We start from the raw sequence: 54,806 nt of genomic DNA, 5'->3' as shown, positions 1-54,806 counted from the left end.
TAAACTAATGAGCAATGCCGTAAACGTGATCGCCGAAGGTGAAGTACAGCAGTTGATGAACTGTAACGACCCTGACACGACAGAAGAAAGCTACATGCAAGTCATCTACTCTAAGACTGCGCGCTTATTTGAATCCGCAACTCAAATCGGTGCAATCTTAAATGATGCTCCTGAGCATGTGGAAATCGCAATGCAAAATTACGGTAAGTATCTAGGCACTGCGTTTCAGCTCATTGATGACGTCATGGATTACACTTCTGATGGCGAAGACATGGGTAAAAATGTGGGTGATGACTTGGCCGAAGGCAAGCCAACTTTACCTCTACTCCATGCTATGCGTAATACCACACCAGAAAACGCCATCATGATTCGTGAAGCGATTGAGAAAGCGAATGGCATGGATCGCTTAGAAGAAATTCTTGCGGTCATGAAAGAAGCAGGCTCTCTGGAATACACAACGCAAAAAGCTCTAGAAGAAGCAGACAAAGCAATCGCAGAACTATCAGTGTTGCCAGAGTCTGAATACAAACAAGCGCTTGTTACTCTGGCTCATGTCGCAGTACAACGCACGAAGTAATCAATAGCTACCCATAACGCAAGACTTATAGCAAAAAGGAAGAGCATGCTCTTCCTTTTTTACGTTTGATACCTAATGACGACGCCCCGAGGCGCTAGTAATATCTGTCACTACCGCCATGCAGTTGTGGATCATCTTCTATTTCATCAAAGCTAACGGCGAGCTGCTGTTCAGTCCCTTGTTTGGACAATAATACTGTCTCTGCTTCATGATCGACCACTAATATCGTACCGACGCCTTGTTGGCACTCAACAACCATGCCTTTACGGATTCGACTCGCTTCCATCATCTTCTCCTTCACTACGTGGTTTTATTCGACCGTTTTTACGAAGTTGAGAAATCAAGGATCAAAAAAGCCGATCAAAATGATCGGCTTTCTTCTTATATAGGCTTTCTAGATTACTTTGCGAATTCAACACCAATGTTGATGTCGCCATTTAGTGTTTCTAGCATACCGTCTAATGCAGACTTTTCGTAATCGCTGAGTTTGCCGTAGCTTAGTACTTCTTCAACGCCTTCTTTACCCAGTTTCACAGGTTGCGCGAAGTACGTCGCGTGTTCGCCGTCGCCTTCAACGTAAGCGCACTCAACTACGCCTTCTTCACCTTGAAGAGCACGAACCAGAGACAGACCAAAGCGACATGCAGCTTGGCCCATTGATAGTGTTGCACTACCACCACCCGCTTTCGCTTCTACAACTTCAGTACCTGCATTTTGAATACGTTTCGTTAATGCTTCTACTTCTTCAGCTGTAAACTCAACACCTTCTACTTGAGACAGTAGAGGTAAGATCGTTACGCCAGAGTGACCACCAATAACTGGCACGCGAACGTCACCTGGATCTTTGTCTTTTAGCTCAGCAACAAACGTTTCTGAACGGATAACATCCAACGTTGTTACACCAAATAGACGACGCTTATCATAAACACCCGCTTTTTTAAGAACTTCAGCAGCAATTGGCACTGTTGTATTTACAGGGTTTGTGATGATACCAACACAAGCTTTCGGACAAACAACCGCAATCTTCTCCGCTAGCGATTTAACGATACCAGCGTTTACATTAAATAGATCCGCACGATCCATACCTGGCTTACGCGCAACACCAGCAGAAATTAGCACAACATCCGCGCCTTCTAGTGCTGGAGTAGGATCTTCACCAGCGTAACCTTTGATAGAAACTGGCGTAGGGATGTGGCTAAGATCAGCTGCCACACCAGGAGTTACTGGAGCAATATCATATAGGGCTAGATCAGAACCAGCAGGAAGACGGTTCTTAAGTAGAAGGGCCAGGGCTTGACCGATGCCACCAGCGGCACCAATAACGGCTACTTTCATGTAGTTCTCCTTGAGAGTATTTCTCTTATAAACGTATTCGTAGGGTAGTTTGTAACCAACTTAAATAAAGCTATCGGAATCACAACTTGATTACAATCAATTAACGCTAGCTTTGCGACCTCGCGCAACTCGCTGTTACCGTGCTACAAATGGGGCTTGGATTATTCTTTTATTCTGTTGAAATGACAAGGAATTCAAGAAAACAGATACAGCCCTACTTCAGCGCGCTAAAGAATTCTATGTGGTATATAGTTTACAGTGACGCATCTAACATAATCCTGGGACTCTTTGGCACCGCCTGAATATATATGCGAGAATATGCAAAATTGCTGACCCGTAATAAGAGATTTGTAATGACTATGCGCAATTCAGAAAAACAAGACAACTTAGTTCGCGCCTTTAAAGCCCTGTTAAAAGAAGAAAGCTTTGGCTCACAGGGCGAGATTGTTGACGCACTCAAACAGCAAGGGTTTGAGAGTATCAACCAATCTAAAGTCTCACGTATGCTGACTAAATTTGGCGCCGTCCGTACGCGCAATGCAAAAATGGAAATGGTTTACTGTCTTCCTGCTGAGCTAGGTGTCCCAACAGTCAGCAGCTCTCTGCGTGAACTGGTACTAGACATCGATCGTAACGCAGCGTTATTGGTAATTCACACCGGCCCAGGTGCAGCACAGTTGATTGCTCGCTTGCTTGATTCACTCGGTAAATCCGAAGGTATTCTTGGTGTTGTCGCAGGTGACGATACCATTTTCATTACGCCAACCATGGCAATTACGACTGAGCAACTCTTCAAATCAGTGTGCGAGCTGTTCGAATATACTGGTTAAGTTCTATAAAGCTTCAATCAGCTAACTCATTGTGGGTTATAAAAGAAGTCTCATTTTGTAGCCCATAATTTATGTAAATTTTTTGCTTACTCCGCTCATTCTTTAACCATCCATTTTGTGATTAACATCACGCAATTGATCTTTTTCATTTCAGTCACTAAACGTTAATTAAGTAATTGTTATAAAAAGAATTAAATCACAAATTGAATCCTATCCCCTGATACAAAATTCAGACTTATCAACTATAACATTTAACAATTGGATAATTTTCTGCCAATTTTTTGTTATGATTCGCTCGCTTTTTCAAACGATTGGATTGAAAAAGGTGCCGTTTCCAAATAGGAAACTCCAGAAGTGATTTATGGTTATTTCCGGGTAAATAATGAATATAAGGAAGGGAAATTCATGGCATTTAACAAACTTCTCAAAGTAGGCGCTATCGCTGCAGCCGTAATGGGCGCAGGCGCAGTTAACGCTCAAGAGTTTATTACCATCGGTACTGGCTCTGTGACTGGTGTTTACTACCCAACTGGTGGTGCTATCTGTAAGTTGGTAAATAAAGGTCGTAAAGACCACAACATCCGTTGTTCAGTAGAATCGACTGGTGGCTCAATTTACAACGTTAACACTATCCGTGCAGGCGAATTAGATTTTGGTATCGTGCAATCGGATTGGCAGTACCACGGCTACAACGGTACGAGCAAGTTTGAAGAACAAGGCCCGTACAAGAAGCTACGCGCAATGTTCTCTCTTCATACAGAACCTTTCAACATCATTGCGCGTGCAGATTCAGGTATTGAAAACGTTGAAGACCTGAAAGGTAAGCGTGTAAACATCGGTAACCCAGGCTCTGGTGACCGTGCAACGATGGGCGTTGTCATGGAAGCGATGGGTTGGACAAACGACAGCTTCAAATTGGCGTCTGAGCTAAAAGGCTCTGAACGCTCTCAGGCACTTTGTGATAACAAAATTGACGCCTTCATTTACATGGTCGGCCACCCGAACGGTTCAATCAAAGAAGCAACCACATCATGTGATGCGAAGCTAGTTTCAGCAACAGGCCCTAAAATCGATAAAATTGTTGCCGACAACCCATACTACGCCTTTAGCTCAGTACCGGCTGGTATGTACCGCGGTACAGACAAAGACGTAAACAGCTTTGGTGTTGCAGCAACAATGGTAACGACCTCTGATGTTTCAGACGATGTCGCTTACAACGTGGCAAAAGCTGTGTTTGAAAACTTTGATACCTTCAAACGTCTACACCCTGCATTCGCAAACTTGAAGAAAGAAGACATGGTGAAAGCTGGTCTTTCTATTCCTCTTCACCCAGGTGCAGAAAAATACTACAAAGAAATGGGTCTAATTAAGTAATTTCCTCAGACTCTACATACAGGCAGGAAAGAATATTTTCTGCCTGTTTGAGCATACAGGTTGTAGCACGTTCTAACTGTATGCTTCATTCGCCAGTTTTCTTCTGAAAACTGCGAGCTCATACCCAAGAAAACTTAAACGCCGCCTAACAGAGTATCCAACAATCAACACTTTGAGTTCAGGCAGCAAAATACTCGAAAGCAAACTTCGCTCCATTCACTACACTGATAAAGGCGAAGTGTGGTTCTCGATAAAAATCAGACAGGACCATCAATAATAAGGAAAAAGTACATGGCGACGAATCAAGCTCCGTCACAAGATGTGCAAGAAATGGTGGCTCAGGCAGACACAGGTGCACGTAGCCCTTCGGGAATGCAAGGACGAATCCTTTGGTTTGTTCCTCTGTGTTGGTCACTATTTCAATTATGGTACGCATCCCCGTTACCATTTATTTTCAATTTTGGCGTACTGAACGACACGGAAGCGCGATCTATCCACCTTACTTTCGCGATCTTTTTGGCTTTCACTGCTTATCCAGCGATGAAGAATTCTCCTCGCGATCATATCCCTCTTGTTGATTGGATACTCGCGTTGGCTGGCAGCTTTTCAGCAGCCTATATATACCTTTTTTATACCGAGCTAGCAGGACGCTCAGGCGCACCGACAACGGTTGATATCGTTGTTGCTGTTATCGGTATGCTCCTCCTTTTAGAAGCAACACGCCGAGCACTTGGTCCACCATTAATGGTCGTGGCTGCTGTTTTCCTTACTTACACCTTTGCAGGCCCTTACATGCCTGACGTTATCGCGCACAAAGGGGCAAGCTTGAACAAGGCCATGTCTCACTTGTGGCTAACAACAGAAGGCGTATTTGGGGTTGCGCTAGGTGTTTCTACCTCTTTTGTCTTCTTGTTTGTATTGTTTGGAGCAATGCTGGAACGCGCTGGTGCTGGTGCTTACTTCATTAAAGTTGCCTTCTCGTTACTTGGCCATATGAAAGGTGGTCCAGCTAAAGCGGCCGTTGTTGCATCAGGTTTATCTGGTCTGGTTTCTGGTTCTTCAATCGCAAACGTAGTAACAACTGGCACCTTTACGATTCCACTGATGAAGCGTGTTGGCTTTCCCGGCACAAAAGCGGGTGCGGTAGAGGTAGCGGCTTCAACCAATGGTCAGTTAACACCGCCAATCATGGGTGCAGCAGCATTTTTGATGGTGGAATACGTCGGTATCTCCTACGTTGAGGTGATTAAAGCTGCCCTACTTCCAGCGCTAATCTCTTATATTGCTTTAATTTACATTGTTCACCTTGAAGCATGTAAAGCAGGCATGACGGGCCTTCCTCGTCGCCACAACCCAACACTAGTACAAAGTCTGCTGTCCTTTACTGGCACAATCTTAGGATTGTGTGTGATCAGCGCATTGGTTTACTACGGAGTGGGTTGGACAAAGGACGTCTTTGGTGATGCCGCGACACCAATTGTTACCGTCGCACTATTAATCGCGTACGTTGGGTTGGTGAAAGTCTCAGCAAATCACGTGCAAGATGGCGCAATTGAGATTGATGCAGAATTAACAGAAGTACCTGATCCTGGTCCAACCGTTAAGTCAGGCTTGCACTACCTACTCCCTATCGTCGTATTGGTTTGGTGTTTGACTGTCGAACGTTTCTCACCTGGCCTTTCGGCATTCTGGGCAACGGTGTTCATGATTTTCATTTTGCTGACTCAACGTCCGTTGATTGCACTGCTGTCAAAGCAAGGTGACATGCTTCAGCAAACCAAAGATGGCTTTGTCGATCTTGCCGAGAGCTTAGTTTCTGGTGCGCGCAATATGATTGGTATCGGCGTTGCAACCGCGGCAGCGGGCACCGTTGTTGGTGTTGTTACACTAACGGGTATCGGCCTAGTGATGACCGACTTCGTCGAGTTTATCTCTGGTGGCAGCATCATTCTTATGCTGCTGTTTACCGCCATCATTAGCTTGGTTCTGGGGATGGGTCTGCCAACAACGGCGAACTACATCGTGGTCTCTACGCTAATGGCGCCGGTCATTGTTACGCTCGGCGCGGCGCATGGCTTGATTATTCCGTTGATAGCGGTGCACTTGTTCGTTTTCTACTTTGGTATTTTGGCCGACGATACCCCACCTGTAGGTCTTGCGGCTTTTGCAGCAGCCGCAATTGCGAAATCAGATCCAATTCGTACCGGTATCCAAGGTTTTACTTACGATATTCGAACCGCTATTTTGCCGTTCATGTTTGTGTTCAATACCCAGCTATTGTTAATGGGGATCGACTCTTGGTGGCATTTGGCACTCACGGTCATCTCATCGATCATTGCAATGCTGATATTCTCTGCGGCAACTCAAGGGTGGTGGTTCACGCGTAACAAGTGGTGGGAAACAGTCCTATTATTAGTACTGACATTTTCGTTTTTCCGTCCAGGTTTTTGGTGGGACATGCTGTACCCAGCGAAAGTTCTTTCTCCTGGCGTTGAGGTAGCTCAAATCACGGAAACACTAAATGTAGGAGAATCATTGGAGTTACGTGTTGCCGGTGAAAACCTTGAGGGCGACTACATTGAGAAAACGGTTCGTCTTCCATTCGAAGACAGTGCGACAACAGCAGACGCACGTATTTCATCTATGGGTCTGATGCTGACCGAAAGTGACAACAAAATGATTGTCGATATGGTTGAATTTGGTAGTCCAGCAGAGTCCGCAGGTATCGACTTTGATTGGGAAATCAAGTGGGTTATCCAGGATGCAGACCGTCCGATGAAAGAGTGGGTGTTTGTACCATGCTTAATGATTTTGCTGGTGCTTGCAATGAACCAAAAACGTCGTGCTCGTAAGGAACAATTGAGCGCATAACCGATTTGGCCCCGAGGATAAAGGGGCCTTAATGAGAGACATTGAATGTACAAACAAATTCTTGTTCCGGTTGATCTAAATGACCAAGGCTTTTCAGACCGAGCGGTTGAACTAGCGGTTTGGCAGGCAAAGCAAGCAAATGCTCAAATCCATCTTCTGACGGTACTACCTGGTATTCACATGTCGATGGTTGCCACATACTTTCCGAAAGATGCTGCGGCCAAAATGAAGCAAGACGTGAAGCAGCAACTAAAAACTTTCGCTAATGAGCATATTGCTGAAGATGTGGTTTACCAAGTGCATGTTGCTGAAGGCAAGGCCTACGCGACCATTCTTGATTATGCAGAACGCTTAGGCGCTGATCTCATCATTATGCCAAGTCACAAGCGCTCTAAAATCAATAAAGTAATGCTTGGCTCCGTCGCGAGTAAGGTTGTGGAATATTCTCCAATCAATGTGATGGTCGTAAAACCGCAAGGCTAAGTAAATACAAAAACGAAAAAGGACGCTAACATTAGCGTCCTTTTTATATTAAACAAGTAAGGGTTATGCCATCACTGGGTAATCGGTATAACCTTCTGCTCCACCCAAATAAAAGTGTTCTGGTTTCGCCTCATTAAGAGGTGCATTTTTCTTAAATCGCTCGACTAAATCTGGGTTTGCGATAAAGGGAACGCCAAATGCGACCACATCAACTTTGTTTTCTGCAATTGCTGTTGCCGCTTCTTGTGCACTGTAGCCCACGTTCGCCATTAAGTGACCTTTATAGTTTTCGCGTGCTGGCTTGAGAACATCTGCTTTTTGTACGCCTTTCAGATCCGCACGCATCACGTGCCAATAAGCAAGATCGAAAGAATTAAGTTGCTCTGCTAAGTAACGCACCAAGCCAACTGGATCACTGTCTTTCATGTCATTAAATCCATTTAGCGGAGATGTGCGCAGACCGACTCTTCCAGGTCCCCACACCTCAACGACTTCTTTCACTATCTCAAGTAAAAATCGAGCACGATTTTCAACCGAACCACCGTATTCATCGGTACGTAAATTTGAACCGTCACGAAGGAAGTTATCAATAAGATAACCATTGGCGCCATGTATCTCGACCCCATCAAAGCCGGCTTTCTTGGCGTTTTCTGCACCTTGTTTAAACGCCGCAACAATGGAAGCTATCTCATCCACTTCGAGTGCTCGTGGTACCGTATATGCTTGCTTACCCGAAGGGGTATGGACTAATTCATCACGAATGGCCAATGCGCTCGCCGCTACAGGTGTTTTTCCTTCATTCAGATCAGGATGACAAGCTCGTCCCGCATGCCAAATTTGCAGTACAATCTTACCGCCTCTCTCATGAACCGCATCCGTTACCTTTTTCCAAGCTGCGATTTGCTCTTCGCTGTAAATGCCCGGCTCAGCCATGAAAGCAGACGTACCTTCCATCACCATGGTGCATTCAGCAATGATAAGTCCGGCACTCGCACGTTGAGCGTAGTATTCAACCATAAGGTCATTAGGAATATGGTCCGCGCCAGCACGAGCTCGCGTTAAAGGCGCCATAATGGCACGGTTATCTAATGCTAATTGACCGAGTTTGATAGGAGAAAATAAGTCTACAGAGTTGGACATGTTGTTTACCTCAAATGACAATAACTTGATGGCTAAGGATGAGGTGCCAGACTATAATCAGATTAATATTGAAACAATATGGATAATTGAAAGTGATTGTTCGCAATTTAGAAACAATTGACTTTAGAACGCTTTCTATCTTTGTCACAAGCTGTCGACTACTGAGCTTAACCAAGTGCGCGCTGGAGTTAAACCTACCAAAATCTACTGTTAGCAAAGCCATAACCAAACTCGAACAACACTTTGAAGCCAAACTGCTAGAGCGCACAACCCGAAAGTTAGTGATCACCGAAGCTGGCCAAATGGTTTTAGAGCGTGCTGCAAGCTTAGTTGAGGAATTCCACTCAATTGGCCATGACGTTCAGGAGATGGAACAACAGATCCAAGGCCGGCTGCGTATTTCCGCGCCACCAGCGTTGGATGCGTATATGGCGGAGCACATCTTTTTGCCATTTTTAAAACAATGGCCAAAAGTACAAATTGCGTTAGAAGCATCGAACGATTTTGTTGATCTCTTTTCACACGGCTTTGATATGGCAATTCGAGTCGGTCAGATAGTTGATGATCGATTGATCGCAAAAAAATTAGGCTATACCACTCGAGTTCTGGCTGCTAGCCCTGAGTATTTAGCTGAGTTCGGCGTACCTGAAACGCCAGAAGATCTGACAAAACACAACTGTTTGAGGTATCAATATGTTTCAGAAATAGGGCCTTGGACGCTGATCTCACACGATAATACCGTCAATGTTTCAATAACCAGTAACTTCTCAAGTACAACTGTAGAAGCAATATTGAAAGGTGCACTTAAAGGACTAGGCATCGCTAACTTACCTGTGCAAAACATGACGCAAGAGCTAGAAAGTGGCACCTTAGTCAGAGTGTTGCCGCAATGGCACACGGTACCAATGCCTATTTATCTAGTCTATCGTCCTGGAGCAAACCGCCCACGGCGCGTACAAGCAATGATTGACCATATCATGAGCTTAAGATCTCAATTTGAATTTGGCCCTAGGCATGGTTTGTGTTGCGGAGAAGCATAACCTAGCAACTATCAGGCACTAGCATGCGGCTCGGATAAATGCCGCAAGCTTCTCACTAGCATGCTGTTCACTCAATGCAGACATATCACCCGCGGCTTCCACTTTACCATCTGCCACAAACACAAAGTGGCTGGCAATCGCTTTGGCATCGCTTAAATGGTGCGTGACCATCAATACGGTTATTCCCCGCTCTGCTGCGAGTTTTTTTACCAAGCTCAGCATCTCTTCACGCAACACCGGATCAAGCGCCGAGAACGGCTCATCCAATAGCCACATGGGATGAGGCTGAACAAAACAACGCGCTAAGGCAACACGTTGACGCTGGCCACCAGAAAGATGCTCTGGCAAACGGTCGAGGTACTCTGCAACACCAACTTGCTGCGCGGCTTGTTCAATCTGACGATTTTGGTCCACCGTAAGCTTTAGCCCTGGGTGTAAGCCCAAACCGATGTTGTCACGCACCGATAAGTGAGCAAACAAATTGTGCTCTTGGAACAACATAGAGAACGGACGCAGATAAGGCTCTTTACGCACAATGGACTCACCATCAACACAAATATCACCACGGTCAGGATGGATGAATCCTGCCACCAACGCCAGCAAGGTTGACTTCCCTGCCCCACTTGGTCCCATCAGCGACACAATCTGTCCTTGCTCAATCGTTAAGTCAAAACGAAACAGTTCACGTTGGTAGGTGTACTGCACATCATCCAACACTAACATTACGCTCTCTCCTTCGTTTTCAATACTTTCTCAATCAAGGCAAAACAGCCCACACTCAACAACAATAAGGTCACCGATACCACCGCAGCCGCGTCCATCTGATAGCTGCCAAGCAGCTGGAATAAATACAGAGGTAAAGTGCGGAACTCTTGCCCGCCAAACAACGCAATAGCACTTAAATCGCCAATCGCAAACATAAAGCTGATCGCAAACGCATGTGCAAACGGCTTGCGTAGCGCCTGCCACTCCACCACTTTAAACCGTTGCCAGCCACGCATGCCTAAGCTGGCACATACATACTGATACTGTTGTTCAATGTGCAGCATTGGCTGCGCTAGCGTTTTGATCACGTAAGGCAAAGCCATCAAACCGTTCACCAAAATCACGACAAAAAATGCCAAGCTAAAAACATCGGTAAATGCGCGCAGTAGTAAGAATAAACCGGTGCTAATCACCAGACCTGGAGTCACCAAAATAACGGTGCCGATTAACTCAATCTGATCGGCTCGCGTGTTTTTGTACTGCAACCGCCAACGGCGACTGGTCAATAGTATGGACACCCCAGCAGCGACCGCAAGCGCGCTAGCGACACAGGCGACTTTGAGGGAGTTCAATAGCGCAGACCAAAAACGCTCATCGGTTAATACTGTCCAAACTTGTTGGTTGATGCCACTCAGTAACACCATCAATAACGGCGGTATTACCAGTAAAAAGGCACCTATGATCCAAAAGCTATCCCAAGCTTTTGACCACCCATGATCCTTCGTTAAATATTGCTGTACCGATGTGCTTCCAGCACTGATAGAAACAGGCCTTGTTAACTTCTGCACTCCAATAGCAAGCAGTCCACATAACAGCATCTGCCACAGCGCCAATAACGCCCCAGCTTGTAAATCAAAATCAAACTTAATCGCTTGGTAAATGGCCAATTCAATGGTGGTGGATTTTGGCCCGCCCCCCAACGCCATTACAGTGGCAAAACTGGTAAAGCACAACATAAACACCAACCCACAAACGTGGGGAAGCTGCTGCCTTAAACGCGGCCATTCTACCCAGCGAAACTTATCCCAATGGCTCATCCCAAGATGCGCGCAAAGCTTATGCTGCTCGGCAGGAATAGACTCCAAGGCTTGCAGAAGCAATCGTGCCGCGTAAGGTAAATTAAAGAACACATGGGCGAGTAAAATGCCGTTCAAACCGTAAATAGAGAATGGCAGTTTAGTGTCGAAACTTTGCAACCACTGCTCCAACAAACCACTGTTGCCATAAATCGCTAACAGCCCAAAAACACCAACCAAAACCGGCAAAACCAGTGTCGATGCAAATAGCTTAAGCAGTAATGATTTACCAATAAATTGGCGACGCGAAAGTGCGTGCGCTACTGGAATGGCAAAGCCAACACTGAGCAATGTGGAAAGAAACGCTTGGTAGAAACTGAACTTGGTGACATGTTGATAGTACGGGTCGCCCCATACCACAGACACATCAAGTGAAGGGGCTTGAACAATCAAAGCACCTAGGGCAGAAATAACAAAGGTCGCGATGATCATCGCGACCCCTAAACCTATTTTTGGAACAGAATTCAAAGGTAAAACCTATCTCATTCAGATGAGGATGGAAACGTCAGCTAAAACGTCAATGCGCTTTGCCATTCGCGAATCCAAGACTTACGCATTTTTGCCACTTCATCAGCACTAAAGCTCAACGACTTGCTTGGAACACTCAAAGTTTCAAAACCTTTAGGTAACTCAACGTCAGTGACTGGGTACATCCAGTTACCCGTTGGCATCGCCGATTGGAACTCATCACTTAAAATGAAACTCATAAATTGATCAGCAAGTTCTGAATTTTTTGCCCCTTTCACTTTGGCGGCTACTTCAACTTGCATGTAGTGGCCTTCAGCAAAATTCGCCGTAGCAAACTTCGAATCGTTTTCCGCAATTAAGTGGTACGCAGGTGAAGTGGTGTAAGAAAGCACTAAATCGGACTCACCATTGAGGAACATAGAATACGCCTCAGACCAACCTTTCGTGACCGTTACGGTTTTGCTCGCTAGCTTCTGCCACGCTTGCGTCACATCGTCGCCATAAATAGATTTCATCCATAGCATTAAGCCTTGGCCCGGCGTTGAAGTCCGCGGATCTTGGTAAATCACTTTCAGATCGTCGCGCGTTTCCACCAGCTCTTTCATGCTTTTCGGCGGATTAGCCAGTTTCTCTTTGTTGTACACAAACGCGAAGTAGCCGTAATCGTACGGTACAAACGTCGTGTCACTCCAACCGTTTGGTAACACTGTGTTAGCCGTATCCACATTGTGCTCGGCAAGCAGACCGGTTTTCTTCGCTTCTGCCATCAGATTGTTATCCAAACCTAATACGATGTCCGCTTTGCTATTACCGCCTTCAAGACGAAGACGATTCAGAATCGACACACCATCGTCCAACGCTACGAAGTTAACGTCACAGCCACATTTTGCTTCAAAAGCTTGCTCGATTTTAGGACCCGGCCCCCAATCTGCGGCAAAAGAGTCGTAGGTATAGATGGTTAATGTGTTTTCAGCGGCAAACGCTGAAGTAGAGGTGATTGCAGCTAGGGCAATCAGATTTAGAGTAGGTTTCACTGCTCGCTCTCCATGAGTATTTCAGAGAAATAAGTTGAGCGGCACAGGGTTTGAGGCGGCTATTAAGGACTTCCAATATCCAGACTCAATTCCTACGCCAGCATTATCTGGTTCAGGTAATACGGGTCCCTAGTTAAACACTTAGGTCTCAGCGCCCCAATGCATTGATTGACTCAATGCTAAATGGGTTTGCTCCCCGATGAGTTGGATGGATTGTAAAGGTATTTGAGTGGTTACACAATCAGCTCACGAGCGCTGGTCATAACCCCAACGAGGCACCAAACCTTGCTCAATACCTAAGTGGTCAAGAATTCTCGCCACCATAAAATCCACTAAGTCTTCAATACTCTTTGGCTGATGATAGAAGCCTGGAGCTGCTGGCATGATGGTGACGCCCATTTGCGACAGTTTGTGCATGTTCTCCAGATGTAGCGTTGAAAATGGTGTTTCGCGAACCACGAGCAACAACTGCCCGCGCTCTTTCATTACTACATCAGCGGCCCGTTCGATCAAGTTGTCCGACATACCATGTGCTATGGCTGCAACGCTTCCCGCAGAGCATGGGCAAACCACCATTTGCTTGGGTGCAGCAGAACCAGAGGCAACCGGCGAGAACCAATCGTCTTTACCGCAAACGGTGATGTTATTTCGATTGCAGTTCAGGTGCTCTACCAATGCTTGCTGCGCTGCTTCTGGACCACTTGGCAGCTTAAGATTATGCTCGGTTGCCATCACAACACGAGCTGCCGAAGAAATCAGAACGTAGACATGATAATCCGCCGCAACCAAGCATTCTAAAAGACGAAGGCCGTAGGGAGCACCAGAAGCACCCGTTAATGCCAACGTGATGGCTTTTTTATGAGAGGGTTGTGTTTTGTTTTGCATATCAATCAGGCTTTTTGTTTTAACTGCTCAAGAAGTTTTCCGTGAATACCACCAAAGCCACCGTTGCTCATGACTAGAATTTGGTCACCTGGTCGCGCACGTTCGACGATCTTGGCTACAAAGTTATCTATATCCGCATCGACAAACGCTGGCTGTGTGCATTGGTCGGCAATGTCTTGCACAGACCACTCGATATTATCTGGCTGGAACAAGAAGACTTCATCTGCACTGTGTAGTGACTCTGCAAGTGTGTTTTTGTGTACGCCACGCTTCATGGTGGCAGAACGCGGCTCTAACACAGCTAGGATGCGTTTTTCACCTACCTTGTTACGCAAACCACCGACAGTAAGTTCAATTGCCGTTGGGTGATGCGCAAAATCATCGTAAACCGTCACACCTTGTTCTTCACCTTTCAGCTCTAAACGGCGCTTGGTATTGATGAAACGCCCTAATGCTTGGCAAGCAAGATCCGGAGTGACTCCAACATGTCGTGCAGCAGCGATTGCCATCAGCGCATTATCCACATTGTGGTCACCCACCAAATTCCATTCGACGGTACCAACCTTCTCGCCTTGCAACGCAACGTCAAATTTTGAGCCATCAAGCACTAATTTGTGCGCTTGCCAGTCACCATTCTCACCAGAGAACTGTTTTTCAGTCCAGCAGCCACGCTCTAATACATCCGCTAACGCCTGATCTTTTCTCGGCGCTAAGATCAATCCATTGCCCGGTACAGTTCGCACTAAATGATGGAATTGGCGCTTGATCGCTTCTAGATCATCGAAGATATCAGCATGATCAAACTCAAGATTGTTCATGATTAAAGTGCGAGGATGGTAATGCACAAACTTAGAACGCTTATCGAAAAAAGCACTGTCATATTCGTCCGCTTCAACGACAAAAAACATACTTTCACCCAAACGAGCAGACACTCCGAAGTTACCGAGTACCCCACCGACTAAGAAACCCGGTTGATAACCACAATCTTCAAGTATCCAAGCAAGCATGCTCGACGTGGTCGTTTTCCCATGTGTACCCGATACCGCCAATACCCAACGATCATGCAGCAAAAACTCGTTGAGCCACTGCGGGCCAGAGGTGTAACGCATGTTAGTGTTGAGCACATGCTCGACACACGGGTTGCCACGGCTCATCGCGTTACCAATCACCACAAGATCTGGTTGGGGGTCGAGTTGAGACGGGTCAAAGCCTTCAATAATTTCAATACCTTGAGACTCAAGCAGTGTGCTCATTGGCGGATAAACGTTGGCATCAGAACCAGTGACTTTATGTCCTAATTGGCGCGCTAGAATCGCCGCGCCGCCCATAAATGTGCCACAGATACCCAAGATATGAATGTGCATAAACTAAACCTTGTAATGCGTTTTTTAATGCTTTCATTATCGCGATTACCGCCTGAAAAGCGAGTGACTTTAGCCTTCTTCTTGCAGTCCCTTTCACAAATATGACAAGGTTGAACACAGACTGTACAACCTCTTGCTTACTGATGAATCCCTCAAACAAGTCTACAAATAAATTGAGATCTCAAACAGTTACTTCATTACCATTAAAAAGATCTGCGACTTAAACTTACATCCAGCGCAATCGTTTAACATCCATAAAGAGATGCTCACTTGCGCACTACCCCCAATGAAATGAAAATGTAAGGATTAACCATGTCAGGACTGCGCACCCTAGGCGAGTTCATTGTCGAAAAACAAGCGGATTTCCCCCACGCTAGCGGTGATCTATCATCCCTTTTAGCCTCCATTCGTTTAGCTGCAAAAATCGTTAACCGCGAAATCAACGCAGCGGGTCTCGGTGATATCACTGGTGCTGTAGGTACGGAAAATGTCCAAGGTGAAGATCAGCAAAAGCTCGATGTTTACGCGAACGATAAGTTCAAAGCCGCGCTCGAAGCTCGTGATCAAGTGTGTGGCGTTGCCAGTGAAGAAGAAGACGAAGCAGTTGCGTTCAATAAAGAACTCAACCAAAACGCCAAATATGTAGTACTGATGGACCCACTTGATGGCTCTTCTAACATCGATGTGAACGTCTCTGTTGGTACTATCTTCTCGATTTACCGTCGTGTTTCTCCAATCGGTACTCCACCAACTGAAGAAGACTTCCTACAACCTGGTCACAAACAAGTGGCTGCGGGCTACGTAATTTACGGCTCCTCCACCATGTTGGTATACACAACTGGTAACGGCGTAAACGGCTTTACTTACGACCCATCTATCGGCAGCTTCTGTCTTTCTCATGAAAACATGATGATTCCTGATGATGGTAAGATCTACTCCATCAACGAAGGTAATTACATTCGTTTCCCTCAAGGGGTGAAGAAGTACATCAAGTACTGCCAAGAAAACGTGCCAGAAGACGGTCGCCCATACACTTCTCGCTACATTGGCTCGCTGGTTGCTGATTTCCACCGCAACCTACTGAAAGGTGGTATCTACCTTTACCCAAGCACACAAAGCCACCCACAAGGCAAGCTACGCCTGCTTTACGAATGTAACCCTATGGCATTCCTCATTGAGCAAGCTGGGGGCATTGCATCGGACGGCGTGAATCGCATTATGGACATCAAGCCTACTGAGTTGCACCAGCGTGTACCTTTCTTTGTGGGTTCGAAGAACATGGTTCGCAAAGTTGAAGAGTTCCTTGAACTGCACCGCGACGAAGAATAATTTCAGACCTTTGTCCAACGCGGCAGGTGTTTACCTGCCGCGTTTTTGTCGCTAAAGTGAAACGCGAATTTATCATCAGATGAAGCCGCTTTTGTGTGACTCATCGTTAATGAAAAGGAATATTCTAATGAGCTTAAACCATGTACCAGCAGGCAAGTCGCTGCCTGAAGATATCTATGTCGTTATCGAAATTCCTGCAAATGCAGATCCAATCAAGTACGAAGTAGATAAAGACTCTGGTGCTGTATTTGTCGACCGTTTCATGTCTGCACCAATGTTCTACCCATGCAACTATGGCTACGTGAACAATACCCTGTCTCTTGATGGCGACCCAGTCGACGTATTGGTACCAACACCATACCCACTCATGCCAGGTTCAGTCATTCGCTGCCGTCCTGTTGGCGTTTTGAAGATGACAGATGAATCGGGTGAAGATGCAAAAGTGTTTGCGGTTCCCCACTCAAAAATCTCGAAAGAGTACGAGCACATCCAAGATGTGGACGATATCCCAGAACTACTGAAAGCGCAGATCACGCAATTCTTTGAGCGTTACAAAGAGCTTGAAGCAGGCAAATGGGTGAAAGTGGATGGTTGGGCAGATGTTGCTGCCGCCAAAGCTGAGATCCTAGAATCTTACGAGCGCGCTCAGAAAAAATAAGCATCACTGCTGATACAAAACTAAAAAGAGCTGCTCTAGGGCAGCTCTTTTGCTTTCATCTTACCTGTGTCAACTAGATAGGTGCGCCTGCTGAAGACATTCGTCCAGCGTCGTAGTCATGTTGAAAGAAGGGGTCAACATCATCACAAATGCCAAAATACGGCCGCCCGATAACACCGAGCATATAAGCACTTTGCTCGCAATACTCTTGCTTGCCTTGCTGGTAACCCGCTTGATAAGCCATTATCAGTTCTGCCGTCGCATGGTTAACATCATCCAGCTTCGCAATTCGCTCCTCAGATAACTCCCGTAATCCATCTAAAGCTGACTGCTTACCAAACACTTGCCAATCGGTCACATTATTCGAAGTCGGTAGTGTTGTTTGTGCGCATGCAGCAAGAAGCAACGCCATTGATCCAATTACGAATGTTTTCATCGTGACTCCTTAGTGTTTAGCTCGTTGCTATTGATAATGTCAGTATAGCTCACACCTTTTGACACCAATCTCCGGAAGCGATTTCTTCGGTTAATTGCTCAGTATCTTGATATAAGTAGATCCAAGCTTGGCCAAACGGCGTAACGATGCTCTCTCGGCGATATTCCACTGGCACATCTTCTAACCTATCTAGCTCGGATAAGGTTTCATCATCAATCAGATACACTTCACCTTGAATCGAGCGTTGCCCATCAGACAACGCTGGATAAGGGCCTAAGTCATACATTGCAAATTGAGCATCCGTTTCATGTAAACCAAGAAACTGCGCCGAGCGCAAATACTGATGGTTGTACTCTCCCTTGCGTAACGTGCCGTAGACAAAAATCAAATGCTGCATAACCACTCCTTAGTCATGACTGTGTATGCTTAGGTTAAAGCACTTTAATCGAACTCAAACTGATAGAGTAGGTCAACGGCGCTATCTACACCAGATACCGCTTCTAAATACAAGTCTTGCATCAATCGGTAACGCACAGTGAACTCACCTAGGGAGTTAAAGATGCCGACACCATATTTCACCTGCAAACCTGGCAGAATATAACCACTCACCGTCACTTGCGAGTCATCGCCCGACCCAGCAGTGTCCAGCTGTAAATCCTGTACGCCAAAGGCTTCACCGATTTCACCAACCACACGCCCACTCTTCGCCAAGCTTAAACCAATTAAGGTAGTCGTCATTGCATTACCACCAGCTTCACCATCAATATCTTGACCACGAAGTAGATAAGAAAGTGCATTGGCTTGGTTCATCGCGGGCTCTGAGAAAATTTCTATACTCGGATCAGATGCTGGGCCCGACACTTGTACCCCCGCAATGACATCATCTTGGGTATTGTCTGGATTACGAATCGCTTTGATAGACAAGTAAGGTTGATCTGGTGGACCATTCATCAGAATCTTACCTTCTTTAATCAATAAGTCCTGACCAAACGAACGATAAGAACCGTCGACAACATTCACTTCACCAACGATGAAAGGACCTTTGTCTTTTTGTGTCACGTTTAGGTTCCCTTTCAACCCACCTTTTAAACCAAAAGCGGCAAGTTGGAAGTCATCACCAATTTTAATGTTGATGTTCGTTTCCACATCAAACGGCATCGCAGCCACATCGTCCACTGGCTGCAAGTTTTTATCGAGAATAACGGTATCACTCGATACGCCTACCGCACTTGGTGGAAGCTCTTCGACGACAATTCTGCCCCATGGCAAATTAATATCACCCTCAATTTTCGCAAGCTGAGGAGTCACATCTATTGTCATGTCAGGCTCAACTTTGATTTTTACCATTGGGGGCAAATCAACATTGAGCTCTTTAGCAAATACACGCGCTTTAGTGCGCCAGTTCTGTAAGTCCTGCCAGTCGGCATCACCGGTAACGCTCAACTCACCATCCGGGGTTAAAATTCCAGCATCCAAGTCCGCTTGATGACCTTTAAAGTTGATGACGACCTGTCCTGAGTTTATATCTATCGGTGTGACTTCACCCTGTAGCTTCATTTGGTCAATCAAGAACTGACCGTTCACCTTCGGATGCATAACGTCACCTGATATCGCTAGGTCAGTATTCATGTTTGCTTTAAACAAGCTGTACTCACCAATCAACGGTGCCAAGAAGTCCAAGTGGAACGTAGAGAGTGAAACCTTACCATCAATAGTGGGCTTTTCAGACGAGACATTCAGTAAAGAAACCTTACCAGACAAGTCACCGTTATCTTTCACATCAAATAGCCACTCGGCATCAAGCTTGTCTTTCGCTAATGCTGCTTTAAAGTTGAAGCTTTCCCAACCGACTTTAATTGGCTGTTCAAGCGCTTGTTCAACTTGGCCTTTTGGCATATTGACACTTAAGGTTACTTCAGGCTTTTTCTCTGGTGCCCATTTAGCAAAAGCCTGTGCATTAACCGAGCCTTGCAGCTTGGTTTCTGGCGGCAGGAATTGTTTGATTTGGTCAAAATCAAAATCATTGATGGCTAACTTCGCCTGGCCACTCTTACCGACACTAATGTCTTCGGTTAGACATACGCTCGACTCAGCTTGCAACCAACAATGCGCTTGAACGTTCGCGATCTGTTTGTCGATATTGACCTTCACCGCGGTCGATTTTTGCAACGCCCACGGGCCTTGTTGCGAGCTCAGCGTCAAGCGGCGCAGCGCCCCATCCCAAATCATTTCTGGTTTCTGCTGGAATGTCCCTTCAATTTCTAAACTGGTCGACACCAGGTCAGACACTACATCGAGCGTCAGTTGATGCAGTTTTTCATCCCCAGAGACTTCAAGGTCAGCACTATCAACTTTTATGTCGTCATAGGTAATGTTGTTCGCAATAAGGCTTATGTTCGCTTTTGGTGCTGGCAGAGGCTTCACATCACCCTTTAAGGTGATCGTTTCTACGTTCGCCTGTTGCTGCCAGTTAATCTGATTTAAAGCGAGATCAAGATTGATGTCTGGTTCTTTCAAGCTACCACGTAGTGCGACTTTACCTTGCATCTTACCTGCAAGGTCCGGAACACTTTTCGCAAAATCAGGGAAGTTAACCTCAACATCCATCAGAATTTGCTTATCGATCTTACCCTTTGCACTCAGTTGGTTCGGGCCATGAGAAAGCGCTAAACCCTGAGTGGTAAGTTGGATGTCTTCGCCTTTGCCGTTCTTATCAGACGCTTCAAGTTGCCCTTCAACATTCAGCGGATAACCTCGCAAAATGCCGTCAATGTCTAACTTAGGCAAACTGACTTGCCAACCGCCTTGTTCTGTTAACGACCCCGAAGTCGAAAGATTACCGCTGATATCCCCTTCGGCTTCTTTCCATTGTAAACCTGGTTGAATGTTTTTCAGGTTTAAGTCAGCTTGCCAGTTGATTGGCGCGGCCCAATTGGCCATGACTTTCCCAGAGAGTTCGCCTCCCAGGGTTTTCACTACAAGGCTTTCGAGGTCAATTTGCTCTAACGTACCTTTGCCGTTTAGTGCGACATCAACGGCGGGAATATCTTTGCCCGAAGCTTTGGTTTCTAATGCGACTTCGTAGCCATCAAGTGAGCCTTTTGCCGCCAAGCTTGGTACAGAAACCTGGTAATCGCTTTGTCCAAATAGCGGCCATTGCGCCTGTACATTTTTAATCGCGACATCAAACGGCAACTGTGTTTTAAGCGGTTGAATATCACCTTTGATCTCCGCTTGTACAAGCTCAGAAAGCGTAGCATTTAGTGACAAATCACCAACCGAACCCGAGACCGAAAGCGACAGTTTTTGTCCCTTCGCATCCGCTTGCTTCACTAACGCGTCCAATTGCGCTTTGATAGGGTAATCAGAAGAAAGCGTCACTTGTGTGCTCAACTTGCCTTCCACTTCTGGCATGTCGAGCTCTAACGTTTTGACATCAACACGTTCACCGCCTGCTCTTGCAACCAAACCAAGATGATTGACGATCACTGGCGTTTCACCCGCCAGTTTGAAATTGTGAATATCAAGACGACGCGCTTCAACCGTCAGTGGAATCCATACTTCGGGTAACACAATATCTTGCGGCGTAACGTCAGTTTCTTTCGGCTCCTCGGCAGCCGCTTCAGGTTCAGCCTCACTTGGTGCTAAAGCCACATTAATGTCTTTCAACGCGGTAGGTGCGATCACCAAACGATCACCCTGCATCGACAAAGCGGTCGAGAATGTTTGCCAATCAATTTGATTGCCCAGCACATTGACATTGATGTCATTAAAGCGGACTTTATTAACAAAAATTGGCACTGGCGTACTGATAGAACGCAGTGGTGGTGTTTCCTCTTGCTCCTCGCTTGCTGGCGGTAGTTCTGGCATCTTAAAGTCAAGCCCCTGCAGTCTTAACTCATCGACACAGACCTTAGGGTCAAAGAAACAGCGGAAGTTCACTGCCAAAGCTAAACGCTCGACTTTGGCATCGATATTCAAAGACTCATCGACAAAACTGACGTTATGCAGTTCGAAGCGAGGAAACAATGAACCCTGCACTTTTTCAATCTGCAATTGTGGTAGTGCTTTTTCAGCTCCCCACAAGGCAAATTTGAGGCCTGGGTGGGTAAATAAAACTGTCGCGACAATAATGATGAGCAACAGCAATAGACCAATCAAACTGAGCGACAGCCATTTGGTCCACTTAAACATCATTTTGATCATAGCTCAGGCCCCAATGAGAAGTGGATACGAAACTCTCGTTCTGGTTTTGCATCCAACCCCCATGCAAAATCAAAACTAACAGGGCCCACCGGAGACGCCCAGCGGATACCAACACCAGCACCTGATTTCCAATCTGGTGTTTCATTAAACGCATCACCAATATCGTAAAACGTTGCAGCCCACCAGTTTCCATAAACACGATATTGGTATTCTAATGTACTGCTAACAATGTATTTACCACCCGTCAAAGCACCACTCTCATCCACAGGTGAAATAGATTCATAGCCGTAACCACGAATATTATTGTCACCACCAGCGAAGAAACGCAGCGACGGTGATAGTTTTTCAAGTTCATCGGTAATATTCGCACCACCTTCTAAGCGGAACAAACCACGATGATTCTCTCCAATACCACGAATCCAAGAAGTCGAGCCAATTAAGCGGAGCACTCTAGTTTCAGAAAGCATAGCGGTATCACCATACTCAATAGTGATGCTTTGCTTGTCTCCCCACATTGGCATATTGCCCCCTCGAACCCTAGTCCGAGAAAATGTCGCACCTGGAAGTACGAAGTTGAATTCATCATCTTGTAAACCTTGCGTAAAGCTCTCGTACAAATGACGAACATAAACGGTATTATGCCAACCACCGTCTGCTAACCAATGACGTTCCACTGCAAGGTTAGACTCGATACTCTGCGTGTCACGGTTGTCTAGATTTTTAAGCCCATATTGAACTTGATAATAATCGTTAGCGACATCTTCTAAAGGAATTTTGTAAGAAGCAGTCACGGTTTGCTCTGGCTTAGATAGGGATAAAGCAGTGTTGAAACTGTGTCCTCGGGAGCTCACCCAAGGTTTCTTCCACTTCAACGTTCCTCGAACGCCGACATCCGTTGAGTAACCAATACCCGTCTCGATCTGATTCTTGGAAGCAGGAGATAAAGACACTTTAATTGGCAAGTCTCGGCCATCATCAAGCCTATCCAATTCAGGCTCAACAAAAACTGAGGAAAACCACTCCGTATTTGATAGCTTCTGGTTAAACTCGCCCAGCTTCGAAACGTTGTATGGGTCCCCTTCCTTAAAAGGCTGTAGTGATGCGACACGGTCTTCCCAGATGTGGTTGCCAATAAAAGAAACGTCGCCAAAATTGAAACGTATTCCACTGCTGTAGTGCAAACGGACATTAGCTTCGTTCAGATCAGGGATAACCTCTAATCGACTTAGCGTAAACTCACCATTGAAGTAACCACGCTGAAGCGCCAAGTTACGAATGCCTGACTTAAGGCTGTCGTATTGGCCTTGATTCAAAACTTGACCAACTTTTAGCGGAGAGCGCTCAATAAGTTTTGCAAACTCTTCATCGTCTTTAGCCTCTCCAGTGATGACCACATCCATGACTTTCACTTTCACTGGCAAGCCCGGCTTGATGAGCACAATTAACTCATCATTCGCTTCAGGAATAGAGTATGAAATTTTTGCATGATAATACCCAAGCGCGTTAAGCGCTTCAGTGATACTTTGATCTAATCTCGCTTGAAAACGCAGAGAAGTGGAGTAATCCTTCTCTGGAATAGATGACAGATACGCACTGACATTCTCTTCTAAAGCGCCATCAATGCCTTTCAAAGTCAAAGAAACATCGGCATAGGCACCATGAGAAAAGGCAAACAGGCCAACAATGGTGGGGAGAGCTTTTTTTATCATGCTTTTATGGCTGAATGAGGTTAAGTAAACGTAAATAATGATAACGCCAATTAGATTCTAAGTCTGTAATATTAATAGGTTTAACGCGGTCTATGTCATCACAGCATCAGATACAGACGAAATGAAAAAGTTCGCAAATTTAAGACACGTATTGAAGGACAAATACCATGCTCAACAAACAAACATTGATCAGTATAGAAGATGCCTTGCCAGGTAGAGATCAACCAATGCAGATTGACGATCATCATTTTGTAAATAAATCTAACCTAAAGGCGCCTCTGACGTCACACCAACAACAGATTTTGCTCGGAATGGGCTGTTTTTGGGGCGCTGAGCGCGTATTTTGGCAACTCGACGGCGTTGTATCTACTTCGGTCGGTTACGCTGGGGGGTACACACCCAATCCCACCTATGAAGAAGTCTGTACGGGTAAAACGGGTCATACAGAAGTCGTTCGAGTCGTTTTCGATGAACGCGTCATCTCATTAGAAAAGCTACTGGCTGTTTTTTGGGAAAAACACGACCCAACTCAGGGAATGCGTCAAGGTAACGACTTAGGTACTCAATATCGTTCTGCAATTTACACTTATTCGACGGAGCAACTCGAGAGCGCAGAGAAATCGAAACTCTTGTATCAACAAGCACTGCAAGAAGAGCAACGCGCGAACATCACCACCGAAATACAACCAGCAGGTCCGTATTACTTTGCGGAAACCTACCACCAGCAATATTTGGCGAAAAACCCTGATGGTTACTGTGGCATCGGAGGAACGGGAGTTTGCTTCCCACCAAGCCTCCAAGGATAAACCTAACCAGCAACAAAAAGAGCGACCGATATGGTCGCTCTTTTCTAAATCTAAGTGGGTACCAAGCTAACTAAGCCGATAATGATGCTATCACTTGGTTGACTTCTTTAAAGATGGTGAGCCTTTTATGATCGTTGACGTCAGGTAGTAACACTTTGCCATTGTCGAACTGAAAACAACCAACCCCGACAATAAAAAACTGACCTTTGAACAACGTTTTAACAAAACGGGCCACTTGTAATGGTCGATATACAGCAAACTCACGTAGCATAACTCACCTCAATTCCTTTGAGAAAACACGGATTGCTTATTTTTCCTCTGCAATCTTAATGCGCAATTTGCGACGGAACTCATTTTAGCAAATTCTAAATATAACGCAAGATTACACCACTCCATACGTTAAATAAATGTTATAAACGGTCCTACAAATTTCTAAGATCTGGATATATACTGGAAGCTTCCAAACCTCGTACGGAATATAACAATATGAAAACTAAGACTCTCCTACCTCTACTACTGGCCTTAACGCCAAGCTTGACCTTTGCACACAACTTGTCAGTAGGAAAAAGCGTTCCTCCTGTCAATGTTGCCGCTTACGGCGAGATTGTTTTACAAGGCGAAGGCGTTGCATACCAACCCTGGGCAACTCAACATATGCAAGGCAAAGTTCGTGTTATTCAAGCCATCGCAGGCCGTAGCAGTTCAAAAGAGATGAATGCCCCTTTAATGTCGGCAATAACAGCGGCAAATTTTCCACAAGAAAGCTACCAGACGACGACTATCATCAACCAAGATGATGCAATTTGGGGGACAGGCTCTTTCGTGAAGTCTTCAGCTCAAGACAGCAAAAAAGAGTTTCCTTGGTCATCCATGGTTCTTGATGAAAGTGGCGTAGTTGCTAATACTTGGGACCTGAAAGAAGAAAGCTCGGCCATTATTGTTCAAGACAAAACGGGCAAAATTCTGTTCGTCAAAGAGGGCGCACTTGAGCAAGATGAGATAACAAAAGTCATTGAGCTTATTAAACAGAACATCTAGCTTCATTGAATGGCTCCTTGCTCTTGCTGTAAGGAGCTATATGAATTTGATTAGAAGCATGGGCAGTGATAACTCTGCTCTTTATAAGTGCGACACTTCCATCAGAGAGTATTACCAATATTTTTCGGCACGTATGTGTGGAGTTAAATTTTTCTGCTAGCCAACAAAAGAGTGAACTTTTATTCATTATGGGTGTTATATTATAACAGTCGGTAAGAGGAGCTCAGATGTACCACCACCAGCAAAAAACACTAAGATATTGGTATCGCACTGCTTTATTTTTCAGTGTTGCGTTGCTGATCGCTTGGAACTTTGCGGTTGTACTTCATCAAGTCGATCTGACGCCCGACCATCATACCCATCATCATTGCCAATTATTTTCTGGTGTTCAGCACGGTATAGCAAAGGTACAACCTACCCTCTCTACACCGACTTTTACGCGCGCCCAGCATCATCATGTTTTTTTGCATCTCGTGTACGGCGAAGAAGTTCTTGGCGCTGCTCGTGCCCCTCCTTATTTTGCTTAATTTCCAAACTATTCCACACTCAAAATTATTGAGTTCATTCCCGCACCTAGTGTGTCAGGGAACAATAACTTAGTGAAACTCGAATCTGAGCAATACCGCCTTTGGTTAATGCCAGTAAAATTAGGAAAAATACAATGTCATCAAAACACGTTTTAGCCCTTGCTATTGGCCTCACTTTATCGACAGCAGCGAATGCAAACGAATACCGCCAGCATGGTGCTCATGTGCATGGTCACGTCGAGTTTAATATCGCCCAAGATGGCAAAGATCTGTTAGTAGAGATCACAGCTCCTGGAGCTGATGTTGTGGGTTTCGAACATGCTCCAGAAAACGCACAACAAGAGCAAGCGCTTAAACAAGCCGTCGCTACACTCGAAGACAGCAACGCATTGTTCGCTATTAACTCACAAGCTGATTGTAATATTGAAGAAGCTTACGTGAGCCACAACCTAAGCGAAACTCATGAGGAACATGATCATAGTGAGCACGACCATGATGACCATGCACATCACGATCATGAAGGACACGAACACCATGATCATAATGAACATCATGATAAACATGACCACCATGACGATCATGATGAGGCGCACGATCATGGCGGTCACGGTGAATTTTCGGTGCAATATCGCTTCAATTGCGAACAAGTTAATCAGCTTAGCCAAATCCAAACCGATTGGTTTAACCAATTCCCAACTACAGAGTCCATCAGCGTCAATATATTCACTGATACCATGCAATCAGCAATTAAATTAAGCAAAGATAACACCCAAATCGTAATCAAATAACACGAGTGGCGTGTAAGTACCCACTTACACGCCACAGCTTTGGTGATTTAATATGACTGAAACCACACCAAATGTTGTCGAGCTAGAGGATGCCCAATTTTTCTGGCCCGGTTCAACCAACGCGACCATCCACATCCCCAAATTACACATTACACAAGGCGAACATGTGTTTATCAAAGGTCCAAGTGGCTGCGGTAAATCGACCTTGCTCGCTTTGTTGACGGGGATTAACACATTAACTTCAGGCTCTCTATCTGTACTCGATACTGACCTTGCTAGTTTAAGTGCCAGCCAGAGAGACCGCTTTCGCGCCAATCATATTGGCTACATCTTTCAACAGTTCAATTTATTGCCTTACCTTAACGTACTTGAAAACGTATTATTGCCATGTCAGTTCAGTAAAATACGACGTGACCGTGCCCATTTAGATGCCTCATCTAAAACGTTAGATGAACAGGCTCAGGCCCTACTAGAACGACTGCACTTGCCAAACGAGCTTCATACACGCCCTGTCTCTGAATTGAGTATTGGTCAACAACAACGTGTGGCTGCGGCTCGAGCTCTGATAGGACATCCAGAGTTAGTGATCGCTGACGAACCAACCTCAGCTTTAGACTATGACAATCGTAAAGCATTTATTGAGCTCCTTATGGAGCAAGCGAATCAAGCCAATGCCACACTGGTATTCGTTAGCCACGACCCAACACTCGAACCCTTATTCGATCGCACGCTCAATCTACCCGACATTAATCAAGTATCTAGCCTAGGAGCCATATCATGAGTGCTGTTGTAAAGCTCGCCTGGAAAAGCTTGATGAACCGCAAAGCGACGGCAATTCTAACCATCATGACCGTTGCGATTTCAGTGGTACTCCTCTTGGGCGTCGAGCGTATCCGAACTCAAGCCAAGGATAGCTTCGCCAATACAATTTCAGGCACTGACCTCATTATTGGTGGACGCTCTGGGCAAGTGAACCTATTGCTCTATTCTGTGTTTCGTATTGGTAATGCGACCAACAACATCGATTGGAAAAGCTACCAAGAGTTTGCCAATCATCGTTCAGTCGATTGGGCTATTCCAATCTCGCTTGGCGACTCGCATAAAGGCTTCCGAGTTATGGGAACCAATCACAGTTACTTTGAGCATTACAAGTTTGGAAGTAAGCAACCACTAACATTTGGCAAGGGTAGAGAATTCAATGGTTTATTTGAAACCGTGCTAGGTTCTGATGTCGCTAAACAACTTGGTTATGATATCGGTAGCGAAATCATCATTGCCCACGGCATTAGCGACGTTGGCTTTAGCCGTCATGACAATCTGCCATTTAAAGTTGTCGGTATCCTTGCTCCTACAGGAACACCAGTCGACAAAACTGTCCATGTATCATTGGAAGCCATCGAAGCCATTCACGTTGGGTGGGAAAGTGGTGCGCGTTTGGGCCCGACACCCAAGGCACAAGATCTCAAAAACAGAGACTTTCAGCCCAAACAAATTACCGCTATGCTCGTTGGTTTGAAATCTCGTATTCAAACTTTCGCCCTGCAAAGACAAATTAACACCTACCCCAAAGAGCCGCTTAGCGCCATTATGCCCGGCGTTGCGTTGCATGAGTTATGGGGAATGATGTCGGTTGCAGAGCAAGCCCTAATGGCAGTATCTGGTTTTGTCGTGATTGCAGGGTTGTTAGGTATGTTAAGCAGTCTATTAACTAGCCTACAGGAACGCCGCCGTGAAATGGCGATTTTGCGTGCCATGGGAGCAAGGCCTCGTCATGTTTTCTCACTCTTAATTAGTGAAGCTAGCTTGCTTACTGCTGCTGGTATTATTACTGGCGTTACTGGGCTGTATGCCATTCTTGCTATCGCGCAGCCGATCATCCAACAGCACTATGGAATACATCTCACCTTAAGCATCTTATCTACTTATGAGTGGATGCTATTAGGTTTCGTACAATGCGCTGGTATTGTGATTGGTTTCATTCCCGCACTCCGCGCCTACCGACAGTCACTGAGTGACGGAATGACAATAAGGATTTAATAAAATGTGGAAAAAAATACTCGCAAGTTGCTTGCTGGTCGTCGCATTCACAGCGCCTGTTATGGCCAGCGAAGAACCATTGAAGCTTGACTGGATTGACCTTGTTCCAGAAAAAGAGCGTAAATTGTTCGACAGTATAGGCATGCCTGCATCTGATCACAGTGGTGGCGCAGCGCAGCAGTCCAAGATTGGTAATGTTCGACCAGAACTGAACGGAAGCCAAGTTAAAATTCCAGGGTTTGTTATCCCACTTGAAGGTGATGCCAATACCGTCACCGAGTTTTTATTAGTGCCATACTTTGGAGCTTGTATTCACGTGCCACCACCGCCTCCAAACCAGATCATTTACGTGAAGTTTCCGAAAGGCGCGCCTGTTCAAGAGTTGTGGGATGTTATATATGTGGTTGGAACGTTGAAAACCGAGACGATAAACCACGAACTGGCAGAAACGGCTTACGTTATTGAGGGATCAGAAATAGAAGCCTACGACGATATGTAATTTAAGTCGTCGATAAGCCTCGCTACACCTAAGGCGTCACACTGGCGCCTTTTTTAGCTTTGTGCTAAACGATATAACGAGATAAATACGCTAATACGCCCACATAAATAACCAAAAGAAACGCTATCGACAGGTGCTTTTTGAGTTTACCTGCTTCTGAGAACTTCATAGCCCCTCCAAAATAACGATAACAATTTTAACAACTCATTATCATTTTGAATAGCCCTATTCGTTCAAAAACTGAGAACTCCTGTCTGGTCGCTTGGTCAGATAAGGTGTAAATTTAAACGTGCGAACCGCGCAGTTCTTGGTAGGAAAACGAATGGCAGACCCGACAAAGCAACCTGTTGTCATCGAACATCAGTCAGACACAAAAAAAAATACGCAACAAGAAAAGAAACAAGGCTACATAAAAGACAGTGCTAGTAAGGTAAAAACCATTGCCCAAATACACGGTCTTGACGCCTTACTGCAAACCGAACCGCCAGCCAAATCTGCGTTTGAAAGAGCCCAATTGCGAGAGCAAAGACGCCAAGAACAGCGACAAAAAAACTTAGAACAGATTTTAAAATTAGCGCACAGTTCATGCCGAGATGAGACAGCGGGAGAGCCAGACCAAGATTGGTTGCATCGATTTTTTGAGATGGCTCAAGACATCCATAACAGCGCGATGCAAAAGCTATGGGCTCAAGTGATGAAGCGTGAAGTGACCAATCCGGGTTCAACGTCCATGAAAGCGTTGAAAACCCTCAAAGACATGTCACCAAAGGAAGCACAAACTCTGCAAAGAGCCGCCTCTTTAGCGTGCAGTTTTGGAGGGGATCACAGCAGAAAACTGCTGATTGGTTACAAAGCGCAAGGAGGAATATTTAGCTTCGGCAAGCGAGACGTCGCCAACAGCCTAAATATGGGAAGTTTTCAACTGCCGTATTCAAGCTTGTTGCTCTTAATTGAATTAGGGCTGCTGCACAGTGCCGAACTTGAATCTGGCGAAATTAGTATCGAGACACCGTTGGCCCTCACCTACCAAGGTAAAAACTTGTCACTGAACGTAAACAGCAAAGGTGTCCGCCTTTTATATTACCGCTTCACACCCACAGGTAATGAGCTCTGTACCTTGCTCGGAAACAAACCACATGCCGAATACTACGATCAAATGCTTGCACTGTTAAATCATAGATTTAGTGTCCATAGTGAAGCTAAAAGTACGGTTCATCATACCGTCTAGCCAGCTTGAGAAGCATTTGATCACCTATGATCCAAATACTTCTCAAGCAGCTCAAAGAGCTTTAGGTCACCTATGATCTAAATGCTTTTTTATCGGATCACACCGCGTTGTTTAAGATCGATTAAGCACAAATCTACCAGCTCATCGACACTCTTTTCTCCCGCGGGCAAATCGATTTCAGGGTTCTCTGGCGCTTGATATTCCGAATCAATACCAGTGAAATTAGGAATCTCTCCCGCACGGGCTTTACGGTATAAACCCTTAGGATCTCGACCTTCGCAAACCTCTAGAGATGCATTGACATACACTTCGATAAACTCGCCTTCTGGCAATAAATCGCGCACTAACTTCCGCTCTGCACGATGCGGTGAAATAAACGCCGACAGAACAATTAAACCCGCATCTGCCATCAACTTCGCCAGTTCACCAATGCGACGAATGTTCTCGCGACGGTCCTGTTCAGAAAAACCTAAATCGCTACACAAACCATGCCGTACATTGTCACCATCCAATAAATAGGTGTGGTAACCCAATGCTGCAAGGCGATTTTCCAACGCCCCCGCTACGGTTGATTTACCCGCTCCAGATAAACCAGTGAACCACAATACGGCAGGTTTTTGCTTCTTTAATTCAGCACGAAACTGTTTATCAACCGAATGCTGGTGCCAAACAATGTTTTCATCTTTTACCGTCGTTTCGGCAGTCATAACGTATCCTTGTAAATATCGGAATTAAAACGGGAAAAAGACCGGGATCAAAGTAAGTACTAATACAGAGTACACAATCGAAATTGGCACTCCAATTCTCACGTAGTCGGTCAATTTGTAATTTCCTACGCTGTACACCAGCAGGTTAGTTTGGTAACCGTAGGGAGAGATAAAGCTCGCACTCGCGCCGAACAAAACCGCCATGATGAATGGCATCGGATCCACGCCATAACCCACCGCCATGCTATAGCCGATAGGAAAAGAAAGCGCAGCCGCGGCATTGTTTGTCACCAATTCAGTGAGTACCAATGTCATGATATAAGTCGCCACCAAGGCACCAAATACTCCCCAGCCATTAAACGCTTCAATAAACATCACTCCCATTCTTTCTGACAATCCAGAAGAGATCATCAGTTGAGCAATAGACAAAGCGGAACCGACAATCACGACGATATCGATCGGAAAACGGCGGCGCAGTTCTGAAATCTGCACAATACCAAACGCAATAAGCGCGATAAGGTACGCAGCTAGACCTTTAATAATTGGCACTAACTCTAATAGAGCGCATCCAATTACGGCTGCAAAGCCCAGTAATACAATGGAAGACTTATTCGTATCAAGCCGAGCGCTAGAGTCCAAGTCATGCACTAAAACAAACTCTTTACGATGAGCTCGGCGTTCAGACTCAAAACGCTTTCCTGGAACCAGAACTAACGTGTCCCCAGGCGCTAAGGTAATGCTACCCAAGCCACCTTCTAGGCGTTCGTGGCCTCGGCGAATCGCCACAACAACGGCATCGAATCGGTCGCGGAATCGGCTCTCTTTGAGGGTTTTGTAGCAAAATGTCGCCGACGAGCTCACCACAACTTCGATAAAGTTTTGCCCATTTAAGTGCTGCTGACCAAACAACTTGAGGCCCGGAATTTCTTGCAGGGTCGCGACGCTCTCAACATCGCCACAAAATAACAGGCGGTCTTTTGCATTGAGCACAAAATCCGGTCCCACAGAAGAAACAGTAACACCATCGCGCACCACTTCTGCAAGAAACAGTTTGCGCAGCGCACGTAAATTATTCTCGCTGATCGTACGCCCAACTAGCGGTGATCCAGGCTCAACGCGAGACTCAAGAAAGTAAGGTAAATCTTCTTGGTTTTGATCATCATAATTCGGTAGCAAGTAGCTGAGCGGGATAAGAATCAGCATCCCTCCCACCAGCACAGCCAAACCTATCATCGTAGGTGTAAAAAAGCTCAGGCTCGGTAAGCCTGCGTCTTCAACAAAGCTGTTGATGATTAAGTTAGTCGACGTACCAATCAAAGTTAACGTGCCACCAAAAATGGCGGCGTAAGACAATGGGATAAGTAATTTCGAAGGTGCATGCTGCTGATTACGCTTAATCGCCCCAATCAATGAGACAACCACAGCGGTATTATTCGTAAATGAAGAGAGCAAGGCTGTCGATACACCGAGCTTAGCAATCACGCTGCCTAACTGGCCCTCAGAGATACTTCGGCTCACCCAACTGATCAGCAGTGTTTTTTCTAGAGCACAGGATGCAAGAATCAATAGAACCAGGGTTAACAATGAAGAGTTGGTAAAATTGGATGCGATAGTGGCTGAATCCATCATCCCAGCCATGAATGCAATAAAAGCGGCACCCGCAAAGACATAACTAGGCTTAATTTTCGTGACAAGCAAGCAAGTGATAATGCCAAGCAAAATCGCTAACACAAACCCTTGTTCCCACATAGCCTTTCCTTACCAAATAGCCCTAAAGGGCACAACAACGACTCATTTATCCATGAATCACCGACAAACGAGCAAACAGACAAAAATCAGCGCAAGCGAAAAGAACATCAGAATGCTCGGTTTCTTGGGCTCCACCGAAGCATTCTGGTATTAGGAGAATACCTAACGACATTTCGCAATTCAGTTAGGTAGCGACACCCCAAGTACAACAGCAAACAGTGCCTGAAATTATCGTACTTGGGTGAGCCAGTTACTTTTTCAGAAACTGGCTGACGTCTTTTGCTTCCCAGTGTGGGAAGTGTTTACGGACAAGCGCATTAAGCTCAACTTCAAACGCAGAGATGTCCGTCAAATCGCGCTCAACCACGGCGAGGCTCTCTTTAACCATGCCAGCACCAACCGTCACGTTTGTCAGACGATCGATAATGATAAAGCCACCGGTATCTGCACAGTCTTGATAATTGTCCAGCGCGACTGACTCATTAAGAGACCATTCACACAAACCAATACCATTCAATGGCAGCTCTGCCGAGCTATGAGTCGAGAGATTATTAATGTCATATTGATGACGAATCGCTTCAACATGACCTACGGTTTTCTTACCTGCGATTTTGATGTCATAGTCACGACCCGGTTGCAGGGGTTGCTCTGTCATCCACACCACATCGGCAAGCAAATGGTTTGTGGTTTCCACTTGAGCATTATCTAGAACAATCAAATCGCCACGGCTAATATCGATCTCATCGCTTAGCGTCAGAGTGACAGCTAATCCGGCACGAGCTTCTTCGATATCACCATCAAAGGTCACAATACGTGCCACAGTTGACGTTTTACCCGATGGCAAAGCTTTAATGGCATCACCGACTTTGATCGAACCAGAAGAAATGGTCCCCGCAAAACCACGGAAATCGAGGTTAGGACGATTAACGTATTGCACAGGGAAGCGGAATTCACCCGCGCCTTTTTCTTGATCCACATCGACCGTTTCAAGAAGCTCAAGCAATGATGGGCCTTTAAACCAAGTCAGGTTTTGGCCTTTATCCACCACATTGTCCCCTTCAAGCGCTGAGATCGGGATGATTTGAATATCAATATCCCCTGTCAGATTCTCAGAGAACTTCAGATACTCATCGCGGATCTCTTCAAAGCGCTCTTGGGAGTAATCCACTAAGTCCATCTTGTTGATCGCCACAACAAAGTGCTTCAAACCCAACAGGTTGGAAATGAAAGAGTGACGACGAGTTTGATCGAGAATGCCCTTACGTGCATCAACCAGAATCACAGCTAAGTCACATGTCGATGCGCCTGTAGCCATGTTACGTGTGTACTGCTCGTGTCCAGGAGTATCTGCAATGATGAATTTACGTTTCTGCGTCGAGAAATAGCGGTAAGCCACATCAATCGTGATCCCCTGCTCTCGCTCAGCTTGTAAGCCATCGACCAACAACGCAAGGTCGGGCTTTTCACCCGTGGTACCCACACGTTGGCTGTCTGAATGCACTGCCGCTAGCTGATCTTCATAAATTTGTTTTGAGTCATGGAGTAAGCGACCGATTAATGTACTTTTACCGTCATCCACCGAGCCACAAGTCAAGAATCTAAGTAACGACTTGTACTGGTGTTGTGTTAAATAGCCTTCGATACCAAGCTCGGCTAATTGAGCTTCAACTGCACTGTTCATTATCTTTCCTTAGATCCTTTAGAAGTAACCTTGACGTTTCTTAAGCTCCATCGATCCTGACTGATCGTGGTCGATCGCTCGGCCTTGGCGCTCACTCGACGTTGCCACCAGCATCTCTTCGATAATGCCAGTTAAAGTGTTTGCTTCAGACTCGATAGCCCCAGTCAATGGATAACAACCAAGGGTACGGAAGCGCACACTCTTCTCTTCAATCACTTCACCCGGTTGAAGCTCCATACGATCATCATCAACCATGATCAGCATGCCATCGCGTTCAACAACTGGGCGTTTGTCCGCGAGGTAAAGCGGCACGATCTCGATGTTTTCTAAATAGATGTATTGCCAGATATCAAGCTCAGTCCAGTTAGACAGTGGGAATACACGAATGCTCTCACCCTTATTAACCTGACCGTTGTACGTCTTCCATAGCTCAGGACGTTGGTTTTTAGGGTCCCATGTATGGTTCTTATCGCGGAATGAATACACGCGCTCTTTCGCCCGTGATTTCTCTTCATCGCGGCGCGCGCCACCAAAGGCTGCATCAAAACCGTACTTGTTCAGCGCTTGTTTTAAGCCTTGAGTCTTCATGATGTCAGTGTGCTTAGAAGAACCATGAACAAACGGACTACAGCCCATGGCTAGACCTTCTGGATTCTTATGTACCAAAAGCTCAAAACCGTATTTGGCCGCGGTGCGATCACGAAATTCAATCATCTCGCGGAACTTCCAATCGGTGTCGACATGCAGCAATGGAAATGGAATCTTACCTGGGTAAAAAGCTTTACGCGCTAGGTGCAGCATCACTGATGAGTCTTTACCAATCGAATACATCATGACTGGGTTATCAAACTCAGCCGCAACTTCACGGATGATGTGGATACTCTCCGCTTCGAGTTGTTTAAGGTGAGTTAAACGTTGTTGGTCCATGTTTTGTATTTCCTTTTTAAGCTTGAAGGCGCATTACGTCTCTAATCTTTGGTCTGAAATTATATGGAGTTGGCAATAGCACTTTTGTTGAATTCAGTACTAGACAAAAACCAGTCTAACTTTTGAGACAGTCGCACTACCTCTCCGACAACAATCAAAGATGGCGACTGTGCTTCCTTCGATAAATCAGAGAGTTGGGAGAGTTCTCCCGTAAATACTTTTTGTTGAATCTGCGTGCCACGCTCAATAATGGCAATCGGAGTCGACGCTGAACGACCATGCTTAATGAGTTGATTCTGAATATAGTGTGATTTCATCAGCCCCATGTAGATCACTAAAGTCTGATTCCCACGCGCCAACGTGGACCAATCCATCTCATCACTTTCTTCTTTCAAGTGGCCAGTCACAAAGATGGCCGATTGCGCATAATCACGATGAGTCAGTGGAATACCAGCATAAGCGGTTGCGCCAGCTGCTGCGGTAATGCCAGGGACAACTTGAAAACGAACGCCGGCATCAGCAAGCACTTCTAACTCTTCACCACCACGACCGAATACAAACGGATCCCCACCTTTAATGCGCACTACTTTGTAGCCCTGCTTGGCAAAATCCACCAAAAGCTGATTCGTCTTCTCCTGCGGCACACTGTGATGCCCAGCTCGCTTCCCAACGCACACCAAAATCGTATCGCTTGGAATCAATGCCATGATTTCTTCAGACACCAAGTAGTCGTACAAAACCACGTCAGCTTGCTGCAAGCAGTTCAGTGCTTTCACCGTCAGAAGTTCAGGATCGCCTGGTCCTGCACCGACTAAGGCGACTTCACCAGGCTGTAGCGATTGCTTTGCAAAACGAGTAACACCAGCGACTGGGTTGTCAGAAACTAACCGGGGCTTTGGTTTAGGAAAAGAAGTGACTGAATCGTTCGTTGCCATGTGCTTGCTCATCGTCCATTGATATCGTTATGCAAGCATTATGGCGGGGCGTTTATATTACCTGAAATTCTAAAATTTCATTTTTTATTCAAAAATCTGCTAAGAAGTTTTTGTTTGGTCTCATTCAAAAGCGTGCAAAAGTCGGCGGTTAATATGGATAAGGTTCAGTAAACTGATTAATGTTCACAGTTTTCTGTATCTTTATCATCAAGTTGCACCTGTGTTTGATACATTACGCAGTACGATTTCCCCTTATCATTGAATTGGAGCACCAAATGAAAGTGGCAGTTCATCCTATTTCCCTCGCAGTATTAAGTGGCATGCTAACGCTTGCTGGCCCAGCAATGGCCGATACCATCAAGCTTCGTATTATCGAAACCACCGACATTCACACCAACGTGATGGATTACGATTACTACAAAGACCAACCATCACAGCAAATCGGTTTAAGTCGCGCAGCAACAATAGTGAAACAAGCTAAGTCCGAGGCAGAAAACACGGTACTAGTTGATAACGGTGATTTAATTCAGGGCAGCCCAATGGGCGATTACATGGCGGCAAAGGGGATTAATCCCGGCGACGTGCACCCAGTCTACAAAGCGATGAACCAGCTAGACTACGATGTGGGCAATATTGGCAATCATGAGTTCAACTATGGCTTAGATTTTCTACAAAAGACGTTGAAGGGGGCAAACTTCCCTTACATCAACGCAAACGTATTTGATAAACAAACCGGTGAGCATTACTTCAAACCTTACCTCATCAAAACTCACACTTTTAAAGACACAAACGGCGAAGCGCATCAAATAAAAGTGGGTTACATCGGCTTTGTACCACCACAAATTATGGTCTGGGATAAGAAGAACTTAGAAGGCAAAGTCTTTGCTAAAGACATTAAGGAAACAGCAGAGAAACTGATTCCTCAAATGAAGAAAGAAGGCGCAGACGTGATTGTGGCGATTCCACACTCGGGCATTTCTACTGATCCATACAAGCTAGGCGCAGAAAACTCTGTTTACTACCTCACAGAAGTTGAAGGTATTGATGCGATTGCTTTTGGCCACTCTCACGCCGTCTTCCCAGGGAAAGACTTCGCAAACCTACCTGGTGTTGATATAGATAAAGGGACCATCAATGGTGTAACGTCCGTGATGCCGGGCCGCTGGGGAAGTCACGTAGGTGTGATGGATTTGATGCTGAAAGAGAAAGACGGCAGATGGCAAGTCGTCGAAGGCCAAGCAGAAGCACGCCCTATCTTCGATAAAGTAAATAAGAAGTCATTAGCTAAAGCCGATGAAGATATTGTGAAAGCGTTAGAAGAAGATCACAAAGGCACTCGTGAATTTGTAAACCAACCAATCGGCAAAGCAAATGATGTCATGTACAGCTTCTTGGCATTAGTGCAGGACGACCCCACCATTCAAATCGTTAACCTTGCTCAGAAAGACTACGTAGAACGCTTTATTCAAGGCGACCCAGACCTTTCTGACATTCCAGTACTGAGTGCGGCAGCACCATTTAAAGTCGGCGGTCGTAAGAACGATCCGAATAACTTTACAGAAGTAGAATCCGGTCAGCTCACCTTTCGTAATGCGGCCGATCTTTACTTATATCCAAACACCTTGGTTGCGATGAAAGTGAAAGGTAAAGAAGTTCGCGAATGGCTAGAGTGCAGTGCGGGTCAATTCAACCACATCGACATCAACAATCCTAAACCGCAATCTTTGATTGATTGGGATAATTTCCGTACGTACAACTTCGATGTTATTGATGGGGTTAACTACCAAATCGACGTTACCCAACCGCCGAAGTACGATGCGGATTGTAAAGTGATTAATCCAGATTCTCAGCGCATTGTGAATCTGACGTTCAATGGTAAGCCTGTCAATCCGAAGCAAGATTTCATCATCGCAACCAATAACTACCGTGCATATAGCAATACTTTCCCTGGTACAGGCCCAGATTTCATTGCATTTGACGCACCAGATGAAAACCGCTCTGTCGTCGCCACTTATATTTCTCGCGTGAGTGAAGAAAAAGGAGAAGTGACACCAAGCGCTGACAACAACTGGTCTTTCGCACCGATTAAGTCCGATAACAAGCTAGATATTCGTTTCGAAACCTCCCCTAGCGATAAAGCGGCGCAGTTCATCAAAGAGAAAGGACAATACCCAATGAAACGCGTGTCAACAGACGACATTGGTTTCGCAATTTATCAAATCGATCTGAATAAATAAGGTTGATTTGACAGCAACACTAAGCGGCTCTCATGAGCCGCTTTTTTGTTATCAATAAAACCCGTTAAAATAAAGAAAACCGTTTCCGAGTTATCACATGCACAGCGATCTTTTTTCAGACTTAGTCAATCATGGCTTTTTAGAGACAGAAGCAAACCAACTTATTGAAAATGGTGAGTTGCTCGAACTGCCTACACGCCACATTCTTAATCACCAAGGAGAGTTGAGCTCACACCTTTACTTCATCATTGAGGGGTTATGCCACGCAAGCTATCTCACGGAGCACGGCAAAGAATTCAGTAAAGAATTTTATTGGGAGAAGGACTGGGTTATCGGGTTTGAGAGCATAATAAAGGACCAACCTTCGCCTTACTTATTGGAAACGCTGAGCGCTTGTCAGCTATTTTGCTTGCCAATTGAAACGTTGCATCACTGGCGAGCAGAAAAGCACGCCATTTACTTAAAGCTACTCGAAAACCAACTGGTTAATAAAGAGAATAAAGAACGCTTTATGTTGCTCTACTCTCCAGAGGAACGATATCAATTATTTTGCGCTCATTACCCAGATTTAAAGCAACGTATTACCGATAGTCAAATTGCGGCCTACCTGGGCATTACGCCAATCAGTTTGAGTCGAATCAAAGCACGCTTAACCAAAGATCACACTCTCAAATAAACTCAAAAAAGAAAAAAGCTCTTCAAACGAAGAGCTTTTTCTCTGCTATTTGAGCTATTTAAGAATTCGCGCCCGGAACTGGCGCCCTTTCATCTTGCCGTTACTAATGGTTTGTAGAGCCTTTTTAGCCACAGATTTTTCGACGGCAACATAAGCGCGCACAGGGAACAGGTGAATCTTTCCGACTTGAGAGCCTGGAATACCATTTTTTCCTGTCAAACAACCTAAAATATCACCCGGTCGTACTTTCTGTTTCTTACCGCCATCAATGTTAATCGTCACCATCTTCGCTTGGTATGGCTGCTGATTTGATTTGGCAGGCAATGTTGCTGGTACCACGTCCATCTCTAGGTATTCTTCAATACGAGCTACACGTAAACCGTCTTTCTCACCAAAAAAGCTAAACGCTAAACCTTTACTACCCGCACGACCTGTACGACCAATACGGTGCACATGAACCTCAGGATCGCGCGATAGCTCAAAGTTAAAGACAGCATCAAGATTATCAACGTCCAAACCACGCGCCGCAACGTCTGTTGCAACAAGGATAGACACACTCTTGTTAGCAAACTGCACCAATGCTTGGTCGCGTTCACGCTGCTCTAAGTCCCCGTGGATATCGATAACGCTGAATCCTTTGTGATGCAACTCATCTGCGACACTTTGAACTTCTTTTTTGGTATTACAAAAAACCACCGCGGACTCTGGTTGGTGAGTCAGCAGCAAATTCGCCAATGCTTCATCACGTGCTTCCGAGCCTTCAACTTTATAGAAGTACTGCGCAATGCTTGAGGTATCATGCGTCGATTCCACCTTAATCACTTCCGGTGTCTGCATTATACGCTGCGCAATTTGCTCAATTTTTTCTGGAAAAGTAGCACTGAAAAGTAGAGTTTGACGCTGCTTTGGCGCTGCATCGATGATTGCATCTAATGCGTCTTGGAACCCCATGTCCAACATGCGATCAGCTTCATCTAGCACCAAGGTATTCAGTTCGCTAAGATCAATTCGGCCTTTTTCAAGGTGATCCAAAATACGACCAGGAGTACCAACTAGGATATGCGCACCATGCTCCAGCGAACCAATTTGTGGCCCCATAGGCATCCCACCGCAGAGAGTAAGCACTTTAATATTATGAATGCCGCGACCTAAAGTACGAATTTCCTTCGCTACTTGGTCTGCAAGCTCACGCGTTGGACACAATACTAATGACTGGACACGAAAGCGTTTGACGTTGAGGTTCGATAAAACCCCTAAACCAAATGCAGCGGTTTTACCTGAGCCCGTTTTACCCTGCCCGATGACATCACGATGTTTTAGGATTGCAGGCAAGCTCAAAGCTTGAATTGGCGTCATGTGGGTATAGTTCAGGGAATCAAGTGTGGCGAGTAACGCTGGGTTAAGCCCAACTTGATCGAATGTTTGTTTGCTCACGGGGATATCCTCAGGTGAGATGGAAAGAGGGCACATTATCACCAGATTTGGTGGGAAAACCAGTGCTAATTAACCTTTGTTAATGAGTATGAGCTCAAAACAAAGTAAAGTCAGTCACTCTATTCTCATTACGGATAACAACATGCTCACTTGGATTACTTTGCCCTTTGCTCAGCTAACAACCACACAGCTGTATGAAATGATGAAATTGCGTGTAGATGTATTCGTTGTTGAACAAACCTGCCCTTATCCTGAGCTAGATGGTAAGGACACACTGGAAGGCGTTTATCATCTAATAGGCTATCACGGTGATGAACTGGTTGCTTGCGCACGATTACTGCCCGCAGGCACCACGTATGACAATGTGAGTATTGGTCGAGTGGTGACAAAGCAAACCGCGCGAGGCGGTGGCTTAGGTCATAAGTTATTGGACAAGGCATTGGCACAATGCGAAACATTATGGCCAGGACAGACAATCGATATAGGTGCTCAAGAACACCTCATCCAGTTTTATGCAAGTCATGGATTCAAGGTTATCTCAGAGTGCTATCTTGAAGATGGTATCCCTCATGTGGATATGCGGAAAGAAGCCGTAGCGCTATAAGCTTCAATTCGATTGGTTACTATGAAAACTAATCGCTATGAAAAACTGACTAAAAAGACGCGATATTCGCGTCTTTTCATTTGAAGCGTTTACTTGTTACGCCCAAAGGTCCCATCCGATAAACGGAAAAACATAACGGACCGCCCGCTTTTTTCCAGCTGTAGCATATCTAACTCGCCTTCGTCACTAAGCTTAAAGCGAATCAACTGTCCCTGCTTTATTTGGCTTAGCGGCTTATCACTGCCTTCTATTTTGACCAGAGCGCTAAGATCCGCCATAGAGAGCTGATTACTTCTGAAAACCTGCGCTAATGTATCACCATTTTTAACCGTGTACTCTTTCCAATCTTCAGATTTCGGTCCAGAGTTCTGAGAGGTTCTCTGCTGGCTTAAACTCTGCGCGTTCAGCTCAATCGCTACGCGTTGATGATCGACCTCAGTCTGCTCAACTGGTTGATCTGTTTTATTAGGCAAAGGAATAACAAGGAGTACCAGAATCAATGGCACTAAGACCATCAAAGCACGCTGGTGAAATTTAGGCAGACGCAACCAAAACTGCTTAACAGGCTGTATACGCTCCAACCATTGCTCTTTGTTGAACGGCTGCTTCCAGTCGATAGCAGCGAATTTTTGTTTAACCAATTCGACATAGTCGACTTGCTGCTTTTTCTTTCTGCGACGATTCATTGTAATGAGTCCCTTAATACTTCTACGGCCAGTATAAAAATACCGACGCGGAGAGTATATGTTTTTCACCAAACTAAAATGGAATTGGGATTAAATTAGCAGAAATTTCACTTGGAGTAAGAGATAAGTCACAACCTGGTCGCCTCAATTAAGCATTCAGTCGCAATCATTTAAACCTAAGCTCGAAACTGATATCCTGTTACCTTTATCACTCCTAATAAGAGCGACATTCATGTCTGAAATTAAATTTGAAACTGCAGAACAAAAAGCAAGCTACGGCATTGGTCTGCAAATGGGTCAGCAACTTGCAGGCTCTGGTCTTGAAGGTCTTAGCGTTGATGCTATCGCAGCAGGTATTGCAACAGCACTAACTGGTGACATGCCATCAATCGAAATTGATGAAATCAACAAAGCACTACAAGAACTTCACACTCGTGCAGAAACAGCTCGCCAAGAAGCAGCAAAAATTGCGGCAGCAGAAGGCGAAGCGTTCCTAAAAGACAACGCTCTACGACCTGAAGTTAACGTTCTAGACTCTGGTCTTCAGTACGAAATCATTTCTGAAGGTACTGGTGCAGTTCCTACAGCAGAAAGCTCAGTTCGCGTTCACTACCACGGTGAGCTAACTGACGGTACTGTATTCGATAGCTCTGTATCTCGCGGTCAACCTGCTGAATTCCCTGTTACAGGTGTAATCAAAGGTTGGGTAGAGGCACTACAACTAATGCCTGTTGGCTCTAAGTGGAAGCTATACGTACCACAAGATCTTGCGTACGGTGAGCGTGGCGCTGGTGCGGCTATCCCTCCATTTGCAGCTTTAGTTTTCGAAGTAGAACTATTAGATATTATCTAATTGAAACCATTTTCAATTATGATTAAATAAAACGGCGCACTAGCGCCGTTTTTTTGTCTAAACTGAATAGACTTTCTCACCTCTGAACCTTTCACTCTGATAGCCTTTAAAAATAAAATCACTTTTAAAAAACGCTCAACCTTTGGAGGTACTATGCGTAAAACACTCCTAACTCTAGCACTCCTATCAATCAACATTGGTAGTGCGCACGCATTCTTAGATTCAGTCACTCAAAAAAGTAAAGAAAGTGGCCTGATGGACATGGTCGGCAGCAGCTTGAACACCGAGTCATCTCCATTAACAGACATGCTAACTAGCCAATTACCAGTATCCACTGAGCAAGCAGCCGGAGGCAGTGGTGCGCTACTCGCTTTGGCTCAAAGCCAGCTTTCGCAAGAAAATAGTAGTGAATTACAGTCTTTGATTCCTGGACTTTCAAACTTGCAAGGAGCACAAAGCTTACTAGGAAATATTGAGAATATCAGTGCAGTCAAAAGTGCATTCGATACGTTAGGTTTAGACCCATCTATGATCAGTCAGTTTGCTCCAGTCATCTTGGATTACTTGAACAAGCAAGGCGCTAGCGAAGGGCTTCTAAGTTCGTTGGGCGGATTGTGGAATACTAGTAAATAAGCGTAAGTGATAATCACTTTTTAAATTGCCAGTCTGCATGGGTTGAAATAAATGCAGGCTGGATATAAAGGTTTACTGAATTACAGATACAAAAAAGCCGAGCTAATGCTCGGCTTTCTCGTTCTTACGAACTGATTACTCAGCAGCTTCTTCAGCAGCTGGGCGATCTACAAGCTCAATGTAAGCCATTGGAGCTTTATCACCAGCACGGAAGCCAGCTTTTAGGATACGAGTGTAACCGCCCTGACGAGCAGCAAAACGTGGACCTAGTTCGTTAAATAGTTTTGCAACTACTTCGTTGTCACGAGTACGTGCAAATGCTAGACGACGGTTAGCAACACTGTCAGTCTTAGCTAGTGTAATCAAAGGCTCAACTACGCGACGTAGCTCTTTTGCTTTTGGCAAAGTAGTCTTGATAACTTCATGACGTACTAGAGAGCTAGCCATGTTGCTGAACATCGCTTTGCGATGTGAGCTGTTGCGGTTGAGTTGACGACCACTCTTACGATGGCGCATGACCTAATCCTTCTAACTAGTATCGATTAATCTTCAGCGATTGATGCAGGTGGCCAGTTTTCTAGGCGCATGCCCAGAGACAGACCACGTGACGCAAGTACGTCTTTAATCTCAGTAAGAGACTTTTTACCAAGGTTAGGCGTTTTAAGTAGCTCAACCTCGGTACGTTGTACTAGATCACCGATGTAGTGAATCGCTTCTGCTTTCAGACAGTTAGCAGAGCGAACTGTTAGTTCAAGATCGTCTACAGGACGCAGTAGGATCGGATCGAATTCTGGCTTCTCTTCCTTCTCCTCAGGAACTCGTACATCACGAAGATCTACGAATGCATCCAATTGTTCAGCTAGGATTGTAGCTGCACGACGGATTGCTTCCTCAGGTTCTAGAGTACCGTTTGTTTCCATATCGATAACAAGCTTGTCTAGATCAGTACGCTGTTCTACACGAGCTGCTTCTACAGCGTAGGCAATTTTGTCTACTGGGCTGTAAGTAGCATCTACTAGTAGGCGACCGATAGGACGCTCGTCTTCTTCGTTATGGATACGCGCAGAAGCTGGAACATAACCACGACCACGTTCAACTTTGATACGCATTGCGATCTCAGCGTTGTCATCCGTTAGGTGACAAATTACGTGTTCAGGGTTAGCGATCTCTACATCACCATCATGGGTGATGTCACCTGCAACCACAGGGCCCGAGCCTGATTTGTTCAAAGTAATGAACACTTCATCTTTGCCTTCGGCAACGCGCACAGCCAAACCTTTAAGGTTTAGAAGAATTTCAAGAATATCTTCTTGAACGCCTTCTTTCGTGCTGTACTCATGAAGTACGCCTTCAATTTCTACTTCTGTTACAGCACAACCTGGCATAGAAGATAGAAGGATGCGGCGAAGTGCATTACCCAGAGTATGACCAAAGCCACGCTCTAATGGCTCAAGAGTTACTTTTGCGTGAGTCGAGCTGATTTGTTCGATGTCAACTAGACGTGGCTTAAGAAATTCTGTTACAGAACCCTGCATTGTGTCCTCTCTTTAGTTTAAACCTTACTTAGAGTAAAGCTCGACGATCAATTGTTCGTTGATGTCAGCTGATAGATCAGAACGCTCAGGCATACGCTTGAATGTACCTTCCATCTTGCCACCATCTACTTCAATCCAAGTTGGTTTTTCACGTTGTTCAGCAACTTCTAGAGCTGCTTTGATACGAGCTTGCTGTTTAGCTTTCTCGCGAATAGAAACAACGTCATTAGCCGCTACTTTGAAAGAAGGAACGTTTACAACTTTACCGTTTACTAGGATAGCTTTGTGGCTAACTAGCTGACGTGCTTCTGCGCGAGTTGCGCCAAAGCCCATGCGGTAAACTACGTTATCAAGACGACCTTCAAGAAGCTGAAGTAGGTTTTCACCAGTGTTGCCTTTTAGGCGAGCAGCTTCTTTGTAGTAGTTACGGAATTGTTTTTCTAGAACGCCGTACATACGACGTACTTTTTGCTTCTCACGAAGCTGAACGCCATACTCAGATAGACGACCGCGACGAGCGCCGTGTACACCTGGTGCGTTATCAATTTTACACTTGGTATCGATCGCGCGAACACCAGACTTAAGGAATAAGTCAGTGCCTTCACGACGGCTAAGCTTCAGCTTAGGACCCAAATATCTTGCCATGATTCTTCTCCAATTGTCCTAGAAACGTTATACGCGACGTTTCTTAGGTGGACGACAACCGTTATGAGGGATTGGTGTAGCATCAACGATGTTTGTGATGCGGAAACCAGCGGCGTTTAGTGCACGAACAGTAGATTCGCGACCTGGACCAGGACCCTTAACCATAACTTCCAAGTTCTTTAGGCCGTATTCTTTAGCCATTTCAGCACAACGCTCAGCAGCAACCTGTGCAGCGAACGGAGTAGACTTACGAGAACCACGGAAACCAGAACCACCTGCAGTAGCCCATGCAAGAGCGTTACCTTGACGGTCAGTAATGGTTACGATTGTGTTATTGAAAGAAGCATGGATGTGCGCAACGCCATCTGCAACTTGCTTGCGTACGCGCTTACGAGCGCGAGTTGGTTGTTTAGCCATTGTACTCTACCTTCCCGATTATTTCTTGATCGGCTTACGCGGACCCTTACGGGTGCGAGCGTTGGTTTTAGTACGCTGTCCACGTAGTGGTAGACTGCGACGATGACGAAGACCACGGTAACAGCCAAGGTCCATAAGACGCTTGATGTTCATAGATACTTCACGACGTAGATCACCTTCTACAGTGTACTTAGCTACACCATCACGCAGTTGATCGATCTGCTCTTCAGTTAGTTCACTGATCTTAACATTTTCAGCAATACCCACTTCAGCTAGGATAGCTTGAGAGCGAGTTTTACCGATGCCGTAGATCGCTGTTAGAGCGATTACTGCATGTTTCTGATCAGGAATGTTAATGCCTGCTATACGGGCCATTATTCACTCCTAAGTGTTTCTATAAAAGAATTAGCCGCAGCAAAGCCCGTTATGGATACGCTGCGGAATACTACTTCTTTTGCACGCAAAAGGTAGGCCGAGGAATATACTCGACCCAACCTTCATTTTCAAGTAAAAATTTCTGCTAATTAGCCTTGGCGCTGTTTGTGCTTTGGCTCACTGCAAATCACGCGAACGACACCGTTACGCTTGATTACTTTACAGTTACGGCAGATTTTTTTAACGGAAGCACGAACTTTCATTGCTAAACTCCGTAAATGAAACTGAGTCTACCGCCGGATTAACGGCCGTAGCCTTTCAGATTCGCTTTCTTCAACACAGAATCATACTGTTGAGACATCAGATGAGTCTGTACCTGTGCCATAAAGTCCATAATTACAACAACTACGATTAGTAGCGATGTACCGCCGAAGTAGAAACGTACGTTCCACGCGACCATCATGAACTCGGGAATCAGACAGATAAAGGTAATGTACAGTGCACCAGCAAGGGTTAAACGTGTCATTACTTTATCAATGTATTTCGCTGTCTGCTCACCTGGGCGGATACCGGGTACGAATGCACCAGACTTCTTCAAGTTATCTGCTGTTTCACGCGGGTTGAAAACCAACGCCGTGTAGAAGAAACAGAAGAAGATAATTGCTGCTGCATAAAGCATTACATACAACGGTTGACCAGGGCTAAGAGCCAAAGACACGTCAGTTAACCAACCGAACGCGCTGCTCTCACCGTTTTGACCAAACCACTGAGCCAATGTTCCTGGGAACAAGATAATACTTGATGCAAAAATCGCTGGAATTACACCTGCCATGTTAATTTTAAGAGGCAAGTGCGAGCTTTGCGCAGCAAACACTTTACGACCCTGTTGACGTTTCGCATAGTTAACGACGATTCGGCGTTGACCACGTTCCATGAAAACAACGAAGTAAATTACTGCAAAAGCTAATACCGCGATTAGCAACAGAAGAAGTACATGCAATTCACCTTGACGCGCTTGCTCGATTGTTTGACCGATTGCAGAAGGCAATCCAGCAACAATACCTGCAAAAATCAGTATCGAAATACCGTTACCAATTCCGCGCTCTGTAATTTGTTCACCTAACCACATCAAGAACATGGTACCGGTTACTAAACTTACGGTAGCAATTAGCGTAAACATGGTTTGGTTGATAACAACCAGATTGTCGACCATGTTTGGTAGGCCAGTTGCAATACCTATAGCTTGGAAGGTTGCAAGTACAAGCGTGCCGTAGCGTGTGTATTGGCTTATCTTACGACGGCCTGCTTCACCCTCTTTTTTGAGTTCAGCTAACGCTGGATGAACTACAGTTAGCAATTGGACAACAATAGATGCCGAAATATACGGCATGATGCCCAATGCTAATATAGATGCACGCTCAAGAGCACCACCGGAGAACATGTTAAACATTTCAACGATGGTACCTTTTTGCTGTTCGAACAAATCGGCAAGTACAGCAGCGTCAATACCAGGAATCGGCACAAAAGAGCCGGCTCGGAATACTAAAAGTGCACCAATTACGAATAACAAGCGCGACTTTAGTTCACTTAAGCCGCTCTGAGCACTACGAAAATCTTGTCCTGGTTTCTTAGCCATCTGTACCTCGTTCCTCGAGATTATTCCTCGATTTTACCGCCTGCAGCTTCGATTGCAGCTTTAGCGCCTTTAGTCACACGTAGACCTTTAACAGTCACTGCTTTGTTGATTTCACCAGAAAGAACAACTTTTACAAATTCGATGTTCTTAGTGATGATGTTAGCAGCTTTAAGACTGTTTAGATCAACTACGTCACCAGAAACTTTCGCTAGCTCAGCTAGACGAACTTCAGCAGACACTAGGCTCTTACGAGAAGTGAAACCGAATTTTGGTAGACGTTGTTTCAGAGGCATCTGACCGCCTTCGAAACCTGGACGAACACTGCCGCCAGAACGTGATTTTTGACCTTTGTGACCACGGCCACCAGTTTTACCTAGGCCTGAACCGATACCACGACCTACTCGCTTCGCAGAAGTTTTCGCGCCAGCAGCCGGTGCTAGAGTATTCAAACGCATTCTGATTACTCCTCAACTTTAACCATGTAGTAAACCTTGTTGATCATACCGCGAATACACGGAGTATCTTCAAGTTCTACTGTGTGGTTGATTTTACGAAGACCTAGACCGCGCAAAGTAGCTTTGTGCTTTGGCAGACGACCAATTGAGCTTTTAGTTTGAGTTACTTTAATAGTTGCCATGGTGTTCTTACTCCGAAATAGATTCAACAGTTAGACCACGTTTAGCAGCAACCATTTCTGGTGACTTCATGCTACCTAGTGCATCGATCGTTGCACGAACGATGTTGATAGGGTTCGTAGAACCGTACGCTTTAGATAGTACGTTGTGTACACCAGCAACTTCTAGTACTGCACGCATCGCACCACCTGCGATAACACCAGTACCTTCTGCAGCAGGCTGCATGTAAACTTTAGAGCCCGAATGGCGACCTTTCACTGGGTGGTGAAGAGTGCCTTCGTTTAAAGCGATCGTAGTCATGTTACGACGCGCTTTTTCCATTGCTTTTTGAATCGCTGCAGGTACTTCACGAGCTTTGCCGTAACCGAAACCTACACGACCGTTACCGTCACCAACTACTGTTAGTGCAGTGAAGCTCATGATTCGACCACCTTTAACCGTTTTAGAAACACGGTTAACTGCGATTAGCTTTTCTTGCAAATCATTCGCTTGAACTTGTTGTTCTTTAGCCATCTTCCAACCCTACCTTAGAATTTCAGACCAGCTTCGCGAGCAGATTCTGCTAGCGCCGCTACTCGACCGTGGTATTGGAAACCAGAACGATCAAATGCAACTGCAGTTACGCCCTTCTCTAGAGCGCGCTCAGCAATAGCTTTACCCACTGCTTTAGCTGCATCAACGTTACCAGTGTATTTCACTTGCTCACGGATCGCTTTTTCTACAGTAGAAGCTGCTGCGATAACCTCAGAGCCGTTAGCCGCGATAACCTGTGCGTACACGTGACGAGGAGTACGGTGTACAACTAGGCGAGTCGCACCCAGTTCTGCAATCTTACGACGTGCACGTGTAGCACGACGGATGCGAGATGCTTTCTTATCCATAGTGTTACCTTACTTCTTCTTAGCTTCTTTAGTACGCACATTTTCATCTGCGTAACGAACACCTTTGCCTTTGTATGGCTCAGGCTCACGGTAAGAACGAATGTCAGCCGCAACTTGACCAACTAGTTGCTTGTCAGCACCAGTGATCACGATTTCAGTTTGGCTTGGACATTCAGCTTTAATACCCGCTGGCAACTCGTGCTCAACTGGGTGTGAGAAGCCTAGTGTTAGACCTACAGCGTTGCCTTTGATAGCAGCACGGTAACCTACACCTTTAAGAGTTAGCTTCTTAGTAAAGCCTTCAGTAACACCAACAACCATGTTGTTAACTAGAGCGCGAGCAGTACCTGCTTGAGCCCATGCGTTAGCAACACCTTCTTTAGGACCGAAAGTCAGGTTATTTTCTTCCTGAGCGATTACAACTGCGTTGTTAAGAACGCGAGTTAGTTCGCCTTTCGCACCTTTTACAGTGATTTCTTGGCCGTTTAGTTTCACCTCTACGCCAGCTGGAATAGCGACAGGTGCTTTTGCAACACGAGACATAGTCTACTCCTTATTAAGCTACGTAAGCGATGATTTCACCACCAAGACCTGCTTTACGTGCAGCGCGGTCTGACATAAGACCCTTGGAAGTAGAAACGATAGCAATACCAAGACCACCCATTACTGAAGGAAGTTCATCTTTCTTCTTGTAAACACGTAGACCTGGACGAGAAACACGTTTAAGTTGCTCGATTACTGGTTTAGCTTGGAAGTACTTAAGTGTAACTTCTAGCTCAGGTTTTGCTTCGCCTTCAACAGCGAAGTCAACGATGTAACCTTCAGCTTTTAGTAGTGCAGCAATTGCAACTTTAAGCTTTGAAGAAGGCATTTTTACAGCAACTTTGTTTGCTGCCTGACCGTTACGAACGCGGGTCAGCATATCCGAAATCGGATCTTGCATGCTCATATGATTTACTCCAAATGATTAAGTGGCAATTACCAGCTAGCCTTACGAAGACCCGGAATCTCGCCTTTCATGCAAGCTTCACGAACCTTAATACGGCTTAGACCGAACTTACGTAGGTAACCGTGTGGACGACCAGTTTGGTTGCAACGGTTGCGCTGACGTGATGCACTTGAATCACGTGGAAGAGATTGCAGTGTAAGAACCGCGTTCCAACGATCTTCTTCAGATGCGTTTACATCGCTGATGATAGCTTTTAGCGCTGCACGCTTTTCAGCGAACTTAGCTACTAGCTTCGCACGTTTTGCTTCACGTGCTTTCATTGAATTTTTAGCCATAACAGTAACCCTTCACCTTACTTACGGAATGGGAAGTTAAAGGCAGCCAGCAGAGCACGGCCTTCCTCATCAGTACCAGCAGACGTCGTAATAGTGATGTCTAGACCGCGTACTCGATCAACTTTATCAAAGTCGATTTCCGGGAAGATGATTTGCTCGCGAACGCCCATGCTGTAGTTACCGCGACCGTCAAAAGACTTAGCGCTAACACCACGGAAGTCACGTACACGTGGAAGAGCGATGTTAATTAAACGCTCAAGAAAATCCCACATACGTTCGCCACGCAAGGTTACTTTACAACCGATAGGGTAGCCTTCACGGATTTTGAAACCTGCAACAGATTTGCGCGCTTTTGTGATAAGTGGCTTTTGACCAGAGATCGTTGCCATATCAGACGCTGCATTTTCTAGCAGTTTCTTATCGTTGATTGCTTCACCAACACCCATGTTTAGGGTGATTTTCTCGATTCTAGGGACTTGCATGACGCTTGTGTAACCGAACTGTTTGGTCAGTTCAGCGACTACAGACGACTTGTAGTAATCATGCAGTTTCGCCATAGTAGAACTCCAAATTACTTCTATTAGTTAGAAACGGTTTCGCCGTTAGACTTGAAGAAACGAACTTTTTTGCCGTCTTCAAAACGGAAACCGATACGGTCAGCTTTACCAGTAGCTGCGTTAAAGATAGCCACGTTAGAAACGTCGATAGCTGCTTCTTGCTCTACGATACCGCCTTGGATACCCATAGCTGGAACAGGTTTCTGATGTTTCTTAACTAGGTTGATACCTTCAACGATAACTTTACCAGTTGCTAGAACCTTAGTTACTTTACCTTTCTTGCCTTTGTCTTTACCAGCAAGAACGATTACTTCGTCATTACGACGGATTTTAGCTGCCATTTCTACGTGCTCCTTACAGAACTTCTGGAGCCAGTGAAACGATCTTCATGAACTTATCGCCACGAAGTTCGCGTGTCACAGGACCAAAGATACGTGTACCGATTGGTTGCTCAGTATTGTCGTTTAGCAATACGCAAGCATTTCGGTCGAAGCGAATGACAGAACCGTCAGGACGACGTACGCCTTTACGGGTGCGCACTACCACCGCCTTCAGAACATCACCTTTTTTAACTTTACCGCGAGGGATTGCTTCCTTCACAGTAACTTTGATGACGTCACCGATATGTGCATAACGGCGGTGAGAGCCACCCAGAACCTTAATACACATTACGCTGCGTGCGCCTGAGTTATCAGCTGCGTCCAGCATACTTTGCATTTGGATCATGTTAGTGCTCCGCTAAATATTAATAACTAGACCCATCACGGGTCGGGCTGCCTCTTTAAAAGGGACGCGAATTGTACCACCCTTTTTTGTGATTGGGTAGTCAAAAAATAAACGGCTCCAAAAATATTTTGGAGCCGCTTTAGTTTCATAGAATTAACGAGATTAAATCTTCGCCTTTTCTAGAACTTTTACCAAAGTCCAAGACTTAGTCTTAGACAGTGGACGACACTCTGCGATTTCAACTGTGTCGCCTAGGCCACACTCGTTGTTCTCGTCATGTGCGTGTACTTTAGTCGTACGTTTTACGTATTTACCATAGATTGGGTGTTTTACGAAACGTTCGATAGCAACAGTGATAGACTTGTCCATCTTGTCGCTAACAACACGACCTTGTTGAGTACGTTTTACTTCGCTCATTATGCGCCTGCCTTCTCAGTCAAAACAGTTTTCACACGTGCGATATCACGGCGTACAGCTTTCAGAGTATGAGTTTGCTGTAGTTGACCAGTCGCAGCTTGCATGCGCAAGTTGAACTGTTCGCGTAGCAAATTCATTAGCTCAGCGTTAAGCTCTTCAACGCTTTTCTCGCGTAGATCTTGTGCTTTCATCACATCACCTGCTTAGTTACAAATGTAGTTTTGAAAGGCAGTTTACGTGCCGCAAGACGGAACGCTTCACGTGCCAATTCTTCAGGTACACCACCCATTTCGTACATAACCTTACCAGGTTGGATTTGGGCTACCCAGTACTCAACGTTACCTTTACCCTTACCTTGACGAACTTCAAGTGGTTTTTCTGTGATTGGTTTGTCTGGGAACACACGGATCCAGATTTTACCTTGACGCTTAACGTGACGTGTCATTGCACGACGTGCCGCTTCGATTTGACGAGCAGTTAGACGACCACGGCCAACAGCTTTAAGACCGAATTCGCCGAAGCTTACATCAGTACCTTTAGCTAGACCACGGTTACGACCAGTCTGAACCTTACGGAACTTAGTACGTTTAGGTTGTAGCATCTGTCGACTCCTTACTTACGGCCTTTACGCTGCTTCTTAGGCTTGTCGCCTTTAGGCTCTACAGCGTTAGCTGCTGGCATACCACCTAGGATTTCACCTTTGAAGATCCAAGTTTTAATGCCGATCACACCGTATTGAGTGTGAGCCGAAGAAGTTGCGTAATCAATGTCAGCACGTAGAGTGTGTAGAGGCACACGGCCTTCACGGTACCACTCTGAACGTGCGATTTCAGCGCCGCCTAGACGACCGCTTACTTCCACTTTGATACCTTTAGCGCCTAGGCGCATAGCGTTTTGTACTGCGCGCTTCATAGCACGACGGAACATAACACGACGCTCTAGCTGAGACGCGATGCTGTCACCAACAAGTTGCGCATCTAGTTCAGGCTTACGTACTTCAGCGATGTTAATTTGCGCTGGTACACCTGCAATTTTAGCTACAGCTGCGCGTAGCTTCTCAACGTCTTCACCTTTCTTACCGATAACAACGCCTGGACGAGCAGTGTGAATAGTCACACGGATGCTCTTAGCAGGACGCTCGATAACGATACGTGATAGAGACGCTTTTTTCAGTTCACTTGTAAGGAACTGACGTACCTTGAAGTCGCCGTCTAGGTTGTCAGCGAAATCTTTGGTGTTAGCAAACCATGTAGCATTCCAAGGCTTAACGATGCCTAGACGAATACCATTTGGATGTACTTTTTGACCCATTGCTTACTCTCCTAGTCTCTAGCGATCTGCTACAACAACAGTGATGTGGCTTGAACGCTTCAAGATACGATCCGCACGACCTTTAGCACGAGGCATAATACGCTTCATGGTTGGGCCTTCATCTACAAAGATTTTTGCGACATTCAGATCGTCAATATCTGCACCTTCGTTGTGCTCCGCGTTAGCGATAGCAGACTCTAGAACTTTCTTAACTAGTGCAGCAGCTTTTTTGTTGCTGAACGTTAGGATTTCTAGAGCTTGGTCAACAGATTTACCACGGATTAGATCCGCAACTAAGCGAGCTTTCTGAGGCGAAATGCGAGCAAAGTTATGTTTAGCAATTGCTTCCATTATCTACTCCTTAGCGCTTCTTAGCTTTCTTATCCGCAGCGTGACCGCGGTAAGTACGTGTTGGTGCGAATTCACCCAGTTTGTGACCGATCATTTCATCAGTTACAAATACTGGTACGTGCTGACGACCATTATGGACAGCGATGGTCAAACCGATCATCGTAGGGATGATCATTGAACGACGGGACCAAGTCTTAATAGGCTTTTTGTCTCCGCTTTCCACCGCTTTCTCTACCTTCTTCAGCAAGTGTAGGTCAATAAAAGGACCTTTCTTGAGAGAACGTGGCATGGCGATTCCTCTTTATATAGATTACTTGTTACGACGACGTACGATGTACTTGTCAGTGCGTTTGTTCTTACGAGTCTTGAAGCCTTTAGTAGGCATACCCCAAGGAGATACTGGGTGACGAC

65 protein-coding genes and 1 riboswitch (2 of these 66 running past the window's edge) are annotated in these 54,806 nt (G+C 45.5%); of the genes, 21 read left to right on the top strand and 44 right to left on the bottom strand.

Annotated elements, in window-relative coordinates:
* Nucleotides 1-577, top strand: the 3' portion of a protein-coding gene (gene ispB, locus KJB35_RS11610) for an octaprenyl diphosphate synthase (RefSeq protein WP_005383097.1). Its footprint begins 395 nt before the window's first position; the window shows 577 of its 972 coding nt (coding positions 396-972); the start codon falls outside the window, past its left edge; the stop codon is at nucleotides 575-577.
* A 94-nt stretch (nucleotides 578-671) separates the two neighbouring features.
* Here ispB and KJB35_RS11605 read toward each other — a convergent pair whose 3' ends face one another.
* On the bottom strand, nucleotides 672-863 hold the full coding sequence (locus KJB35_RS11605) for a hypothetical protein (protein WP_005379661.1): 192 nt from the start codon (nucleotides 861-863) through the stop codon (nucleotides 672-674).
* 113 nt (nucleotides 864-976) lie between these two features.
* Nucleotides 977-1,912 carry a malate dehydrogenase gene (mdh, locus tag KJB35_RS11600; protein WP_005379660.1) on the bottom strand — a complete coding sequence of 312 codons (936 nt, stop codon included), beginning with the start codon at nucleotides 1,910-1,912 and terminating at the stop codon, nucleotides 977-979.
* A 359-nt stretch (nucleotides 1,913-2,271) separates the two neighbouring features.
* Between mdh and argR the strand changes: the two genes are divergently transcribed.
* The 4 genes from argR to KJB35_RS11580 all read left to right on the top strand — a co-directional run bounded on the left by argR (nucleotide 2,272) and on the right by KJB35_RS11580 (nucleotide 7,470).
* Entirely contained in the window at nucleotides 2,272-2,742 is a 471-nt protein-coding gene (gene argR, locus KJB35_RS11595; RefSeq protein WP_285357303.1) for a transcriptional regulator ArgR, read from the top strand.
* 405 nt (nucleotides 2,743-3,147) lie between these two features.
* Nucleotides 3,148-4,116: a TAXI family TRAP transporter solute-binding subunit gene (locus tag KJB35_RS11590; protein WP_005379657.1), complete on the top strand. Its 969-nt coding sequence runs from the start codon at nucleotides 3,148-3,150 to the stop codon at nucleotides 4,114-4,116.
* Between the two features lie 291 nt (nucleotides 4,117-4,407).
* Nucleotides 4,408-6,987 carry a TRAP transporter permease gene (locus KJB35_RS11585; RefSeq protein ID WP_017820274.1) on the top strand — a complete coding sequence of 860 codons (2,580 nt, stop codon included), beginning with the start codon at nucleotides 4,408-4,410 and terminating at the stop codon, nucleotides 6,985-6,987.
* A 45-nt stretch (nucleotides 6,988-7,032) separates the two neighbouring features.
* Nucleotides 7,033-7,470, top strand: a complete 438-nt coding sequence (locus tag KJB35_RS11580) for a universal stress protein (RefSeq protein WP_005379654.1) — start codon at nucleotides 7,033-7,035, stop codon at nucleotides 7,468-7,470.
* Nucleotides 7,471-7,533: 63 nt separating this feature from the next.
* On the opposite strand, the gene KJB35_RS11575 is transcribed toward KJB35_RS11580, so the two are convergent.
* Nucleotides 7,534-8,610: an alkene reductase gene (locus KJB35_RS11575; RefSeq protein WP_213907990.1), complete on the bottom strand. Its 1,077-nt coding sequence runs from the start codon at nucleotides 8,608-8,610 to the stop codon at nucleotides 7,534-7,536.
* A 92-nt stretch (nucleotides 8,611-8,702) separates the two neighbouring features.
* Here KJB35_RS11575 and KJB35_RS11570 point away from each other — a divergent pair, with 92 nt between their 5' ends.
* The gene (locus KJB35_RS11570) at nucleotides 8,703-9,650 is read left to right on the top strand and encodes a LysR family transcriptional regulator (protein ID WP_005379650.1); all 948 of its coding nucleotides are present in this window, start codon (nucleotides 8,703-8,705) and stop codon (nucleotides 9,648-9,650) included.
* Nucleotides 9,651-9,668: 18 nt separating this feature from the next.
* Here the strand turns inward: KJB35_RS11570 and thiQ are convergent, their stop codons facing one another.
* The 5 genes from thiQ to mpl all read right to left on the bottom strand — a co-directional run bounded on the left by thiQ (nucleotide 9,669) and on the right by mpl (nucleotide 15,242).
* On the bottom strand, nucleotides 9,669-10,373 hold the full coding sequence (thiQ, locus tag KJB35_RS11565; RefSeq protein WP_005379648.1) for a thiamine ABC transporter ATP-binding protein: 705 nt from the start codon (nucleotides 10,371-10,373) through the stop codon (nucleotides 9,669-9,671).
* A complete protein-coding gene (gene thiP, locus KJB35_RS11560; protein WP_213907989.1) occupies nucleotides 10,373-11,959 on the bottom strand; it encodes a thiamine/thiamine pyrophosphate ABC transporter permease ThiP in 1,587 nt (528 codons plus the stop codon). Before thiP ends, thiQ begins: the two co-directional genes overlap by 1 nt.
* Nucleotides 11,960-12,000: 41 nt before the next feature.
* A complete protein-coding gene (gene thiB, locus KJB35_RS11555) occupies nucleotides 12,001-12,993 on the bottom strand; it encodes a thiamine ABC transporter substrate binding subunit (RefSeq protein ID WP_130544794.1) in 993 nt (330 codons plus the stop codon).
* Nucleotides 12,994-13,065: 72 nt separating this feature from the next.
* A riboswitch (TPP riboswitch) is annotated at nucleotides 13,066-13,202 on the bottom strand.
* A gap of 37 nt (nucleotides 13,203-13,239) precedes the next feature.
* Nucleotides 13,240-13,878: a flavin prenyltransferase UbiX gene (locus tag KJB35_RS11550; RefSeq protein ID WP_005379640.1), complete on the bottom strand. Its 639-nt coding sequence runs from the start codon at nucleotides 13,876-13,878 to the stop codon at nucleotides 13,240-13,242.
* Between the two features lie 5 nt (nucleotides 13,879-13,883).
* Complete coding sequence (gene mpl / locus KJB35_RS11545; protein ID WP_033906021.1) at nucleotides 13,884-15,242, bottom strand: UDP-N-acetylmuramate:L-alanyl-gamma-D-glutamyl-meso-diaminopimelate ligase; 1,359 nt, start codon at nucleotides 15,240-15,242, stop codon at nucleotides 13,884-13,886.
* Between the two features lie 312 nt (nucleotides 15,243-15,554).
* On the opposite strand from mpl, the gene fbp reads away from it, so the two are divergent.
* A complete protein-coding gene (gene fbp / locus KJB35_RS11540) occupies nucleotides 15,555-16,571 on the top strand; it encodes a class 1 fructose-bisphosphatase (protein ID WP_005383114.1) in 1,017 nt (338 codons plus the stop codon).
* Between the two features lie 127 nt (nucleotides 16,572-16,698).
* Nucleotides 16,699-17,229 (top strand): inorganic diphosphatase, encoded by a 531-nt coding sequence (gene ppa / locus KJB35_RS11535; protein ID WP_005379635.1) that lies wholly within the window; start codon nucleotides 16,699-16,701, stop codon nucleotides 17,227-17,229.
* A 73-nt stretch (nucleotides 17,230-17,302) separates the two neighbouring features.
* On the opposite strand, the gene KJB35_RS11530 is transcribed toward ppa, so the two are convergent.
* From KJB35_RS11530 to KJB35_RS11515, 4 genes are read right to left on the bottom strand one after another with little or no spacing between them, the layout of a single operon-like run.
* A complete protein-coding gene (locus KJB35_RS11530) occupies nucleotides 17,303-17,665 on the bottom strand; it encodes a DUF2799 domain-containing protein (protein WP_005379633.1) in 363 nt (120 codons plus the stop codon).
* 49 nt (nucleotides 17,666-17,714) lie between these two features.
* Nucleotides 17,715-18,062 (bottom strand): gamma-glutamylcyclotransferase, encoded by a 348-nt coding sequence (locus KJB35_RS11525; RefSeq protein ID WP_033906019.1) that lies wholly within the window; start codon nucleotides 18,060-18,062, stop codon nucleotides 17,715-17,717.
* A gap of 44 nt (nucleotides 18,063-18,106) precedes the next feature.
* Complete coding sequence (locus KJB35_RS11520; protein WP_213907988.1) at nucleotides 18,107-21,871, bottom strand: translocation/assembly module TamB domain-containing protein; 3,765 nt, start codon at nucleotides 21,869-21,871, stop codon at nucleotides 18,107-18,109.
* The gene (locus tag KJB35_RS11515; RefSeq protein WP_005383121.1) at nucleotides 21,868-23,580 is read right to left on the bottom strand and encodes an autotransporter assembly complex family protein; all 1,713 of its coding nucleotides are present in this window, start codon (nucleotides 23,578-23,580) and stop codon (nucleotides 21,868-21,870) included. Before KJB35_RS11515 ends, KJB35_RS11520 begins: the two co-directional genes overlap by 4 nt.
* Nucleotides 23,581-23,747: 167 nt before the next feature.
* Here KJB35_RS11515 and msrA point away from each other — a divergent pair, with 167 nt between their 5' ends.
* Nucleotides 23,748-24,386: a peptide-methionine (S)-S-oxide reductase MsrA gene (gene msrA, locus KJB35_RS11510; RefSeq protein ID WP_017633451.1), complete on the top strand. Its 639-nt coding sequence runs from the start codon at nucleotides 23,748-23,750 to the stop codon at nucleotides 24,384-24,386.
* A gap of 70 nt (nucleotides 24,387-24,456) precedes the next feature.
* Here the strand turns inward: msrA and KJB35_RS11505 are convergent, their stop codons facing one another.
* On the bottom strand, nucleotides 24,457-24,657 hold the full coding sequence (locus tag KJB35_RS11505) for a DUF1107 domain-containing protein (RefSeq protein ID WP_005379612.1): 201 nt from the start codon (nucleotides 24,655-24,657) through the stop codon (nucleotides 24,457-24,459).
* Nucleotides 24,658-24,872: 215 nt separating this feature from the next.
* Between KJB35_RS11505 and KJB35_RS11500 the strand changes: the two genes are divergently transcribed.
* The 7 genes from KJB35_RS11500 to KJB35_RS11470 all read left to right on the top strand — a co-directional run bounded on the left by KJB35_RS11500 (nucleotide 24,873) and on the right by KJB35_RS11470 (nucleotide 30,503).
* The gene (locus tag KJB35_RS11500; RefSeq protein WP_054574246.1) at nucleotides 24,873-25,424 is read left to right on the top strand and encodes a YtfJ family protein; all 552 of its coding nucleotides are present in this window, start codon (nucleotides 24,873-24,875) and stop codon (nucleotides 25,422-25,424) included.
* 227 nt (nucleotides 25,425-25,651) lie between these two features.
* Nucleotides 25,652-25,951: a DUF2607 family protein gene (locus KJB35_RS11495; protein ID WP_005379608.1), complete on the top strand. Its 300-nt coding sequence runs from the start codon at nucleotides 25,652-25,654 to the stop codon at nucleotides 25,949-25,951.
* A 134-nt stretch (nucleotides 25,952-26,085) separates the two neighbouring features.
* A complete protein-coding gene (locus tag KJB35_RS11490) occupies nucleotides 26,086-26,739 on the top strand; it encodes a DUF2796 domain-containing protein (protein ID WP_085569684.1) in 654 nt (217 codons plus the stop codon).
* A 52-nt stretch (nucleotides 26,740-26,791) separates the two neighbouring features.
* The gene (locus KJB35_RS11485) at nucleotides 26,792-27,520 is read left to right on the top strand and encodes an ABC transporter ATP-binding protein (protein WP_213907987.1); all 729 of its coding nucleotides are present in this window, start codon (nucleotides 26,792-26,794) and stop codon (nucleotides 27,518-27,520) included.
* Entirely contained in the window at nucleotides 27,517-28,776 is a 1,260-nt protein-coding gene (locus KJB35_RS11480) for an ABC transporter permease (protein WP_053306844.1), read from the top strand. Before KJB35_RS11485 ends, KJB35_RS11480 begins: the two co-directional genes overlap by 4 nt.
* Before the next feature lie 4 nt (nucleotides 28,777-28,780).
* Entirely contained in the window at nucleotides 28,781-29,275 is a 495-nt protein-coding gene (locus KJB35_RS11475; RefSeq protein WP_064353581.1) for a DUF3299 domain-containing protein, read from the top strand.
* Nucleotides 29,276-29,597: 322 nt separating this feature from the next.
* Complete coding sequence (locus KJB35_RS11470; protein ID WP_064353580.1) at nucleotides 29,598-30,503, top strand: TIGR03899 family protein; 906 nt, start codon at nucleotides 29,598-29,600, stop codon at nucleotides 30,501-30,503.
* Between the two features lie 89 nt (nucleotides 30,504-30,592).
* Here the strand turns inward: KJB35_RS11470 and cysC are convergent, their stop codons facing one another.
* The 5 genes from cysC to cobA form a co-directional block, all read right to left on the bottom strand.
* Nucleotides 30,593-31,210 (bottom strand): adenylyl-sulfate kinase, encoded by a 618-nt coding sequence (gene cysC / locus KJB35_RS11465; RefSeq protein ID WP_005379598.1) that lies wholly within the window; start codon nucleotides 31,208-31,210, stop codon nucleotides 30,593-30,595.
* Nucleotides 31,211-31,234: 24 nt separating this feature from the next.
* Nucleotides 31,235-32,959 (bottom strand): SLC13 family permease, encoded by a 1,725-nt coding sequence (locus KJB35_RS11460; protein ID WP_005379596.1) that lies wholly within the window; start codon nucleotides 32,957-32,959, stop codon nucleotides 31,235-31,237.
* A gap of 250 nt (nucleotides 32,960-33,209) precedes the next feature.
* Nucleotides 33,210-34,640, bottom strand: a complete 1,431-nt coding sequence (cysN, locus tag KJB35_RS11455; RefSeq protein WP_017633444.1) for a sulfate adenylyltransferase subunit CysN — start codon at nucleotides 34,638-34,640, stop codon at nucleotides 33,210-33,212.
* 18 nt (nucleotides 34,641-34,658) lie between these two features.
* On the bottom strand, nucleotides 34,659-35,567 hold the full coding sequence (cysD, locus tag KJB35_RS11450; protein ID WP_005379592.1) for a sulfate adenylyltransferase subunit CysD: 909 nt from the start codon (nucleotides 35,565-35,567) through the stop codon (nucleotides 34,659-34,661).
* A 59-nt stretch (nucleotides 35,568-35,626) separates the two neighbouring features.
* Nucleotides 35,627-36,502, bottom strand: coding sequence for a uroporphyrinogen-III C-methyltransferase (gene cobA / locus KJB35_RS11445; protein ID WP_031780800.1), 876 nt, complete (start codon nucleotides 36,500-36,502; stop codon nucleotides 35,627-35,629).
* 275 nt (nucleotides 36,503-36,777) lie between these two features.
* Here cobA and cpdB point away from each other — a divergent pair, with 275 nt between their 5' ends.
* Together cpdB and KJB35_RS11435 are read left to right on the top strand one after the other, a co-directional pair.
* Nucleotides 36,778-38,739: a 2',3'-cyclic-nucleotide 2'-phosphodiesterase gene (cpdB, locus tag KJB35_RS11440; RefSeq protein ID WP_085569689.1), complete on the top strand. Its 1,962-nt coding sequence runs from the start codon at nucleotides 36,778-36,780 to the stop codon at nucleotides 38,737-38,739.
* A 97-nt stretch (nucleotides 38,740-38,836) separates the two neighbouring features.
* Nucleotides 38,837-39,415 carry a Crp/Fnr family transcriptional regulator gene (locus KJB35_RS11435; RefSeq protein WP_033906009.1) on the top strand — a complete coding sequence of 193 codons (579 nt, stop codon included), beginning with the start codon at nucleotides 38,837-38,839 and terminating at the stop codon, nucleotides 39,413-39,415.
* A gap of 54 nt (nucleotides 39,416-39,469) precedes the next feature.
* On the opposite strand, the gene dbpA is transcribed toward KJB35_RS11435, so the two are convergent.
* The gene (gene dbpA, locus KJB35_RS11430; RefSeq protein WP_005379583.1) at nucleotides 39,470-40,849 is read right to left on the bottom strand and encodes an ATP-dependent RNA helicase DbpA; all 1,380 of its coding nucleotides are present in this window, start codon (nucleotides 40,847-40,849) and stop codon (nucleotides 39,470-39,472) included.
* Nucleotides 40,850-40,991: 142 nt separating this feature from the next.
* Between dbpA and KJB35_RS11425 the strand changes: the two genes are divergently transcribed.
* A complete protein-coding gene (locus KJB35_RS11425) occupies nucleotides 40,992-41,453 on the top strand; it encodes a GNAT family N-acetyltransferase (protein ID WP_085569734.1) in 462 nt (153 codons plus the stop codon).
* A gap of 89 nt (nucleotides 41,454-41,542) precedes the next feature.
* Here KJB35_RS11425 and KJB35_RS11420 read toward each other — a convergent pair whose 3' ends face one another.
* Nucleotides 41,543-42,139 (bottom strand): LysM-like peptidoglycan-binding domain-containing protein, encoded by a 597-nt coding sequence (locus tag KJB35_RS11420; RefSeq protein ID WP_017820296.1) that lies wholly within the window; start codon nucleotides 42,137-42,139, stop codon nucleotides 41,543-41,545.
* Between the two features lie 232 nt (nucleotides 42,140-42,371).
* Here KJB35_RS11420 and KJB35_RS11415 point away from each other — a divergent pair, with 232 nt between their 5' ends.
* Together KJB35_RS11415 and KJB35_RS11410 are read left to right on the top strand one after the other, a co-directional pair.
* A complete protein-coding gene (locus KJB35_RS11415; protein WP_005383137.1) occupies nucleotides 42,372-42,992 on the top strand; it encodes an FKBP-type peptidyl-prolyl cis-trans isomerase in 621 nt (206 codons plus the stop codon).
* Between the two features lie 153 nt (nucleotides 42,993-43,145).
* Nucleotides 43,146-43,625 (top strand): DUF2780 domain-containing protein, encoded by a 480-nt coding sequence (locus KJB35_RS11410; RefSeq protein WP_017820297.1) that lies wholly within the window; start codon nucleotides 43,146-43,148, stop codon nucleotides 43,623-43,625.
* 135 nt (nucleotides 43,626-43,760) lie between these two features.
* Here the strand turns inward: KJB35_RS11410 and rplQ are convergent, their stop codons facing one another.
* From rplQ to rplB, 24 genes are all read right to left on the bottom strand, one after another.
* Nucleotides 43,761-44,141: a 50S ribosomal protein L17 gene (rplQ, locus tag KJB35_RS11405; protein ID WP_005383141.1), complete on the bottom strand. Its 381-nt coding sequence runs from the start codon at nucleotides 44,139-44,141 to the stop codon at nucleotides 43,761-43,763.
* Between the two features lie 26 nt (nucleotides 44,142-44,167).
* Nucleotides 44,168-45,160, bottom strand: a complete 993-nt coding sequence (locus tag KJB35_RS11400; protein WP_005383143.1) for a DNA-directed RNA polymerase subunit alpha — start codon at nucleotides 45,158-45,160, stop codon at nucleotides 44,168-44,170.
* A 24-nt stretch (nucleotides 45,161-45,184) separates the two neighbouring features.
* Entirely contained in the window at nucleotides 45,185-45,805 is a 621-nt protein-coding gene (rpsD, locus tag KJB35_RS11395) for a 30S ribosomal protein S4 (protein WP_005383146.1), read from the bottom strand.
* A 27-nt stretch (nucleotides 45,806-45,832) separates the two neighbouring features.
* Entirely contained in the window at nucleotides 45,833-46,222 is a 390-nt protein-coding gene (rpsK, locus tag KJB35_RS11390; RefSeq protein WP_001118870.1) for a 30S ribosomal protein S11, read from the bottom strand.
* 18 nt (nucleotides 46,223-46,240) lie between these two features.
* The gene (gene rpsM, locus KJB35_RS11385; RefSeq protein WP_005383154.1) at nucleotides 46,241-46,597 is read right to left on the bottom strand and encodes a 30S ribosomal protein S13; all 357 of its coding nucleotides are present in this window, start codon (nucleotides 46,595-46,597) and stop codon (nucleotides 46,241-46,243) included.
* Between the two features lie 149 nt (nucleotides 46,598-46,746).
* A complete protein-coding gene (gene rpmJ / locus KJB35_RS11380; RefSeq protein WP_000868186.1) occupies nucleotides 46,747-46,860 on the bottom strand; it encodes a 50S ribosomal protein L36 in 114 nt (37 codons plus the stop codon).
* 38 nt (nucleotides 46,861-46,898) lie between these two features.
* A complete protein-coding gene (gene secY, locus KJB35_RS11375; protein WP_005379562.1) occupies nucleotides 46,899-48,233 on the bottom strand; it encodes a preprotein translocase subunit SecY in 1,335 nt (444 codons plus the stop codon).
* A gap of 20 nt (nucleotides 48,234-48,253) precedes the next feature.
* Complete coding sequence (gene rplO / locus KJB35_RS11370) at nucleotides 48,254-48,688, bottom strand: 50S ribosomal protein L15 (protein ID WP_005383155.1); 435 nt, start codon at nucleotides 48,686-48,688, stop codon at nucleotides 48,254-48,256.
* Nucleotides 48,689-48,693: 5 nt separating this feature from the next.
* On the bottom strand, nucleotides 48,694-48,870 hold the full coding sequence (gene rpmD / locus KJB35_RS11365; RefSeq protein WP_005379565.1) for a 50S ribosomal protein L30: 177 nt from the start codon (nucleotides 48,868-48,870) through the stop codon (nucleotides 48,694-48,696).
* Between the two features lie 7 nt (nucleotides 48,871-48,877).
* Nucleotides 48,878-49,381: a 30S ribosomal protein S5 gene (gene rpsE, locus KJB35_RS11360; protein ID WP_004745894.1), complete on the bottom strand. Its 504-nt coding sequence runs from the start codon at nucleotides 49,379-49,381 to the stop codon at nucleotides 48,878-48,880.
* Between the two features lie 14 nt (nucleotides 49,382-49,395).
* Nucleotides 49,396-49,749: a 50S ribosomal protein L18 gene (gene rplR / locus KJB35_RS11355; protein ID WP_005379568.1), complete on the bottom strand. Its 354-nt coding sequence runs from the start codon at nucleotides 49,747-49,749 to the stop codon at nucleotides 49,396-49,398.
* Between the two features lie 9 nt (nucleotides 49,750-49,758).
* Nucleotides 49,759-50,292 (bottom strand): 50S ribosomal protein L6, encoded by a 534-nt coding sequence (gene rplF / locus KJB35_RS11350; RefSeq protein ID WP_005379570.1) that lies wholly within the window; start codon nucleotides 50,290-50,292, stop codon nucleotides 49,759-49,761.
* A 13-nt stretch (nucleotides 50,293-50,305) separates the two neighbouring features.
* Complete coding sequence (gene rpsH, locus KJB35_RS11345) at nucleotides 50,306-50,698, bottom strand: 30S ribosomal protein S8 (protein ID WP_005379572.1); 393 nt, start codon at nucleotides 50,696-50,698, stop codon at nucleotides 50,306-50,308.
* Between the two features lie 29 nt (nucleotides 50,699-50,727).
* Entirely contained in the window at nucleotides 50,728-51,033 is a 306-nt protein-coding gene (rpsN, locus tag KJB35_RS11340) for a 30S ribosomal protein S14 (RefSeq protein ID WP_004410442.1), read from the bottom strand.
* Nucleotides 51,034-51,050: 17 nt separating this feature from the next.
* Nucleotides 51,051-51,590: a 50S ribosomal protein L5 gene (gene rplE, locus KJB35_RS11335; protein WP_005379573.1), complete on the bottom strand. Its 540-nt coding sequence runs from the start codon at nucleotides 51,588-51,590 to the stop codon at nucleotides 51,051-51,053.
* A 23-nt stretch (nucleotides 51,591-51,613) separates the two neighbouring features.
* Nucleotides 51,614-51,931 (bottom strand): 50S ribosomal protein L24, encoded by a 318-nt coding sequence (gene rplX, locus KJB35_RS11330; protein ID WP_005379574.1) that lies wholly within the window; start codon nucleotides 51,929-51,931, stop codon nucleotides 51,614-51,616.
* 13 nt (nucleotides 51,932-51,944) lie between these two features.
* On the bottom strand, nucleotides 51,945-52,316 hold the full coding sequence (gene rplN, locus KJB35_RS11325) for a 50S ribosomal protein L14 (protein ID WP_004410450.1): 372 nt from the start codon (nucleotides 52,314-52,316) through the stop codon (nucleotides 51,945-51,947).
* Between the two features lie 162 nt (nucleotides 52,317-52,478).
* Nucleotides 52,479-52,733 (bottom strand): 30S ribosomal protein S17, encoded by a 255-nt coding sequence (rpsQ, locus tag KJB35_RS11320; protein WP_005379575.1) that lies wholly within the window; start codon nucleotides 52,731-52,733, stop codon nucleotides 52,479-52,481.
* Entirely contained in the window at nucleotides 52,733-52,924 is a 192-nt protein-coding gene (gene rpmC / locus KJB35_RS11315; protein WP_005379576.1) for a 50S ribosomal protein L29, read from the bottom strand. The genes rpsQ and rpmC overlap by 1 nt, the downstream gene beginning before the upstream one ends.
* Entirely contained in the window at nucleotides 52,924-53,334 is a 411-nt protein-coding gene (rplP, locus tag KJB35_RS11310) for a 50S ribosomal protein L16 (RefSeq protein ID WP_005379577.1), read from the bottom strand. Before rplP ends, rpmC begins: the two co-directional genes overlap by 1 nt.
* 11 nt (nucleotides 53,335-53,345) lie before the next feature.
* Nucleotides 53,346-54,044: a 30S ribosomal protein S3 gene (gene rpsC / locus KJB35_RS11305; RefSeq protein WP_005383161.1), complete on the bottom strand. Its 699-nt coding sequence runs from the start codon at nucleotides 54,042-54,044 to the stop codon at nucleotides 53,346-53,348.
* Between the two features lie 18 nt (nucleotides 54,045-54,062).
* Nucleotides 54,063-54,395: a 50S ribosomal protein L22 gene (gene rplV, locus KJB35_RS11300; RefSeq protein ID WP_005383164.1), complete on the bottom strand. Its 333-nt coding sequence runs from the start codon at nucleotides 54,393-54,395 to the stop codon at nucleotides 54,063-54,065.
* 10 nt (nucleotides 54,396-54,405) lie between these two features.
* A complete protein-coding gene (gene rpsS / locus KJB35_RS11295; protein WP_004394525.1) occupies nucleotides 54,406-54,684 on the bottom strand; it encodes a 30S ribosomal protein S19 in 279 nt (92 codons plus the stop codon).
* A gap of 21 nt (nucleotides 54,685-54,705) precedes the next feature.
* Nucleotides 54,706-54,806, bottom strand: partial view of a 50S ribosomal protein L2 gene (gene rplB / locus KJB35_RS11290; protein WP_005383168.1) — the end only. The gene runs 724 nt beyond the window's last position; only the last 101 of its 825 coding nucleotides appear in the window; its start codon lies beyond the right edge, outside the window — the gene reads right to left on this strand; it ends in the stop codon at nucleotides 54,706-54,708.

The sequence above is a fragment of the Vibrio sp. D431a genome, assembly GCF_030248655.1.
In the GTDB taxonomy this organism is placed as follows: Bacteria; Pseudomonadota; Gammaproteobacteria; order Enterobacterales; family Vibrionaceae; genus Vibrio; species Vibrio alginolyticus.
This window is presented reverse-complemented; position numbering and strand designations above follow the sequence as displayed.

Excerpts from the sequence above, each read along its gene's own strand:
- KJB35_RS11500 (WP_054574246.1), top strand. The coding sequence starts at position 24,873 with ATGAAAACTAAGACTCTCCTACCTCTACTACTGGCCTTAACGCCAAGC.
- ppa (WP_005379635.1), top strand. The coding sequence starts at position 16,699 with ATGAGCTTAAACCATGTACCAGCAGGCAAGTCGCTGCCTGAAGATATC.
- argR (WP_285357303.1), top strand. The coding sequence starts at position 2,272 with ATGCGCAATTCAGAAAAACAAGACAACTTAGTTCGCGCCTTTAAAGCC.
- KJB35_RS11400 (WP_005383143.1), bottom strand. The coding sequence starts at position 45,160 with ATGCAGGGTTCTGTAACAGAATTTCTTAAGCCACGTCTAGTTGACATC.
- KJB35_RS11580 (WP_005379654.1), top strand. The coding sequence starts at position 7,033 with ATGTACAAACAAATTCTTGTTCCGGTTGATCTAAATGACCAAGGCTTT.
- cysC (WP_005379598.1), bottom strand. The coding sequence starts at position 31,210 with ATGACTGCCGAAACGACGGTAAAAGATGAAAACATTGTTTGGCACCAG.
- KJB35_RS11495 (WP_005379608.1), top strand. The coding sequence starts at position 25,652 with ATGTACCACCACCAGCAAAAAACACTAAGATATTGGTATCGCACTGCT.
- rplP (WP_005379577.1), bottom strand. The coding sequence starts at position 53,334 with ATGCTACAACCTAAACGTACTAAGTTCCGTAAGGTTCAGACTGGTCGT.
- KJB35_RS11420 (WP_017820296.1), bottom strand. The coding sequence starts at position 42,139 with ATGAATCGTCGCAGAAAGAAAAAGCAGCAAGTCGACTATGTCGAATTG.
- cysD (WP_005379592.1), bottom strand. The coding sequence starts at position 35,567 with ATGGACCAACAACGTTTAACTCACCTTAAACAACTCGAAGCGGAGAGT.
- KJB35_RS11525 (WP_033906019.1), bottom strand. The coding sequence starts at position 18,062 with ATGCAGCATTTGATTTTTGTCTACGGCACGTTACGCAAGGGAGAGTAC.
- KJB35_RS11505 (WP_005379612.1), bottom strand. The coding sequence starts at position 24,657 with ATGCTACGTGAGTTTGCTGTATATCGACCATTACAAGTGGCCCGTTTT.
- msrA (WP_017633451.1), top strand. The coding sequence starts at position 23,748 with ATGCTCAACAAACAAACATTGATCAGTATAGAAGATGCCTTGCCAGGT.
- KJB35_RS11415 (WP_005383137.1), top strand. The coding sequence starts at position 42,372 with ATGTCTGAAATTAAATTTGAAACTGCAGAACAAAAAGCAAGCTACGGC.
- mpl (WP_033906021.1), bottom strand. The coding sequence starts at position 15,242 with ATGCACATTCATATCTTGGGTATCTGTGGCACATTTATGGGCGGCGCG.
- rpsH (WP_005379572.1), bottom strand. The coding sequence starts at position 50,698 with ATGAGCATGCAAGATCCGATTTCGGATATGCTGACCCGCGTTCGTAAC.
- rpsE (WP_004745894.1), bottom strand. The coding sequence starts at position 49,381 with ATGGCTAAAGAACAACAAGTTCAAGCGAATGATTTGCAAGAAAAGCTA.
- rpmD (WP_005379565.1), bottom strand. The coding sequence starts at position 48,870 with ATGGCAACTATTAAAGTAACTCAAACTAAAAGCTCAATTGGTCGTCTG.
- rplR (WP_005379568.1), bottom strand. The coding sequence starts at position 49,749 with ATGGATAAGAAAGCATCTCGCATCCGTCGTGCTACACGTGCACGTCGT.
- rpsD (WP_005383146.1), bottom strand. The coding sequence starts at position 45,805 with ATGGCAAGATATTTGGGTCCTAAGCTGAAGCTTAGCCGTCGTGAAGGC.
- KJB35_RS11480 (WP_053306844.1), top strand. The coding sequence starts at position 27,517 with ATGAGTGCTGTTGTAAAGCTCGCCTGGAAAAGCTTGATGAACCGCAAA.
- KJB35_RS11425 (WP_085569734.1), top strand. The coding sequence starts at position 40,992 with ATGCTCACTTGGATTACTTTGCCCTTTGCTCAGCTAACAACCACACAG.
- KJB35_RS11485 (WP_213907987.1), top strand. The coding sequence starts at position 26,792 with ATGACTGAAACCACACCAAATGTTGTCGAGCTAGAGGATGCCCAATTT.
- KJB35_RS11515 (WP_005383121.1), bottom strand. The coding sequence starts at position 23,580 with ATGATAAAAAAAGCTCTCCCCACCATTGTTGGCCTGTTTGCCTTTTCT.
- cysN (WP_017633444.1), bottom strand. The coding sequence starts at position 34,640 with ATGAACAGTGCAGTTGAAGCTCAATTAGCCGAGCTTGGTATCGAAGGC.
- rplF (WP_005379570.1), bottom strand. The coding sequence starts at position 50,292 with ATGTCTCGTGTTGCAAAAGCACCTGTCGCTATTCCAGCTGGCGTAGAG.
- KJB35_RS11550 (WP_005379640.1), bottom strand. The coding sequence starts at position 13,878 with ATGCAAAACAAAACACAACCCTCTCATAAAAAAGCCATCACGTTGGCA.
- KJB35_RS11470 (WP_064353580.1), top strand. The coding sequence starts at position 29,598 with ATGGCAGACCCGACAAAGCAACCTGTTGTCATCGAACATCAGTCAGAC.
- KJB35_RS11575 (WP_213907990.1), bottom strand. The coding sequence starts at position 8,610 with ATGTCCAACTCTGTAGACTTATTTTCTCCTATCAAACTCGGTCAATTA.
- mdh (WP_005379660.1), bottom strand. The coding sequence starts at position 1,912 with ATGAAAGTAGCCGTTATTGGTGCCGCTGGTGGCATCGGTCAAGCCCTG.
- cobA (WP_031780800.1), bottom strand. The coding sequence starts at position 36,502 with ATGGCAACGAACGATTCAGTCACTTCTTTTCCTAAACCAAAGCCCCGG.
- KJB35_RS11475 (WP_064353581.1), top strand. The coding sequence starts at position 28,781 with ATGTGGAAAAAAATACTCGCAAGTTGCTTGCTGGTCGTCGCATTCACA.
- KJB35_RS11435 (WP_033906009.1), top strand. The coding sequence starts at position 38,837 with ATGCACAGCGATCTTTTTTCAGACTTAGTCAATCATGGCTTTTTAGAG.
- rpsK (WP_001118870.1), bottom strand. The coding sequence starts at position 46,222 with ATGGCTAAACAACCAACTCGCGCTCGTAAGCGCGTACGCAAGCAAGTT.
- rpsC (WP_005383161.1), bottom strand. The coding sequence starts at position 54,044 with ATGGGTCAAAAAGTACATCCAAATGGTATTCGTCTAGGCATCGTTAAG.
- cpdB (WP_085569689.1), top strand. The coding sequence starts at position 36,778 with ATGAAAGTGGCAGTTCATCCTATTTCCCTCGCAGTATTAAGTGGCATG.
- rpsQ (WP_005379575.1), bottom strand. The coding sequence starts at position 52,733 with ATGAGCGAAGTAAAACGTACTCAACAAGGTCGTGTTGTTAGCGACAAG.
- rplE (WP_005379573.1), bottom strand. The coding sequence starts at position 51,590 with ATGGCGAAACTGCATGATTACTACAAGTCGTCTGTAGTCGCTGAACTG.
- rpsN (WP_004410442.1), bottom strand. The coding sequence starts at position 51,033 with ATGGCTAAAAATTCAATGAAAGCACGTGAAGCAAAACGTGCGAAGCTA.
- rpsS (WP_004394525.1), bottom strand. The coding sequence starts at position 54,684 with ATGCCACGTTCTCTCAAGAAAGGTCCTTTTATTGACCTACACTTGCTG.
- KJB35_RS11530 (WP_005379633.1), bottom strand. The coding sequence starts at position 17,665 with ATGAAAACATTCGTAATTGGATCAATGGCGTTGCTTCTTGCTGCATGC.
- rpmC (WP_005379576.1), bottom strand. The coding sequence starts at position 52,924 with ATGAAAGCACAAGATCTACGCGAGAAAAGCGTTGAAGAGCTTAACGCT.
- rplV (WP_005383164.1), bottom strand. The coding sequence starts at position 54,395 with ATGGAAGCAATTGCTAAACATAACTTTGCTCGCATTTCGCCTCAGAAA.
- thiQ (WP_005379648.1), bottom strand. The coding sequence starts at position 10,373 with ATGTTAGTGTTGGATGATGTGCAGTACACCTACCAACGTGAACTGTTT.
- KJB35_RS11460 (WP_005379596.1), bottom strand. The coding sequence starts at position 32,959 with ATGTGGGAACAAGGGTTTGTGTTAGCGATTTTGCTTGGCATTATCACT.
- KJB35_RS11520 (WP_213907988.1), bottom strand. The coding sequence starts at position 21,871 with ATGATCAAAATGATGTTTAAGTGGACCAAATGGCTGTCGCTCAGTTTG.
- fbp (WP_005383114.1), top strand. The coding sequence starts at position 15,555 with ATGTCAGGACTGCGCACCCTAGGCGAGTTCATTGTCGAAAAACAAGCG.
- KJB35_RS11585 (WP_017820274.1), top strand. The coding sequence starts at position 4,408 with ATGGCGACGAATCAAGCTCCGTCACAAGATGTGCAAGAAATGGTGGCT.
- rpsM (WP_005383154.1), bottom strand. The coding sequence starts at position 46,597 with ATGGCCCGTATAGCAGGCATTAACATTCCTGATCAGAAACATGCAGTA.
- KJB35_RS11605 (WP_005379661.1), bottom strand. The coding sequence starts at position 863 with ATGGAAGCGAGTCGAATCCGTAAAGGCATGGTTGTTGAGTGCCAACAA.
- rpmJ (WP_000868186.1), bottom strand. The coding sequence starts at position 46,860 with ATGAAAGTTCGTGCTTCCGTTAAAAAAATCTGCCGTAACTGTAAAGTA.
- KJB35_RS11490 (WP_085569684.1), top strand. The coding sequence starts at position 26,086 with ATGTCATCAAAACACGTTTTAGCCCTTGCTATTGGCCTCACTTTATCG.
- secY (WP_005379562.1), bottom strand. The coding sequence starts at position 48,233 with ATGGCTAAGAAACCAGGACAAGATTTTCGTAGTGCTCAGAGCGGCTTA.
- rplX (WP_005379574.1), bottom strand. The coding sequence starts at position 51,931 with ATGGCAGCTAAAATCCGTCGTAATGACGAAGTAATCGTTCTTGCTGGT.
- rplN (WP_004410450.1), bottom strand. The coding sequence starts at position 52,316 with ATGATCCAAATGCAAAGTATGCTGGACGCAGCTGATAACTCAGGCGCA.
- rplO (WP_005383155.1), bottom strand. The coding sequence starts at position 48,688 with ATGCGTTTGAATACTCTAGCACCGGCTGCTGGCGCGAAAACTTCTGCG.
- KJB35_RS11410 (WP_017820297.1), top strand. The coding sequence starts at position 43,146 with ATGCGTAAAACACTCCTAACTCTAGCACTCCTATCAATCAACATTGGT.
- KJB35_RS11590 (WP_005379657.1), top strand. The coding sequence starts at position 3,148 with ATGGCATTTAACAAACTTCTCAAAGTAGGCGCTATCGCTGCAGCCGTA.
- rplQ (WP_005383141.1), bottom strand. The coding sequence starts at position 44,141 with ATGCGCCATCGTAAGAGTGGTCGTCAACTCAACCGCAACAGCTCACAT.